The organism is Streptomyces sp. NPDC087270, assembly GCF_044744625.1.
Lineage (GTDB): Bacteria > Actinomycetota > Actinomycetes > Streptomycetales > Streptomycetaceae > Actinacidiphila.
In genome coordinates this window covers 122,689-177,302 of sequence record NZ_JBIUYR010000020.1, presented here as the reverse complement: position 1 = coordinate 177,302, position 54,614 = coordinate 122,689, and the positions used below count along the sequence as shown (strand labels likewise).

Below are 54,614 nucleotides of genomic sequence, written 5' to 3'. Positions count from 1 at the left end.
CTCGCCACAAACCGCTCCCCGGTCAAACCCGCCCGCCCCACATAACCCCGCGCCATCCCCGCACCCGCCAGATACAACTCCCCCACCACACCCACAGGAACCAACCGCAAACCATCGTCCAACACATACACCCGCGTATTGTCCATAGGCCGCCCGATCGGCAACACCCGACCCACCCCACCCGGACCATCAAAAGCCACCTGCACCGAACACAACGTCATCTCCGTCGGACCATAGGTGTTCCGTACGGTGATTCCCGGTGCGGCTTCCAGTACGCGGCGCGCGGCGGCGGCGGGGACGACGTCGCCACCCGTGCTGACCTCGACCACGCCGGCGAACGCCGCCGGGTCCTCCTCCGCCACCACCCGGAACAGCCCCGCCGTCACATGCACATGCGTCAACGCGTACCGCGCGATCAACGACCGCAACACCCCCGCGTCGAACCGCTCCTCCGGCGCCAACACCACCTGGCCACCACCCAGCAGCGGCGCCCACAACTCGTACGTCGAGGAGTCGAAGGAGTGGGGCGACCGGAACAGCACCCGCAGCGGCTCCTCATGGCGCCAGCACGCGTCACTCGCGAGATCCACCACATTCTGATGGGTGACGGCGATCCCCTTCGGCACACCGGTCGATCCGGACGTGTACATGATGTACGCCAACTGGTCCGGGACGCAGCGGACCGGCAGCGCCGAACCGTCACCTGTCGAAGCGGGTCCGGCCTCGACCACGCGGACACCCGAGGCGGCCGCGTCCCGCGCGAAGCCGCCCCCGCCGGCGGCGGCGTCGACCAGCAGCACACCGGCGCCGGTCTCCGCGAGCAGCCGCCGCAGCCGCTCCGCCGGGGCCCGCGCGTCCAGCGGCACGTACGCGCCCCCCGCCTTCAGCACCGCCAGCAACACGACCACCAGCTCGGCGGAACGCTCCATCAGCACCGCCACCGGTGACTCCGGCCCCACCTCGTGGTCGGCCAGCACGCGCGCGAGCCGGTCGGACCGCTCGTCCAGTTCCCGGTACGACAGCCGCTCCGCTCCGGACGCCACCGCCACCGCCTCGGGGGTGCGGGCCACCTGCGCGGCGAAGAGTCCCGGCACCGTGCCCACCGGCGACTCGCACGCGGTGTCGTTCCACTCCACCAGCACGCGACGCCGCTCGGCCTCCCCCAGCAACTCGACGTCGCCGAGCGGGCGGTCCGGGTCCAGCGTGGCGAGGTCGTCCAGGAACCGCGCGAACCGCTCGGCGTGCAGCGCGACCTCGTCGGCGCGGTACAGCGCGGGGTTCGCGTCCACGTGGAGGTGCATGCCGTCCGACCTGCGGTCGTGTACGACGAACGCCAGGTCCTCGACGGGAACGTTGGCGACGTTGTGCGCGGTGGTCCGGCAGCCGGCGAACGTGATGTCGGACGCGGCCGGCTGGATGTTCACATGGGGGCCGTACAAGGGCTCGTCCACGTGCGTGAGGCCGCGGTCCCGCCGCATCTGCTCCATCCGGTAGCGCTGGTGGCGCAGGGCGGCGCTGACGGCCGTCCGGGTCTCCAGGACGAACGCGCGCAGGCTCCGCTCCGGGTCCACCGTGAGGCGCAGCGGCAGGATGTTCGCCATCATGCCGGGAACCGACCGGGTCTCCTCCGCCACGCGGCCGGTGACCGGCACGCCCAGGACCACGTCCTTGGCACCTGTCGCCAGGTGCAGGTAGACCGCGGTGGCCGCGATCGCCAGCGCGGGCCAGTGCACCCCGAGACGCCGGGTCGCTCCCCGCAGGCGGGCGGACCGGTCGGCGGAGAGGTCCACGGTGTGCCGCAGGTTCGCGGGGGACGCGGGCGCGGACCGGCCGGCGAGGGTGACGGGGGCGGGCAGGTCGGCCAGTCGCTCGCGCCAGAACCCGCGGTCCTGGGCGTACTGCTCGGAGCTCCGGTACGCCTCGTCCGCCGCCACCAGTTGCCGGTACGGGGGCAGGGGCCGGCCCGTGCCGGAGGAGCCGCCCTCGGCCAGCGCGGTGTAGATCTCCGCCATCCGGCGCGCGGTCAGCGTGGTGCCGTGGCCGTCCTGGAGCGCGTGGTGGAACACCTGCGTCCAGTAGAAGTGGTCGGGGGCGGCGCGGAACAGGACCGTGGTGCTGTGCGGGTCGCGCTCCAGGTCGACCCGGCGGGCCAGTTCGGTGTGCGTCCAGGCCCGTACGGCGCCCCAGGGGTCGGCCTCGTCGCTGACGTCCCTCACCCGCGGCGGCTGTCCGGAACCGGGGAACTGCCGCAGGCCCTCCGGGGTCCGGGTGACCTGCAACCGGCCCGACTCGTTCTCCTCGTGGAGTTGTTCCGCGGCGCGCTGGAACAGGTCGACGTCGATCGGGGCGTGGATCTCCAGGATCTCCGCGCATCGGTAGGCCGGGTTTCCCGGCGCCAGGTGCTGCGCGAACCACATGCCCTCCTGGGCGGCGGTCAGCTTGAGGAGCCCCTCACCAGATCGGTCCACGCCATCCATCCCAACCGCTCGACGGTGTTCCCCCCACCTTCCGGTGCCGCGTCGGTCCCGCGGTATCAGCGTTCGCCGCCGTTACGGGCGTGATCACCCGACCGCCGGGGGTCGTTCGGGCCGCCGTGCGGCCGATCCGCGCGGTACGCCGGCCGGTGGCGGGGGGATCGCGGGGCGGCGGGCACGTAACTGTGGACACCACGGATGCTCCGACCGGCGGTTTTCTGGATTCTGGAGCCGGGAACCGCCGAACTCCGCGGACCAGGACGGTTCACAGAAGGGCACCAGCACATGACGGCCATCCAGGATGAACTGTCGAAGATGGCCGCGACGCAGTTCCCGTTGACGAGGGAACGCGCGTATCTGGACGCCGCGTGCATCGGGGTGGCCTCGCAGCGCGCGGTGGACGCCGTCACCCATTTCACCGAGCGGACCCAGTGGATTCCGGCGGATTCGGGCACGGCCCACCACGGCGAGCTGAACACGGCGCGGGACGCGGCCCGGCCACGTGCGGCCCGCCTCATCGGCGCGCAGCCGCAGGACATCGCGCTCGTCGAGAGCGCCACCCACGGTCTGTCGATCGCCGCCCAGGCGTTACCGCTCAAGCCCGGGGACGCCGTGGCGCTCGCGGACCTCGAATACATCCAGATGGGCGTCACCTGGTCGCAGTTGGCGCGCGGCGGCATCGGCGTGCGCCGGGTCCCGCACACCGCGGGCGAGGTCTCGGTCGACGTGCTGCGGGCCTGTCTCGACGACGACGTGGCGGTTCTCGCGCTGAGTTCGGTGCAGTGGACGAACGGGTTCCGGGCGGACCTGGCCGCCGTGTCCGAGATGTGCCGCAGCCGTGGGATCTGGCTGGTGGTCGACGCCGCCCAGCACGTCGGCGCGCTTCCGCTCGACGTGTCGGCGACACCGGTGGACGTGCTGGTGTGCAGCGGGCACAAGTGGCTCAACTCCCCCTTCGGAACCGGGTTCCTCTACCTGGCGCCCGAGATCCGTGAGCGGCTGAACCGCCCGATGTCCGGCTTCTTCGCGGCCGTGCCGCCCGCCGACACCTGGGGCAAGGCGTTCCTGCGTCCCGACATCAGCCCGTTCCAGGACTTCACGTACACCGGCGACGCCCGGGCCTGGGAGATCGGCGGCACCGCGAACTACCCCGGCGGCATCGCGCTGGCCTCCGCGCTGGACCTGGTGATCGAGGTCGGGCCCGCGGTGATGGCCGACCACATCGTGGCGCTCACCGACCGTCTGCTCGCCGGGCTGGACCGCCTGGGCATGGTCGTCGTCACGCCGCGCCGCCGGCGGTACCGCTCCGGGATCGTCACGTTCACCCTGGGCACGAGCACGGCGGACACCGCCCTGATGCACTACCTGGGCGGGGCCGGTGTCGCGGTGAGCGTGCGGTACACGGCCGGCGTCGGCGGCATCAGGGTCTCCTGCCACTGGTTCAACTCCGCGGCGGACGTCGGCCTGCTCCTCGACGCGGTGGGGCACTTCACGCGCCGCTGACGGAAGCGGGACACCGGTGCGGGCCGGGTCAGGAAGCCGTCAGGACGAGCGCCGCGTTGTGGCCGCCGAACCCCATCGAGGTGCTGACGGCGACGTCGATCGGAGCGCTGCGGGGCGCTCCGCCCACCACGTCGATCTCGACTTCCGGGTCGAGCCGCGTGAGGTTGGCGGTGGGCGGCACGCAGTGGTGGGCGACGGCGAGTGCGGTGTAGGCGGCCTCGATCGCGCCGCACGCGCCCAGCGTATGGCCGATGACGCCTTTGGTGGACGTGACCAGGGGCCGGTCGCCCAGCACCCGGCGCAGCATCCGGCCCTCGGCCGCGTCGTTGAGCACGGTGGCCGTGCCGTGCGCGTTGACGTGGTCGACGTCGGACGGCCCGAGTCCGGCGTCCGCCAGGGCGGCGCGCAGTGCCCGCTCGATGCCCTGGCCGCTCGGGTCGGGCGCGGTGGGGTGGTGGGCGTCCGAGGCGCTGCCGTATCCGCGGACCACGGCGTGCACCCTCGCGCCCCGGGCCCTGGCGTCCGCGGTCCGCTCCAGGACCAGGACGCCCGCGCCCTCGGCGGCCACGAACCCGTCCCGGCCCGCGTCGAACGGGCGGGAGGCGCGGCCGGGTTCGTCGGTACGCCCGGACAGGGCGCCCATCTTGCCGAGCGCGGCCAGCACCAGCGGGGTCAGCGCGGACTCGGTGCCGCCGGCCACCACCACGTCGCAGACGCCCGACCGCAGGAGTGCGCGTGCGGTACCCACCGCGGTGCCGCCCGCGGCGCACGCGGCGGCGCTGACCTCGCTGGGTCCCTTCGCGCCGATGTCGATCGCGACGTGGCCGGCGACCATGTTCACCATGAACATCGGGATCGTGAGCGGGGAGACCTTGCGTGGTCCCCGCTCCAGCAGTGCGGTGTGCTGGCGTTCCAGGGACTGCATCCCGCCGAGCGAGTTGCCGAGCACGACACCCACCCGGGTGCCGTCCCACCGCGCCGGGTCCCAGCCCGCGTCCGCCAGGGCCTGGCGGGAGGCGACGATCGCCAGCTGCGCGAACCGGTCGAACCCCCACGCGGAGAAGCCCCCGAGGAGGGCGTCGGCGTCGAAACCCGGTACCCGGCAGGTGACACCGGCCGGGAGGCCGCCCAGCGGCTTGTCCGCCGTCGCGCACGACCGGCCCGAGGTGACCCGGTCCCAGTTCTCCTTGACCCCGATGCCGGCCGGCGTCACCAGGCCGAGCCCGGTGATCGCCGCCCCGAACGACGCCTTCCCCCCGCCCGTCGGAGCGCCCATCAGAGCGCGGCCTCCCGTGTCTCGACGAGTTCGGCGGCGTCGCGCAGGGTCATCGATACGGTCAACTCGCCGTCCTCGATGGGGACCCCGAACTCGTCCTCCAGGGCGAGTCCCAGCTCGACGAGGGTCAGGGAGTCGAACCTGAGCGCCCCGAACGCCGATTCCGGGCTGATCGCTCCCCGCTCGACCTTGAACCTGGTGGACAGCACCGCGGCCATCCGCTCTTCCGTGGCATTCATACCGTCGCTCCTGACGTGTGAGGCGCGTTGCCCACGGGCCGGCTGCGGGCGTGCTCCCGTACCCGTCCCGTGCCGATGGCGGATCACTCCCACGGGTGGGACCTGAGCAGGTCCCTGTTCCGGAGGATCTTCCCGCTCCTGTTGCGGGGCAGGGCCGTCGCTCTGAAGACGGCCTTCGGGACCTTGAAGGGGCCGAGGTTCAGCCGGCACCAGCGGATCAGCTCCTCGGACGGCGGAAGCCCCTCGCCGCCGACGTACGCCTCGATCGCGCCGCAGTGGACGACGACCGCCTCCTGGATCGCCGGATGACCCCGCAACACCCCTTCGATCTCGGCCAGATCGACCTTCATCCCGCCCACCGTGGCGACGGAGTCCAGCCGCCCCAGGATCGCCAGCGCACCGGTCTCCTCGTCCAGCGCGCACCGGTCGTGGGTCCGCAGCCAGCCGTCCGCGTAGCGGTCGGCGTCACCGCGCAGGTACGGCGAGCGGTCGACCCGTACCTGGAGTTCCGCGTCGACGGACCTGAGTTCCACGGTGTCGCCGGCCGGGTAACCGACCCACGGCGCGCGGTTCCTGGACCCGGTCAGGTCACCGGTCAGCATGCCCGTCTCGGTCATGCCGTAGATCTGTCCGACGGGCACGCCGTACTTCGCCAGGAAGCGGTCGTAGACGGCCTCGGGGAGCGGTTCACCGGCCGACAGGGTGACCCGCAGCGACCGCGGGGGCGGGCCGGAGGCGCGCGAGAGCAGGTCGAAGTGGAAGGGGATGCCGAAGACGGCGTGCACGTCGGCGTCCCGGGCGGTCTCCAGGACCGCGCCGATGCGGGTGCCGGCCGGGAGCACGAGTTCCGCGCCCGAGCCGAGCGCGTGCAGGAACCCGCCGATGAGGCCCACGGTGTGCACGAGCGAGTTCAGCAGGAGGACGCGCTCGCCCTGGCCGGGCATGCCGTCCAGGGAGGCGTAGCGCTCGAGTTCGTCCCGCAGCGAGCGGCCGGTGCGCCCGATCACCTTGGGCACGCCGGTGGACCCGGAACTGAACTGCACCAGGCAGATGTCCTCGTCCGCGGGACGGCCGCCGGGCCGGGCGGAGACCACGAGCGGGCTCTCCTCCACGAGCCCGGTGCCACTGCCGCCCGGGCCCGCCGCGGCGACCAGGAACTGCGGCGCGCACAGCGCGGCCAGCCGCTCCCGCTCGGCGAGGGGGGTGCGCGCGTCGAGCAGGACGGTCTGCGCGCCGACGGACCACAGGCCGACCAGTGCCTGCATCAGGGTGAACCCGGGCGGCACGTACACCGCGACGGACGCCCCCGGGCCGATGCCCTGGCGGCGGAAGAGGTCCGCCAACTCCCGTGCCCCGGTGCGCAGTCCGCCGCGGGTGAGACGCCCGCGGAGCCGGGCCAGCGGGGCGCTGTCGGGCCCCCGGTCCAGAAGTTCCTCGCCCCACCATGCTCGGGTGGCCATGGTTCACTCCTCCTCGACGTCGGGTTGCCGATCGGTTGGTGCCGGACCGGGTCCGGCGGGCGCCTCCTCGGTCACACGGCCGTGGGTGCCTCGGTGTCGGCCGGGAAGTTCTCGGCCAGGTAGAGGTGGATCTCCCGGACCGAGGCGAATCCGTGCAGGATGGCCGGCTCCGGTTCGAGTTCGATGCCGTGGAGTTCCTCCAGGAGGTGCTGGAGCATGACGAGCGAGAAGGAGTCCATGGCGAGCGGGGTGTCGTAGCCGACCTCTCCTGACGCCTGCATGGACAGGGCTTCCGTCACGATCTTCTGAAGGTCGCTCTTCCTGATCACGGTGGGGGTTCCTCTCGCCGCGGCACGGACGCGTGCCCGTGGGCTTCATGGGAGGTCGGTCGTGGGGACCGCTCGCGGTCGGGTGCGCTCGCGGTCGGGTGCGCTCGGGCTCAGGCCCTCGGTCCGGCCCTGACGACTTCGGCGGTCTCGACGGTCTCGGCGACCTCGGCGGTCTCGGCGGTCTCGGGCCGGGTCTGCTCGGCGACCAGATCCGCCAGCCGGTCGAGGCCGGTCCCGATCTCCGCGGGGGTCAGCAGGCTGCACGACAACCGCAGTTGGTGGTCGCCCGCGCCGGGCTCCGGGTAGAAGTGCCCCATCGGGGTCCACAGCACCCGGTGGGCGCGCGCCGAGTGTTCGAGCATCTCGTCGTCGGCGCGGAACGGCACGGAGAGCACCACGAAGAACCCTCCGGTCGGCACGTTCCAGCGGACCTCTCCGGCCTGGCCGGCCGGGAAGCGCTGCCGCAGGCCGTCGCAGACGAGGTCCAGGTTGCGCCGGTAGGACGCTCTGGCTTCCGCGTTGGCCGCGTAGAGGCTGAAGTCGTGTTCCAGCAGCTGCCCCGCGACGAGGGCCTGGCTGATCGGCGAGGTGTTGACCGTCACCATGCTCTTGATCTTCGCCAGTTCGTCGGCCAGGTACCCGGTGGTCCGCCCCCGTACGGTCACCCGCTGGTCGGCCACGGCGAAGCCGACCCGCACGCCGGGCGACGCCGTCTTCGCGAACGATCCGAGGTAGATGACGCGGGCCTCCTCGTCGAGCGCCTTGAGCGTGGGCAGCCGGTCGCCGCGCCCGGTGAAGTGGCCGTAGGGGTTGTCCTCCAGGAGCAGCAGGTCCTCGCGCGCCGCCACGTCGAGGAGCCGGCGCCGGGTCGGGATGTCGAGGGAGAGGCCGGTCGGGTTGGAGAAGTCCGGTACCAGGTACAGGCAGCGCGGCCGCAGCCCTTCGCCGCGCGTCGCGCGCAGCCGCTCCCGCAGGTCGTCGAGGTCGATGCCGCGCTCTCCCGACGCCACCGGCACCACCGGCATGTCGACCAGCCGCGCGGCGCCGGTGAAACCCGCGTAGGTCGGTGACACCGCGAGCGCCACGTCCCGCCCGTCCCGGCGCAGCGCGCGCAGGACCAGCAGCATCGCCTCCTGGGCGCCGACGGTGACGACGACGGACTCCGGGTCGGCCGTGATGCCCTCGTCGACCGCCAGGTGGCGGGCGACCAGGTCGGCCGTGATGCCCTTGGTCCGTCCGTACTGGAACAGGGTGCGGACGATCCGGCGCTCGTCGAAGCCCCGTTCCGATGCCAGGAACGCGCAGTACCGCCGCAGGTAGCGGTCCAGGTCGCCGACGCGGAAGAAGTCCTCCGAGGGGCGGCCCGCCGCGAAGGACACGGCGTCCGGGTAGCGGTCGGCCACCTCGTTCAGGAAGGTGACCGAGTCCAGCGACGGGTCGCCCACCGCCGCGTGCAGATCTGACAGCTCCATGCCGCCCACTCTCCGGCCGAGCGGCGGGTCGCGGCTATCGGCGATCTCCACCGTTACGCCGTCCACGTCGTCGTGTCGTCCACGTCGTCGTGTCGTCCGGGTCGTCCGGATCGTCCGGGCGCGGGAGCCGGGCAGGGACGGGCAGGCGTCCCGGACCGCGGGAGCCGGTCCCGGCGCGTACTCCGCGGCCCTCCGCGTGCGGTCGACGTCGGAGTGGGGGTGCCGGCCGGACGCGGGCGCGGCGGGCTCCGCGCGTACGGCGGAGCCCGCGCTCGGTGCGCGCCCTGAGCGATGCGCTCAGCGGGTGCGCTCAGAGGGTGCGCAGCGCTGTCGCCGGCTGCTCGACCCGGTCGGCCACGTAGCGCAGGAAACCGCCGGCCACGCCGCCGTCGCAGACACGGTGGTCGAACGTCAAGGAGAGCTGGACGACCTGGCGGACCGCCAGTTCGCCCTGGTGCACCCACGGTTTCGGCACGATCCGGCCGACGCCGAGCATGGCGGCCTCGGGGTGGTTGATGATCGGGGTGGACCCGTCGACGCCGAAGACGCCGTAGTTGTTGAGGGTGAAGGTGCCACCGGTCACCTCGGCGGGCGCCAGTGCCCCCCGCCGGGCACGGTCGGTCAGGCGCGCGAACTCCCGCGTCAGCGACTCGGCGTTGCGGGTGTGCGCGTCGCGCACGACCGGCACGACCGCGCCCCGGTCGGTCTGTACGGCGAAGCCGAGGTGCACGGCGGGCAGCCGCACGATCTCCCGGGCCGCCGTGTCCACCCTGGCGTTCAGCTCGGGGAACCGGTCGAGCCCCGCCGTGCAGAGGCGGGCGAGCAGCGCGAGCACGGAGATCTTCGGCCCGCCCGCCTCGTTCATCACGGCGCGGGCCGCCATCAACTCCGTCGCGTCCGCGTCCACCCAGCAGGTCGCCTCGGGAATCTCCCGGCGGCTGCGGGTCATCTTCGCCGCGACCGCACCCCGTACGCCCTTGAGCGGCACCCGCACACCGTCCTCCGCCTCAGCCGAACGGACGGGCGCGCCCGGCGCTCCCGAGGCGGGCCGCGGGTCGGGGGCCCGCGCCGTCCCCTGTGCGATCGCCCGCTCCACGTCCGACCGCAGGATCAGCCCCTGGTACCCGCTCCCGGCCAACTGCCGCAGATCGAGGCCGCTTTGCCTCGCCAGCCGCCGCACCAGCGGCGACACCACCGGGGCCGGCCCGCTCGCCGCGGCCGGACCCCGCGCACCCGTACCCGCGCCCTGCACGGGTACAGCGTCCAGCGGGGCGCCGTGGGCCCGTGGGCCGCCGGCCACCACCCGGCGGCGGCGCGCGGAGGGCGCCGCCGTACCGTATCCGACCAGCACGCTGCCCGAGCCGCTCGCGCCCGCCCCGGGGTCCGGGGAGCCGGACGGGCCGGGCGCGGTCCCGGCCGGCGGCCCCTCGCCAGACACCGGCGCCGCGCTCTCCCCGTCCACGGCGACCGTCAGCAACGGCGCCCCGACCGGCAGTTCGCTGCCCTCCTCACCGAAGCACGCCGTCACCACCCCGCCGTACGGACAGGGCACCTCCACCCGCGACTTCGCCGTCTCCACCTCCACCACCGGCTGGTCCACCACGACGACGTCGCCGACCGCCACCAGCCAGCCCACGACCTCCGCCCCGGTCAGCCCCTCGCCGAGATCGGGCAGCCGGACCTCACGCACCCGGGGGGCCATCAGCGCTCCACCTCCCACTGGAGCCGGGCGACCGCGTCCAGCACCCGGTCCACGCCGGGCAGATGGTGCCGCTCCAGCATCGGCGGCGGATACGGGATGTCGAACCCCGTCACCCGCAGCACCGGCGCCTCCAGATGGTGGAAGCACCGCTCGCTCACCCGCGCGGCGATCTCCCCGCCGGGACCGGCGAAACCCGCCGCCTCGTGCACCACCACCGCGCGCCCGGTGCGCCGCACCGACCGCGCCACCGTCTCGTCGTCGAAGGGCACCAGCGACCTGAGGTCCACCACCTCCAGGTCCCAGCCCTCGGCGCGCGCCGCCTCCGCCGCCTCCAGGCACACCGGCACGCTCGGCCCGTACGTGATCAGCGTGGCGCTGGAACCCGAACACCGCACCGCGGCCCGGCCGATCGGTCCCACGGCCGCCGGCGCCTCCGGCGACCACGGCGCCTTCGACCAGTAGAGCCGCTTCGGCTCCAGGAACACCACCGGGTCGTCGGAGGCGATGGCGGCCCGCAGCAGCCCGTAGGCGTCCTCCACGGTCGCCGGGGTGACGACGTGCAGGCCCGGCGTGGCCATGTAGTAGACCTCCGACGAGTCGCTGTGGTGCTCGACGCCGCCGATCCCGCCGCCGTAGGGGATGCGTACGGTCAGCGGCATCCGCATCGCGCCGCCGGTACGGTTGCGCATCTTCGCGGCATGGCTCGCCAGTTGCTCGAACGACGGGTAGGCGAAGGCGTCGAACTGCATCTCCACCACCGGCCGCAGCCCGTACATGGCCATGCCGACCGCCGTGCCGAGGATGCCGGCCTCGGCGAGCGGCGTGTCCGTGCACCGGTCGTCGCCGAACTCCTGCGCCAGGCCGTCCGTGATCCGGAAGACGCCGCCGAGCGTGCCGACGTCCTCACCGAACACGTGGACCGAGGAGTCCTCGGCCATCGCGTCGCGCAGGGCGCGCCGCAACGCCTGGGCCATCGTGGCCGGTCGGGCCGCGAGCGCGGCCGGCTGCTCGGCGAGCGCGGTCATCGGGCGCCGCCCCGCCCCGGCACGCCGGCCGCTTCCGCCGCCGCGTCCGTCTCCGCCGCTTCCGCCGCTTCCGCCGCCGCGTCCAGTTCCGCCCGCAGCCCCCGCGCCTGCTCCTCCAACTGGCCGGTCCGCCGCGCGTACACCTGCCCGAACAGGTCCATCGGGTCGAGCACCGGGTCCGCGTTCATCCGCTCCCGCAGGCGCGCCGCCATCTCCTCCGCCTCTCCTGCGGCACGAGCCGCCGCCGCGTCGTCCAGCAGGCCCCGGCCCCGTAGCACGCCCGCGAGCAGGTCCACCGGGTCGTACGCGCGCCACGCGGCCACCTCGTCGTCCGCGCGGTACCGCGCCGGGTCGTCCGCGTTCGTGTGCGCCTCCACGCGGTACGTGACGGCCTCGACGAGCGTCGGGCCCCCGCCGCCGCGCGCCCGCTCCACCGCCTCGGCGAGGACCGCGTGCACGGCCGCCACGTCGTTGCCGTCGACCAGCCGACCCGGCATGCCGTACCCGACGGCCTTGTGCGCCAGCGTCGGAGCGGCGCTCTGCTTCGCCAGCGGTACGGAGATCGCGAAGCCGTTGTTCTGGACGAGGAAGACCACGGGCGCCCGCCACACGGCCGCGAAGTTCAGGGCCTCGTGGAAGTCGCCCTCGCTGGTGCCGCCGTCGCCGACGAGGGCGAGCGCCACCACGTCGTCGCCCTTGAGGCGGGCGGCGTGCGCGAGACCCACGGCGTGCGGCAACTGCGTCGCGAGCGGAGTGCACAGCGGCGCGACACGGTGCCGGTACGGGTCGTAACCCGTGTGCCGGTCACCGCGCAGCAGCGTCAGGGCCTCCACCGGGTCCACGCCGCGCGCGACCACGGCCAGCGAGTCGCGGTAGCTGGGGAACAGCCAGTCGCGCTCGGCCAGGACGGCCGCCGCCGCCACCTGGCACGCCTCCTGACCGGTGCTCGACGGATACACCGCCAGCCGGCCCTGCCGGGTCAGCGCGGTGGCCTGCGTGTTGAACCTGCGACCCCGGACCAGCCCGCCGTACAGCCGCAACAGCAGCGCGGGATCGGCCGCGGCCTCGGCCGGCGTGCCGAAGACGCGAAACGGCCGCTCGTCGGGGAGCAGTGCCGCCGCGGCGGGGCACTCCCGCCGGTAGGGCGGTACCGGCCGGCCGGTCAGCTCGGGACCGGTCAGCTCGGGACCGGCCGGGGCGGGACCGGCAGGGGCGGGACCTTCCGGCGACGGGGTCCTGCCCGACGGGGTCCCGCTGTTCTTCACAGGCGCGCCTCCACCCCGGCTCACGGGCGCGCCTCCACCCCGGCTCACGGGCGCGCCTCCACCCCGGCGCACCTCAGGCCCCGGCCGCGTGTCGGCGCGACCGGTTGACCCAGGTGCGTTCCAGGTTGGCGATGAGGTCGGGGCTGTACATGCGGACGGCCTGCTCGATCGCGTACGCGGCCATGTACCGGCGGAAGACGTCCTCCGGCTCCTCACCGATCGCCAGCATCCGCTTGTTCGCCGCGACCGCCGGGTTGTCCAGGTGCGCCGCCGCGCGCTCCACCGCCGCGTCCAGCTCCCCCGCCGGCACGACCTGGTCGCACAGCCAGGACGCCGCCGGATCGCCGGCCCGCAGCCGCCGGCCCCAGAAGATCATCTGCCGGCTCAGCCGGCTCCCCGTCGCGGGCACCAGCCGCAGGTTCGCGGCCCCGGGCACCAGCCCCTCGTCCATCGCGGGCAGGCTGAACCACGCGTCCTCGGCGGTCACCACCCGGTCCAGCGCCAGCAGGATCTGCGTGCCGCCGCCGATCGCGAACGAATCCACCGCGCCCACCCACGGTTTGACCACGCGCGCGGGCAGCCCGCCCGGACCGTCCTCCCCGTGGTGCAGCCCGTGCACGAACTTGGCGAGGTAGCCGACCTCGCGCCGCAGCATGAAGCCCACCAGGGAGATCCTGCCCTGGAACAGGTGGGTCAGGTTGATGCCCGCGCTGAACACCCGCCGGCCCCGGTGGGCGGGATGCGTCATCACCCCTCCGCGCAGGACACCCACCCGGCTGCCGTCGTCGAGCAGCACCAGGTCCGTCGCCGTCTCCAGGGCTTCGACGAGGGCGTCGTCCTCCGCGTTCAGGTAGGCGTCGTTGCAGACCTCCACCTGGGCGATGCCCTCCCTGCGGGTCACCGAGACGGCTCCCAGGTCCGCGCGACCGGTGGCGCGGAACCCGGGCAGCGCCGCCAGTGACCGCCGGGTCGGCCGCAGCATCGCGCGCAACAGGTGCGGCCCCGCGACAGCCGAGCCGAACAGGGCCTGGAAGAGGAGGCCCTGGTCGATCTCCCACCCCTCCTTCTCCCACTGCGGCAGCCGCGCCTCCGCCGCCAGGCGCTCGGGCCCCGGCACCAGGCCAGGACAGCGCTCGGCGGCGAGAACGGCGATCTCCTCCACCCGCAGCGACCGGGTGAGTCCGTCGGTCAGCTCCTCGTAGAGCCGCTCGGCATGACGACCCAGGAACCTCCGGCGCAGCAGGCGGGCCCGCTGGTGCAGGCCGTCGGCGCGCCGCCGCGGGTCCTGCGAGCGCTTCGCCTTCGGCGGCAGCGCGTCCACCGCCCGTACGAGCTCCACCAGGCAACGGGACACCCGCTGCCGGTCCGTGCCGAACGCCCCGCTCAGCGTGGGTAGTTCACGGCCGTCCGCGAACCCGCCGTCCGCGAACCCGCCGTCCGCGAACCCGCCGTCCGCGAACCCGCCGTCCGCGAACCCGCCGTCCGCGAACCCGCCGTCCGCGATCCCGCCGTCCGTCCGGGCGGGATGCCCCGCCTCGCGCGAGGCCGGGACATCGGCGTCCCCTCCGGCCGAGAGCCAGGATGTGGACGGCTTGACCCCCTGTGGCACCGTCACCGACGTGGCGTCCGAATCCGCAAGTTCCATACGGCCCACTCTCGGTCCGGTCGCACGCCCCGGACCATCCGCGATCGCCGCCGTTACGTGCGCGCGGGGCCGCCGGGGAACCGGTGGCGGCCCGGCTCGGGGACGCGGTGCCCCCGGGCGCGCCGGACCGGTCACCGGTGCAGTTTGGCGAGGACGTCGGGGCTGTAGGCGCGTAACGCCTGCTGGAGCGCGAACTCGGCGAGGTAGGCGCGCAGTTGCTCGGCGGGCTCATCCGCCAGGTTCAGCATGGCCCGGTTGGCCGCCACGGCCGGGTTGGCCAGCCGGGCCACCGACCCGGCGACCGCGGCGTCGAGCGCGTCCGGGGCCGCGACCTCGTCGAAGACCAGGCGCGCGGCCGGCTCGCCCGCCTCGATCCGGCGGCCCCACAGGACGACCTGGCGGGCCTGGCGGGCGCCGAGGAACCGGGTCAGCCGCAGGTTGGCCACGCCCGGCACGATGCCCTCCTGGGCGGCGGGGAGGCTGAAGTAGGCGTCGCTCGCGGCCAGTACCCGGTCGCAGGCGAGCAGGATCTGGGCGCCTCCGCCGATGGCGAACCCGTCCACCACGCCGAGCCAGGGCTTCTGCGCGTCCGTGCCCGGCCAGGGCGGGTCCGCCCGCACGAGTCCGCGCATCATCTTGCTGAGGTAGCCCAGCTCGCGGCCGAGCAGGAAGTCCACGAAGGAGATGGCGCCCGCGCGCAGCTCCTTGAGGTTGATGCCCGCGCTGAAGACCCGCCGGCCGGCGTACCGGGGATGGGTCATGACGCCGCCCCTGAGCACGCCGACGCGCACCTGGGGGTCGAGCAGGACGAGGTCGACCAGGGTCTCCAGGTCGGCGACGTGCTGGTTGTCCTCCGCGTTGAGGCAGTGCGTGTTGGTGAGGGTCACGAAGCCCGCGCCGCGCCGGCGTTCGAGCCGCGCCGCCTTGAGGACCACCTCGCCGGTGTCCCGGAAACCGGGCAGCAACTCCAGCGCGCGGGGGGTCGGGCGCAGCATCGACTCCATGAGGTGGGCGCCCGGGCCGGGAGCGCGCAGCAGGGCGCGGAAGAGGATTCCCTGGTCGATCTCCCACCCCTCCTTCTCGGACTGGGGGCGCACCGCCTCCTCGGTCATCTGCCGCGCGGAGGGCGCCAGGCCGGGGAAGTCCCGGCCGGCCGCGTGGGCCACTTCCGCCAGGCGCAGGTGTGCCGTCCGGCCGGCGGTCAGCGTGTCGTACACCCGCTCGGCGTGCAGCTCCAGGAAGGCGGTCCGCAGTTGGCGTGCCGCGTCGTGGAGGTGCTGCGCCCGGGTGGTGTCCGCCAGGCTCCTTCGCGCCCGCGGGGGCATCGCCGCCAGTTGCCCGGTCGCGTTCCGCAGGCGGGCGGTGGCGCGTTCACGGTCGGTGTCGAAGACGCCGGTGAGCGGCACGGGGGCGGCCGGGGGCTGCCGGTCCTCGGCGGTGGTGGCCGCGGTCACTTGCCGTCCTCCGTCACGTCGGTACGGCGCAGGGCCCGGTCGCAGGCGGCCAGATGGCTTCCCAGCGCCTCCTCGAAGGAGACCGTGCCGGCGTCGAGCAGGAGCCGGCGGCGCAGGGCCGGCTCGGTCCCGGCGGAGTCGGCGGCCCGCTTCAGGACGGCGGCCAGCGCGGCACCGGCGTCCTGGGTCACCTCGTCGAGCACTCCGGCGGCGTGCAGGGCCGGTACGCCGGTCTCGCCCGGGAACAGCACGAGCCGACGGGCCGTCGCCAGGCCCACCTGCTGCACCAGCCGGTACAGGGCGGTCCCCGGCCACATGCCGTCGGTCCTGGTGCCCGCGTCCAGCGTCGTACCGGGTCCCGCGACGCGGTGATCGGTGGCCAGCAGGACCTCCAGGCAGGCCTGGTTGCACCGGCCCGCGACGATCCCGACGGTCAGCGCGTCGAGCCGTTCCAGTCTGCGCAGCGCGTTCTCCCACTTGCCGACCAGGTGCACCTGCGCCGGTCCCGGCCATGCGGCGGGCGCGTCCTTCGACCCGGTCAGCCGCACCACCAGGACCCGGCCGCCCCCGGCGTCCTCCACCCGGTCGCAGGCGTCGGCGAGTTCCGCCACGAGGCCGGGTGTCAGGGGGCGGGCCACGTCGATGTCGGCTTCCACGACCGTCTGCGAAATGGTGGCGTGCATACTGCGGACTCCTCCTGCGGGGTCGGTACCGGGCGTCGGTGCGGGGCGCCGGCTCAGAAGCGGACGAGGGCGGTCTCGATGGTCGAACCCGGGCCCATCGTCATGAGCACGCCGTGATCGCCGGGCCGGGGCACGCCCTCACGCACCAGGCGGTCGTACGAGAAGAGGAACGACCCGCTGGACACGTTGCCGAAGTCCCGCAGGACACCGGTCGTGTGGCGCAGGTCGTGCCGGGACAGGCCGAGGTTGACCCGCACGGAGTCGATGACCTTCTTGCCGCCCGAGTGCACCACCCAGTGCGCGAGGTCGCTGCGCCGCAGACCGGTGCCGGCCAGCAGCCGGTCGACCGCGGTCTCGGCGTGCGCCCCGACGACGTAGGGCACGTCCCGGTCGAGGAAGAAGCTGAACTTCCCCGCGGTGTCGTCCCAGTCGTAACGCATCGCCGGGCACGCCTCGGGGATGAGGTGGCTGGCGAACTTGAGGAGTTCGGGTCCTGGCCGGAGTCCCGGCCGGGGTCGCGGTCCTGGCCGGGGTCCTGGTCGCGGTGCCGGTCCCGGTCGCGGTCCCGGTCCCGGTCGCGGTCCTGTGGCGTCCGCCGGGCCGGTGCTGAGCGCGACGGCCGCCGCGCCGTCGCCGAAGAGGCTGTTGACCACGGACGTGCGCATCGTGCCGTCGATGACATAGGCGGCCGAGCAGACCTCCACGCACACCATGACGGCCACCCGTCCGGGGTTCGCGCTGCTCCAACCGGCCACGGCGTTCAGCGCGTTGAGGCCGGCGTTGCAGCCCATGCCCACGACGTCGAGCCGGCCGGTGTCGACGGCGAGACCGAGTTCCTTCATCAGCAGGGCGCTGAGTCCCGGCGTCAGCAGGCCGGTGCTCGACACGCAGCACAGGTAGCCGACGTCGTCCTGCGACAGCCCCGCGGCCGTCAGGCAGCGGCGCAGCGCGTCGGCGCCCATGGCGATCCCCTGGGCGGCGTGCTTGCGCAGCAGTTCGCCCTGGGTCTCGACGTGCGGGCGCCCCAGCCGGTCACGGGGCGGCAGGGTGAGGCAGCGGCGGTCGATCGCGCTGTTGGCGAAGACCGAGCGGACGCGTGCGTCGGTGATCCCGAAGAAGTCGAGGACTTCCTCCTGCGTGTAGGAACGGGTCGGGACCGCGGTGCCCACGCCGAGAAAGGTCGGTCCGGCACGGCGGGGAAGGGGGGTGCCGCCCGGTCGGGGGACGCGAGCGGCCCCCGTCTCGGCGGTCGCGGCACTCAGCGTGTTCATGGGCTGATCAACCTCCAGTCGGGACCGGCGGAAGGGCCCCGTGGACGTGGCACCACGGGGCCGTCCGACCGGTCTCCGGGACTCGGCGCACGTCGCCGGAGTACGCCGAGTGGTCCGCGGACTCCTCGGCGCAGTCCGCACGGTTGCGTAACCCGCCTTCCCCGCCCGGCTCCTGCGGACCGGACGGCGGGGTGGGCCCGCGGGCGCGGACCGAACCGCTCGCGGAGATGCCGGGCGCTCCGGGTGCGCCGGACGTGCGGGGTGCGCCGGACATGCCGGGTGCGCCGGGTGCGCCGGGGCGGAAGGGCCCCCGCCCCGGCTTGGTGGCCGACGGCTTGGCGGACCGCCACCGACCGACCGGCCGGCTCGCGACGCGGAGAGCGCCCTGACACCGGGGCGCGCGTGCCGGCCGGGTGACCCGCCGCGCGGCACTTCCCGATCGGTGCACCGCCTGGGATCGGTGCCCGGTCGAGCGGGCGCGCGCGACGGGAGCCGCAACTCACCCGTCCATGGCCTCGACCAGGCTCTTGGGCCGCATGTCCGTCCAGTTCTCCTCGATGTGGGCAAGGGCACGGGTGCGGCCGGCCCGCTCGAGGCCCACCCGCCAGCCGTCGGGCACGTCGAAGGACGCGGGCCAGAGGGAGTGCTGTCCTTCGTCGTTGACCAGCACCAGGAACTCGCCGTCCGGTTCGTCAAAGGGGTTCATGCCCCGAAGGTTCCAGACATCGAACACTTCGGGTATCGGTGATGCCCGCAGTTACGCCGGTTCCCGCCGCCGGGGCCCGTACCACCGACCGCCGAAGCCCGCGTCGGCAACCTCACCCATGAAATCCGCGCAGACTCGTGATTCAAATGAAGAATGTGCGTCATTTCCCACCGGAGAAATCGCTCAGAGGCGGCAACAGGAAGTGCGCGGCGGCCGGCGCAGGTCCCCTGACGCCGGCCCCGGACCCGTACGGACGGCGGGAAGGCGATGCGCCCACCTCGTGACCTGCGCCGTGTGCCACCCGGACCGGCGGCGTACGGTCCTCACCGGCCGCGCGACCGACCGGAGTTTATCCGCCATCCTCTTTTCCGGATGACCGAAATCAGCCTCACTCGGCGGTGTGTTCAGCCCCGCACGCGGACGGAAACCCGCGAGCGTATACCCGCCTGACCTCCCGACAAGCCGGAACGCTGTCATAATATGACGAAAGATGAAGCCTTGAAACCCCGGTCAACGGGCCCTACGATCACAGCGTCTGACACCTCGTCACCATCCATGAGATCCGCCATGTCCACCGCGCGAGACTTCCCCCCATTAGTGTCGTGGAGTTTTTTTCATGGTTCATCCGAATTCCATGCCGCATTCCTGCAATTCCTGTGGCACCCCGCTGGAAAAAGGATTGAGAACGGAAGGCACGTCCGCTCGGTACTGCTCGAACGCGTGCCGGCAGCGCGCCTATCGACGGCGTATGAAGAGCGAGTCCCTGGCGACGGAGACGTCCGGTGACCTGCTGACCCCGCTGAGCAGCTTCGTCGGCCGGGTGGACGAGATGGTGGAGGCGAGCAGACTGCTGCGGGGCACCCGGCTGCTCACGCTGACCGGAACCGCGGGCACCGGGAAGACCCGGCTGGCCCTCGAAGTGGCCAGGAAGGAGCAGCGCGGCGGGCGCCAGGCGATCGTGGTGGTCGAACTCGGGGCGTGTGCCGGACCGGAGTCCGTGGCCAGTCGCGTCTTCGCCGCGCTGCACGGCCGTATCGACGCCGACACGCTCTTCGCGGAGGCGAAGGGGCCTGGCGTCAAGCTGTCCGGCTGGCTGGTGGTGATCGACAACTGCGAGCACGTGATCGGCGAGTGCGGGCTCCTGGTGGGCCGGCTGCTCGCCCGGTATCCGGGGCTCCAGATCCTCGCCACCAGCCGCGAGGCGCTGCGGATACCCGGTGAGACCGTCTACCCGGTGAACGGGCTGCCGCTGCCGGACCCTGACGGCAGGCCCTCGGCCGGCGAATACCTGCGATCGGACGCGGTCCGGCTGTTCGCCGACCGGGCCCGCGCCGTGGTGCCGGACTTCGCGCTCACCCAGGAGAACGCCGCGGACACCGGGGCGGTCTGCGAGCGGCTGGGCGGCCTGCCGCTCCCCATCGAACTCGCCGCACAGCTGATCCGGACCTTCTCGGTGGCCGAGTTGCGGAAGCGGCTGGACGACCCGCTCTCCCTCCTGGTCGGCGGGTGGCGGACGGCGTCCACCCGGCACCGGAGTTGGCGGGCGGCGCTCACCTGGAGCTACGACCTGCTCAAGCCGATGGAGCAGTTGCTGTTCCGGCGGCTCTCGGTCTTCCCGGGCGGCTTCGGCGTGGACGCCGCGGTCGCCGTGGTCACCGACGAGGTCCCGGCGTCGTCGGTGCCCGGGCTGTTGACGGCGCTCGAATCGAAGTCCGTCATCCGGTCCCCGGCCGGCCTGGGTCGCGAGGTGGCGGGGGCCGGCAGGTTCCACATGCTGGAACCGGTCCGATGTTACGCCCACCAGCAACTGCGCGATCTGCACGAGGAGGAGCAGGCGTACGAAGGACTCACCCGGTGGCTGGCGGCCCTGGTGAGTCCTTTGTGGCGAACGGGGATCGCCTCCCGGGAGACGGTGCGCACGGCGGGGGCCGAACTCGCCAACCTGCGGCACGCCCTCGAAGGGCCGACCGCCGACGATGACGAGCGCCGGCTGCTGCTGGTGGGCGGGCTGGTCACCCTGGAAACGGACCCGGACCCGGAGGCCGTTACGGATACGACCCGCCTCGTCCACGGCGCCTTGCGCGCCGCGAAGCCCGAGGCGCGCTACCGGTCGATCGCCCTGGAGGCAGCGGCGATGCTGGCCGCTCGGCGCGGCGCGCACCGCGAGGCGCTGCACACCATGCAGGAGGCGGTCGACCGGGAACGCGCGAGCGCGCCGAGTCCCCTGCTGTGCCGCCTGCTGCTCCGGCTCAGCCTGCTGAAGGAGCACGCCGGCGACCGCTCCGGCGCCCTCGAGGACCTCACGGCGAGCGTCCGCGCGGGCGAACAACTGGCGGACGAGCCGACCTTCGCGGTGTGCGTGGGCCACCTCGCCAGGCACGAGCTGGTCCGCGGCGAGCCCGCCTCGGCGGCCCGGTTGATCGACCGGGCGCTCCCCGCCGTACCCGCCGTCCCGCCGGAGTGGCAGTGCGACATCATGCACGTGGCGGGGGCACTCGCCGTCGAGTGTGACGACCTCTCGACGGCGGAGCGGTACTTCACCGCGCCGCTGCGGTCGCCGGCAAAGCGCCCCGGCGACGCGGCCGGGCTGATCGAGGGGCTGGCCGTGGTGGCCGTCCGGCGCTTCCAGTTCGAGCGCGGGCTCCACCTGATCTCGGCCGCCGAGGAGATGGCCGAGTCGGTCACCTGCGGGCTGCGGTCCCACCCTTGGTGGCGTCAGCGGGTCGAGGCCGCCAGGGCCGCCGGCATCAACGGCCTGACCTCCCGGGCGGACCGCGAGCTGGCCCTGGGCCGTTCACTCCGCCCGGACGAGGTGGTGGCGTACGCGCTGGGCGACGCACCGGCGGCGCCCCCGGCGCGGGACGAGGCCCGGCACGGCCCGCTCAGCCCGCGCCAGTGGGCGGTGGCCGCCTTGCTGATACAGGGATTGACAAACCGTCAGATCGCGTCGCGGATTCACGTGTCGGTGCGCACGGTGGAGACCCACGTCCGCAACATCCGCGGCACCCTCGGCCTGCGCTCGCGCTCCCACATCGCGGCATGGGCCGCCCAGGCCCAGCAGTGACGCGGCGTCCGCGGCCCCTCGGGGGTACCTACAGCCACGGCACAACGGCCGTCGTCACGGTTGGACGACGGCGCATAGGTGCTGGGCATGGTCCTTTCCGGTCGACCTTCCCGGTCCCATCGGACTGCCGCTTCACCTCGGCGGTGATCGACTGACGCCCACCAGGATCGGAGTCGGCCAACTTGCCGCTGTCCGCCCGGTATTTCGGCCAGTGCGACGAGTCACCGCAAGCGGAGATCAGCACCGTGGTGGGGGCGGCCGTCGAAGGAATGGCAGAGGTCACTTTCGGATCGTTCTTGGGCGCCCCCTTCATCACCAGCCCGGTGACGTGATCCGCGTACATTCCCCGCGAGACCGTGGAAAGCGCGTCCCCTGACGCGTGGTCGGCGAGCCGAAGGGACTTCCAATCCGAAGCCGTCGCTGCCTGCGCCATATCCCGCCACATACCCAAGTACGCGGCGGTGGCAGCCGATCGAGCTGCCCGCTCTGCACTTCCGGTGGACGTCGCCACAGCGCTCGGCCGGATCGATGGGTGCTCCGGCGCACTACCTGTCGGCCGCGGCCCGGACCCACCGGACCCGCCCGAAGGACTGCACGCAACCAGCATCACCATGCCCAGCGCCAGGCTTACACCTCCCACCAGGGCAGTCCGGCCACCCCGCGGGGCACGCCCACTCCTCGCCGTTGTCTCCACTGACGCAGCACCTTGCTACCGACACGGACAACCCGCTGTCGTGAACAAGCACCACGTCTATCGCCCGCCCCCGCACTCTCTGCAAGGAGTGCGCGGGCGCACCAGCGAACCAACTTCTCCGATAGAACGTCGAATTGGCCGAATCCCACCGGGCGCACGGCGCAAACGCAGCGCACACTGCGGCGGTTCGCCCGGGCCACCGCGCAGAGAGCGCGTGCGCGCAAAGAGATTGCAGACCTCTTGCTGAGCCGCAGGCCAGAAAGGGTCCGTCCCGCCAGCGCGGGGGTGTTCCGCGTAGCGCCTAATTAGGCACTTGCCCCGTAGGCCGTCCCGCCAGCGCGGGGCGTTCCAGCCTGCGGTGGCACGCTCGGCCAGGATGAACGTCCGCGCGGCACCGGGCGGGAAGGTCGGCGCGGCCGCGGCGAACATGTGGGGAAAAGCGGGTGCGACGGTCAGGGGGCTGCGCGCTGGTGCTCGATGGCGGCTCGCACGTCGGTTGGGCCGTAGGCGGCGAGTGCCCAGAGAGCGGAGATCTGCGCCGCGCCGGTCCACAGGCCGTCGGCGGCCGGCGGCCGGAACGCGCGGACGTTGAGGTGTTGTTCGGCGAACGGGCGAGGGTCGAGGTATCGCAGGCCGCCGGTGCCGCAGAGGTAGGTGTCGGCGCTGACTGCGGTGGTCAGGTCGGCCAAACGTGCCGATCGGTCCGAGGAAGCAGAGAGGTCACTGCTGCGGACGACGGAGCCGCGCCAGCCGAGGAGACTGAGCAGGGCGAGAGTGGTGGCCTCGGCGACGGCCGCTGTAGGGGTGGTTTCGGTGAGGGAGCGGAGGACAGGTTCGAGTGCGCTGCGGAGCAGCGGCCAGTGGGGGCTGGTGCGGTAGAACTGCGCGGGTAGCTGGCCGAGGCGGCGGGCCGTGCGGTGCGGGTCGGCGAGTCGCGTATCGCGGATCAACGTCGCTCGGCCGTCGGGGAGATGGGTTTCGATGGAGAGCCACTTGCGGTGCTGGGGGTCGGCGAGTGCGGCGAGGCGGGCCCGGTGCTGGTAGTCGCGGCGGGCGAACTGGACGTCGTCGAGGACCACCCAGACGTCGGCCGCGTGGATCTTCGCCAGGGTGGACAGGCGGGGCAGCAGGTTGGGCTGGTGGATCGCACACGAACGCGCCAGTGGCGTGTTCTGGCGGCTCACGTGGTCAGGAAGGGAGGAGCCAGCTGTCGTAGCCGCGGGCGCGGAGGCGGTCGAAGGCATCGCGGACCCCTTCCGGGACGTGCTGCTCGATCGCGAAGCCGCGCTTGGGGTACTCCATCACCCGCTCCATGTCACCCATGAGCATGTCGATGAACTGCTTCTCGTCGTCGTGCGTCGTGGCGTACTCGTCGTACGACAACGGCTGCGAGACGCAGACCGGGTCCACTTCGGGCCACAGCTTGCGGCACGTCGCGTAGGCGCGTCGCTGCATGTACGGCATGGAGATCAGGAGCAGGGTGGTGACGGCGATACCCGCGTTCTCCAGCACCTCGCGGGAGAAGGCGATGTTCTGGCCAGTGTTGGTGGCCTTGGGCTCCAGCAGGATCGCCTGGTCCGGCACCCCCAGGGAGAGCGCGTGCTCCCGGTAGTGGGTGGCCTCGCCTCGGGGAAACCTCTCCTGGGTGGCGACGCTGGTGTCGCCGGTGAAGACCACCGCCGGGAACATACCGCCGTGGTAGAGGCCGGCGGTGGTGGTGGCCACGCCGAGATCGAGGCTGCCGAGAGCGATCGCGGCAGAGCAGGGCCTCGGCTCGTGGCCCATCTGGTGGAAGTCCCAGATGATTCGGGCGTCGGCCCGGTCTGCGTCGCTGATCGTGGCCTGGCCGGTCACACGTACTCCCCGCTGTTGCGCACGCTCTTGATGCTTCGCAGTTGGTGATTCAGTCCGTACTGGCGGGCGATATCCGAGGCCCGGTCGAGCACGTCGTTCCCCGCGCTGCGGGTGGCCCGGTCGGTGAGCAGGATGTGGCCGTGCGCGGTATCGATCTGGACGCGCTGAAGCGGGGACTCGAAGCGGCCGTTGCTGCGGGCGGTGTCGATGTAGGCCAAGGCCCGGGTCAGGTCCCCGGCCCCGCGGTGGGCCAGTGCCAGCTTCTGCTGGGCGGTCGCCCAGTCCTCCGGTTCGTCCAGTTCCACGAACCGCTCGGCTGCCTGTCCCATGACCTGGATGGCGAACGTGTTGCGGCCGTCCTTGGCCAGCGCGGTGCCGATCCACAGGAGGGCGCGGGCACGGTCGGCGGAGCCGAGCCGTTCGTCGTCGGTGAGCTGCTGGTAGCGGGTGGCCGCGGGGGTGAGGCGTCCGCTCATTTCCGTGACCACGGCGAGGGAGAGTTCGAGCTGCGCGGCCCGGCGGGGGATGCCGAGTTCGGTGAACAGGTCGTGCGCGTCGGTGTAGAGCCGCCTGGCGGTCAAGAGGTCCTGAAGGGTCCCTTGCAGACGGCGCAGGTCGCCGGAGAGCGTCAACGAGCGCCCGTACAGGTACAGTCCGCGGTCGTCGAGGTCACGCACCTGGGCGCGGCCGAGCCGGCGTTCCAGGAGAGTGGCGGCGAAGTCGAAGTCCTGGCGGTCGAGGCACACCACGATCCGCTCCAGGTCCTCCGCCCACGTCTCATGGTCGTCGACCGCGGACACGGGGGTCCTGCTCAGCAGTGGTCGCCGGGGACCGGCGAGGAGTTGCTCGAAGCGGGTTTGGGCGGCGGCATCAGCCCGGGTGAGGGCCGTGTCGAGGATGGCCTGGGTGTCCGGCCACGGGCAGGTGCCCGTGCCCAGTTTCTCCCACTTGGAGACGGTGCGGATACCGACACCGAGATGGGCTGCGTAGCCCCGCACGCTCATCCGCAGCGCCTGCCGCAGCAGGCCGGCCTCGCGGCCGGTCCAACGTCTCACGCTCGTCACAAACCGCCTCCCTCGTGCCGTCATGGAATCACGGACGGTGTGCGAGGGGCCACGGAAGTGCCACAACGGTGCAACGGCCGTTCATTCCCGACAGGGTGGAAGAGGGCCAGGCTCGAAGGGTTCAGCCCATCCGTCACGCTCCGGAGGACATACGCGTGGCCCCCCTTCGGCGAGCACCGCCGTACCGCTTCCTACGGCTGAGGCCGCCTACCGCTGCCCTCAACGGCCCTGTCCGGCATGGCTACTGCGTCCAGCCGAGCGCGCCGACCCATACGAGCAAAGGAACCACCCGCATGACCGATACGACCGGCGGACCCGACGACGCCGTCGAGAGGGAGTTGCGCGATGCCATGGTGCAGCGCCTCATCGGACTCGGCACCGCTCGGGACTCCCGGGTCGTTGCCGCGTTCCGGTCCGTACCGCGGCACTTGGCGACTCCCGACGTCGATAGGGCGAAGTCGTACGACGCGGAGTTCGCGGCCGTGACCAAGACGGACGCGACGGGCGTGGACATCAGCTCGGTGTCGGCCCCGAGGGTCCAGGCGCTACAGATCGAGCAGGCCCGGATCGAGCCGGGGATGACGGTGCTGGAGATCGGGTCCAGCGGTCCCAACGCCGCCTACCTCGCGGAGATGGTCGAGGAAGACGGCCGGGTGCTCACCATGGACATCGACTCCGACGTGACGGCCCGCGCATCGGCGTTCCTCACGGCGGCCGGCTTCCCGAACGTCACCGTCCTCACCGCCGACGCGGAGGACGGCGCGCCCGGCCACGGGCCCTTCGACCGGATCGTCGTCACGGTGCAGGCCGCCGACATTCCCCCCGCGTGGATTCACCAGCTCAAGGAGGGCGGCAGGCTCGTCGTCCCGCTGCGGATGCGCGGCATGACCCGCACCGTCGCCTTCGTCCGCGCCGGCGACCACCTGGTCAGCGACGGGTTCGAACTGTGCGGCTTCGTCCCGATGCAGGGCGCCGGCGAGAACCGGGTCCGGCTCGCCGTCCTCCACGACACGGAGGGCGAACAGGTCGCCCTGCGCCTCGACGGTCACCCCGAGCCGGACACCGCAGCGCTCGCCAGATCGCTGTTCACACCGCGGGCGACGGTGTGGTCGGGGGTCACCCTGGGCGGCACGGAGTCCAACGAGCACCTGGACCTCTGGTTGACGACCGCCTTGGACAACCTTCCGCTGATGGCGGCGGAGCCGGGCGCCCGCGAGCGCGGGCTGGTCGTCTCCGCCTCGCCCCTCGGTATCCCGACCCTCGTGGACGGCAGCAGCTTCGCCTACCGGACCGTACGGGCCACGGACGTCGATGACCGCTACGAGCTGGGGGCGATCGGGCACGGCCCGCGCGGGCACGTCCTCGCCGAGCGGCTGGTCTCCGAGATCCGGATCTGGGACCGCGAGCACCGCGGTGACCAGGCCCGCATCGAGGTCCACCCGGCGGGCACCCCGGACCACCAACTGCCCGCGGGCCGCCGCATCGAACGGCGCCACACGCGGGTCACGATCACCTGGCCGTAAGCCCTTGTCAGGCTCGCGGTCAGGCGGCACACGGCACATCCCCACCCACTTCTTCGGGAGGCATGTCATGGCACAACAGAACCCGTCCTTCGTCCTCAAAGGGGCGACGGACTACCGCGCCGACGCCGACTTCGACCTCGACGTCCAGACCGTCAGCGCGGCTCCCGTTCTGGGCTCGCTGCTGAACGACACGAGCGACAACTGCACCTCCACCTGCCAGTCCGCCTGCTCCAACAGCACCTGCATCGGCGGCTGACCCCTCTTCCGGGGCCGGGCAGCACCCGCCCGCTCGGCCCCGGCATTCCAGACGGAAGGAGGCACGATGTACCACGCCCTCGACGTCGGCACCATCAGAGCCTCAGTCACTCCGACAGCGGCTTCGGTGCCCTCCTGGCCCGAGGACTTCACCGATCGCGCGCAGCTCCGAGAGTGGATGGGGGAGGTCTGGGCGGACGCGCTTCGCGCCGAGGCCATCACGCACGCTGCGCCCGTGCTCGCGCGGGCCGTCCGCAAAACGCTCAACGGCACCGCCCACCCACCGCGCGTCGAGAGCACCGCGCGCTCCTTGGCCCGCTACCTGCTGCGGATGCAGCATCGCGCCACCCCGTTCGGCCTGTTCGCCGGGGTCACCACGGTGCGGTGTGGGCAAAGCGCTCAAGCCCGTTGGGGAAGGGAGTACCGGGCGTTCGCCGGGGTCGACGCCAGGTGGCTGCACGAGATCATGACGGCGCTCGAGCGCGACCGAGCCGTGCTGCCGCACCTGACGGTCATGGCGGACCCGACTTGGACCGCGCAGGGCCCGCGCATCGTGGTCCCCTACCAGCCGGGCACCGACGGCCCGACCAGCACCAGCCTGCGCCGTACCCCGGCCGCCGAGAAGGCGCTGACGTTGGCCGCCACCCCGATCCGGGTCTGCGACCTCACAGCCAAGCTCCGAGCGGGCTACCCCAGCACGCCCGCTGCCACCATCGACGCGATGGTCACCAGCCTGGTCGGACACCGTGTTCTGCTGACCGATCTCCAGCCGCCGACGACCACGGGCGACGGGCTCGGCCACCTGATCCACCAGCTCGAACAGGCCGCAGAGGACCTGCCTGCGGTCACGCTGCTGCGCCAGATCCACCGCGCCCTCCAGAGTCACGACGAAGCCGACCCCGATAGCCAACCTGCCCTGCGCGCACAGGCCGCCGAGGCAATGACGGCTCTCGCTCCGGCCGCGGAACTCGCCCTGGCGGTGAACGTCCGCCTCGATGCCGAGATCGTGCTGCCGGAGCTGGTCGCTCGTGAGGCCGAGCAGGCGCTGACGGCCATGGCGCGCATCACGCCGTATCCGAACGGCTCACCGGCCTGGAAGGACTACCGGGCGCGGTTCCTGGAGCGGTACAGCGTGGGCACCGTCGTGCCGCTGCGGGAGCTCACGGACCCCGATACCGGGCTCGGTCTTCCCGTCGGCTACCGAGGCAGCCTGCTGCCTCGGCCCGTCCTCGCCACGACACCCCGCGACGAGCACCTCCTCGCGCTCGCCCAGGACGCCGCGCTCACTGACCGGCGCGAGATCACGCTCACCGAGGCGGACGTCCAGGCCCTGTCCGCCGGCGAGCCGACCCAGCTGCCCGCCCACGTCGAGCTGTGCTTCACCGTACGGGCCAGGTCCCTGGACGACGTCGACCAGGGCCGGTTCGCGCTGTCCACCGTCGGCCTGTCGTCGGCCGCCGGCACGACCACCGGACGGTTCCTGTCGATGCTGCCGCCCGACGAACTGACCCGACACACCGGGGTGTACGGGTCCCTGCCGACGCTGGCCGCCGGCGCGGTCCGGGCCCAGATCTCCGCTCCCCCGATGAAGCAGCAGACGTACAACGTCGCCCGGGCCCCCGTGGTCGCTCCCGAGGTGCTGGCCCTCGGGGAGCACAACCCCGCCGCCACCCTCGACTTGAACGACCTCGGTGTCGTCGCGGACGCTCGCCGCCTGTACCTGGTGTCCCTGTCCACGGGTCGCGTCATCGAACCGTCGGTGATGAACGCCGTCGAGTTGAGCCACGCCACGCATCCCCTGGTGCGGTTCCTGTGCGAGGTGCACCGTTCGCACGCCGCGATCCTCATCCCCTTCGCCTGGGGTGCCGCGGCTCGCCTGCCCTTCCTGCCCGAGGTCCGCTACGGCCGGACCATCCTGTCCGCCGCGTGCTGGCGGCTGCGCGCGGAAGACCTCGGCGACGGGAAGGAATGGATTCTCAGGTTCACCAACTGGCGCGTCCAGTACGGCGTCCCGCGCACCGTCTACGTCGGCTCCAGTGACCAACTCCTCCGGCTCGACCTCGACCTGGCCGCCCACCGCCATCTCCTGCGGCACGAACTGAACCGCCACCGCGCCGTCGTCCTGCACGAGGCACCGGACGAAAGCGCCTTCGGCTGGATCGGCCACACCCACGAAGTGGTCCTACCCTGCGCCTCCGACCAGCCACCCGCCCCGGCTCCCGCGCTTCGTGCCGACCGCATGGTGGAGCGCGGGGCCGTACGCCTACCCGGCGGATCTGGCCGCGCCTTCCTCAAGCTCTACGGCAACCCGGCCCGCGTCCCGGAACTACTCACCACGCACCTGCCCGGCCTGCTCGCGGACTGGGAGACCGACCCGGCCGCGTGGTTCGTCCGCTACGCAGACCCCGAACCGCACGTCCGTCTGCGGCTGCTCCTTCCCGGCCCCGAAGGGTTCGGCGCAGCAGCACACCGCGTGGCGGCATGGGCAGCCGAGCCCCTTGAGGAGGGCTTGATCCAGCGCATCGCCTGGGACACCGACCGACCGGAGACCGGCCGCTACGGCACCGGCGCCGCGCTGAACGCCGCCGAGGCGTACTTCGCAGCCGACTCCGCCGCCGCTCGCGCACAGATGCTGCTCGACCCCGCCGACCACCAACCGGCCGCCGCAGCAGCCTCGTTCGTGGACATCGCCACCGGCCTGCTCGGCTCCCGGCAAGCCGGCCTCGGCTGGATGATCAGGAACCTGCCGCGCACCGACGGCCAGGCCCCACCCCGGCACACCCAGGCCCTCGCCGTCCGACTCATCGGCCGAGACGCCCGTTCCGGGCTCATCGAGCTGGGCTTGACAGAGGCGTGGGAAGCGCGACAGCACGCGCTTGCGCAGTACCGCTTGGCACTTGAGGCTTCCGGAACCGATCCGGCCGACGTGCTGCCCTCCCTCCTCCACATGCACCACAACCGCGCCGCGGGTATCGACCCCACGGCCGAAGCCACCTGCCGCCGCACCGCCCGCGCGGCAGCCCTGTCCTGGACCGTCCGCCTCAAAGGAGCCCCGTGGTGACCACAGCCCCGCCCGCCGAAAGTGCTTTATCGGTCCGGCAGTCCCTCGCCCACGGCCCGCTCGGAACCACCCTGCTCAGCATCGAACGGGCCCGGCGCGGCACCGAGAACTGGGAGAACGTACACCGCGCCCTGTCCGGCCTCGGCCCCCTGATCGAAGGCCCGGACGCCGGCCTCTACCTCGGCGCCCCCGCCATGACCTTCGTCCTCCACCAGGCCGCAGGCGGGACCGAACGGTACGCCGGAGCGCTCCACACGCTCGACGGCATCGTGGCCGCCCACACCCGCCGGCGTCTCACCGACGCACACGCCCGCATCAATGCCGGCCGCGCCACCACCTTCGCCGAGTACGACCTCTTCCGCGGCCTCACCGGAATCGGCGCCCTGCTCCTGCAACGACAACCCAGCGGCCCGGAGACGAAAGCCGTCCTGGACTACCTCGTCCGCCTCACCGAACCGATCACCGCCCACGGCACACCGATACCGGGGTGGTGGGTCCGCCACGCCCCGACCACCAACCAGGCCACCATGCCCGGCGGCCACGCCAACGCCGGCCTCGCCCACGGCATCACCGGCCCGCTCGCGCTCCTGGCCCTCGCCCTGCGCGCCGGGACCACCGTCGACCATCACGAGACCGCCATCCTGCGCATCTGCCGCTGGCTCGACGAAATACGGACCCACGACCACCAGGGCACCCACTGGCCCCGCTGGATCAACCAGCACGGCCCCGCACCAACCCACCACGCCGCGCCCTCCTGGTGCTACGGCACACCCGGCCTGGCCCGCGCCCAGCAACTCGCCGCCATCGTCACCGAAGACCACGACCGCAAGCGAATGGCCGAACGCGCCCTGCTCCACTGCATCACCGACCCCACCACGCTCGACCGCATCGCCCACCGAGGCCTGTGCCACGGATACGGCGGCATCCTGCGCACGGTGCTGCGTGTCGCCGAGGACTCCGCCAACCCCGCGGCGTTCACCGCCCGAACCGGCCTGCTCGCCAACAGGTTCCTCACCGCAGGCCCACCCGAGGACAGCGGGTTCCTCGAAGGGAGAACGGGAGCCGCCCTGGCCTTCCAGGACGCCGAACCCGGCGGCTCGACCGCCCCGCTCCAAGGGCAGTGGGACGCCTGCCTCCTGCTGTCATGACAGAGTCAGCCGCCGCTCGTGACGTCGACCAGGCCGAAGAAGCTGTCCTGGCCGTCCTCGCCGGGACACCGATCGAGGACGCCGCCCGCCACGCCGACATCCCCACCACTCACCTCGCGGAAAACCTGGAGCGCTACCGAGCCGCCGGCCGCGCAGCACTGGAAACCCACCCCCGCGGCTGGCACCAGCTGAACATCCAGTTCACCCGCTACCCCACAGCTGCCGCCTCCTTCCACGCCCACCTCCTCCCCGCCCTGACCACAGCACCCGTCAGCAGCTGGTGGTTCCTGCGGAAGCACCCCCAGTGGCGCCTCCGTGTCCACCCCGCCGCGGACGCGGCAACGGAGGACGCCGCCACCCACCTCGCGAAAGCCCTCGACCGTGCCGTCACGCGAGGCGCGGTCAAGAACTGGCGCCACGGACCGTACGAGCCGGAGACCACCGCCTTCGGCGGCCCGGCCGGCATGGCGCTCGCCCACGACCTGTTCCACGTCGACAGCGTCGGCATCCTCGACTACGAACACCGCACCGCCCAAGGGCAACCGGGACTGCCTGACGCCAAGACCACCTCGCTCCTGGCCATGACGCTCTTGATGCGCGCCGCCCGCCTGGAGTTCGGCGAGCAAGGCGACGTCTGGGCACAGGTCGAACAACACCGGCCCTTGACGGCGAACGTGCCCCTGGACGGCATCGAGAACATGCGCACACCATTGCGCCGCCTTCTCCTCACCGACGCCGACCCTCTACTGACCCACGGCCCCCTCACATCGATACGGCCCTGGCTCGATGCTCTGCAACGAAGTGGCGCGGCCCTCGCGAACGCTGCGGGCGAGGGACACCTGGCTCTCGGCCTCCGCGGTGTCCTCGCCCGCCATGTCCTCTTCCACTGGAACCGCATGGGCTTCACCACCCGGCAGCAGTCCATCTGGTCCCGCGCCGCGCGCGAAGCAGTCCTGGGGCCGTGACCGATCCGCGTGAGTGAGTCTGCGCCTGCCTGCCCCGTTGCAATCCACCCCATCGACGGCGGGCAGCCAACCACGGCAAACCCGCGCGTTTTTGCAACAGCCGATCCTCGCCGGACCCGAGACAACGCCTACCCGCGACCGCTCAGCGTTGTAGCGTGCTGCCATGACCGCACCACAGCCCAGCAGCAGAGCAAAGCAATTGCAAAGCCCCGTCTGAGCCCCAGGTCAGCAAGTGTCCGCCCCGCCAGCGCGGGGGTGTTCCGCGGCTGCTTGCCGAGGCCGGTGCCGACCAGGTGTCCGCCCCGCCAGCGTGGGGGTGTTCCGCCGTGCACAAGGTTGGACGGTTTCGCGGAAGCGGGGGAACACAGGCGCTCTCCCCCCGTCAGCCGGTGTGCCTGCGCCCCGGCTCGGGGCCATTCGGGACGCGGCCGGTGCGGCGTCACTGGGCCAGGACCGCCCGGCTGTAGTTGTCGATGCCAGCGGCACGGTCGAGGTCCGCACCCGTCGGCGTACGACCCAACGCACAAGGACACTCGAACCGCGAGCCGTGCCCGCCGACCGCGCTGAGCAGAAGGTTTCAGTGGTCCGATAGTAGCCAGCGGCAGCAGGCCGTCGACCGACAACGGCGACGACGACGCGCCCATCCGATCCGCCCCGCCACGCAGGGCGAACGCCCGCTGGTGCTCGTACGACACGTACGCCGCAACCGCGGCCACCACGGCGGCACACCCTCGCCGGACCCATGCTTCCGGATCAGCCCTCGATGCCTGCCGAACCGCCCCTCCCGCAGCCCCTCAACTGTCGCCGACAGCGTCAACATCCGCGGCGTCGAAAGTCCCGTGGCTGTCGGAATTACCTCGGGGGTCAGTTCGACAGCGTGTACACGCCGGTGCCGGTCGCGGTGGTCACCCCGCCCGGGAGCGCGCAGGCCGAGGGGAGGTTGCTGAGGGTGTACGAGGCGGTGATGGTGTCCCCGGTGAACGGGCCCGAGGTGATGGTGCCGCTGTTCACGCTGACCAGGGAGCCGTTGGTCTGGAGCACGCGCAGCGCCGTGAAGGTGAAGTGCGAGGTGGTCTTGTCGTTCCAGCTGATGTCGCCCTCGACCTTCAGGCTCCCGGCGGTGCAGGAGAAGGAGTCGCTGGAGCCCTGGGCGGCGATGGTCCCGGAGGTCACTCCCGGCTTCCCGACGCAGTTGTCCAGGGTGCCGGGCCCGTTCAGGGTGACGGCCGCGGGGGTGAGGGTCAGCCCGGGGGTGTACTGCGGGGCGATGGTGCTCGTGCAGGCCAGGTCGACCGCGGTGGCGTGGGCCGCCGACGTGGCGGTGAGCGTGGTGCAGGCGGCGAGCACGAGCGCGGCAGCGCCCGTGGCGGGACGGAGAATACGCACGGGGGCGCCTTCCGGTCGGCGGACGAACGTCCGGGGGTTGCGTTCCCAGGAGAATTACGCTCCCCCGCCGATCCTCAAGCGATCCGGCCCCGCGATTCACGCGAACGAGGTCCACCCGCCAAGTGGCCGAGCCTCCGGTGCCGCACAGGGTCCACCGGCCGTCCGGCCGGGCCCGCGACGGGGGCGCGGGCACGGGCGGAACGGGGGCGGGCCCGGGCGCGGGCATAACGGGGGGCGCGGGCGGGGGCTCAGATGCAGACGCTGAGGCTGAACTCGCTGGGGAACGGTCCGCAGATCGCGAAGCTCAGCTCGGAGATCGCGATCTCCCCGTTCTCGGGGGCGGGGTCGTGCCGGGGTGCGTCGGGGAGGCTCTGCAGGGCGATCACTTGGTCCATGGTCCGCTCTTTCCGTGGGAGGGGTCGGGTCGGTGGTGTCCCGTGCCGTCGGCGGCGCGGGCGTCGGTGGCGGCCGGTGCCGTAGCGGCCGCGCGGTGGCGCGCGCTCAGCCGGTCGAGGCTGAACAGCCGGTCCTGGCCCGCGCCGAGCACCTGGTCGAGGAAGAGCAGGACGCCCGCGCCGCCGCTCCACAGGTCCGCGCTGAACCGCTTGAGCTTCTCGCCGTGGAACCGGACGCCGGTGGCGCCGGGGACGGCGTACTTGAACAGGGCCCGGGCGGTGCGCAGCGCCGAGCGGGCGGACGCCTCGTCGCCGCTGACGGCCGCGTGGTCGGCGAGCGCGAAGCCCAGCCCGGCCAGGCCCTGGTACAGGCCCGGCATGACCGTGTAGGTGGTGCGCAGCCGCGGCAGGAGGTCGCTCTCGACGGCGGCGAGGCGCTCGTCGTCGCAGACGGTGGTGTAGCGGCAGACCGCGCGCAGGATTCCGGCGGTGCCGCTGAACAGGTACGGCATCGACCGGCGGTCGGTGGCGGAGAGCGGGAAGTGCGGCGACGCCGAGCCGGCGGGCATCGCCCGGTCCAACTCGTGGTGCAGCAGCCGCACTCCGCGGTCAAGATGGCCGGTGTCCCCGGTGACCGCGGCGAGCGGGTGGAGCGCCCAGGCGATGCCGCACCTGCCGTGCAGCCATCCGGTCGGGTCGTCGGGCGCCAGCAGTCCGGCCAGTTCCCCGTCCGCCGGCAGTGCGGACAGCAGGCGCTCGGCGGTGTCGACGTGCCGGTGGTCGCCGGTGTGCTCGAAGAGCGACAGGTGGGTCATCGCCACCCCGGCCGCTCCTTCGGCGAAGCCGGCCCGCCGGCCGGTCAGCGGGTGCTCGGTCGCGGCGGCGAGCAGGTCGCGCGCCTCGTCGAGGTACCCGTGGTCGGCCAGCACCCAGGCGACGCCGGCCAGCCCGACGTGCAGCCCCGGCGGCAGGCTCCCGGCGGTGGCCAGCGCGTCGCGGCGGAAGCGTGCGACGAGGTCCTCGTGCACGGTGACGCCGCTGTGCCGCAGCGCGTGCAGGACGCCCGCGGAACCGTAGGCGACGCACACGGTGTTGCTGGCATACCCGTCGGGGATGGTCGGGAAGAGGGTGTCCGCGCGGTCCGGGTCGGCCATCGAGGTCAGGGCGTCCGCGACCTTGTCGCGCAGGTCGCGGAGGTGGCGTACCGGGTCGGCCGCCACCTCCCGCGGGCCCGGCAGCAGTTCCGGGCCGTCGGCCGGGTGGTAGCGGACCGCGCGCTCCCACAGCGCCGGGGGCACGGCCATCCGGTCCTGGAGGTCGGCCCGCAGGTGCTCCAGCGAGCGGGGGTAGCGGTCGGCCGTGGCGAAGGTCGGGCCGAGCATCAGCCGGACCAGCGCCGAGATGCCGTAGTCGTCCTGGACCGCCGGGTCGTCCCGCACCAGGTGGGCGGGGGGCGCGTATCCGTCGGTGGCCACCGAGACGCCCTTGTCCCGCAGCCCGCGCGCCGCCTCGAAGTCCACCAGGCGCGGCTGGTCGCCGTCGCCGACCAGGACGTTGCCGGGGCTGACGTCGCCGAAGAGGTACCCCAGCGCGTGCAGGACCCGCACCTGCTCCGTGAGCGACGCGACGACCGCCTGGCAGTCGGCGGTGTACCGGTCGAAGTCCGGCCGCCGCGCCTCCACCTGGGTCACCGGGCTGCGGGCGACCACCCAGGAGTTGAGCGTCATGCCCTCGATGAACTCGGTGACCAGGAACTCGTGTTCCCACTCGCGGAAGTACGCGATCGGCTCGGGGCAGATCCCGGGGTGCGCGTCGTGCAGCGCCCGCAGGGTGTCCCACTCGCGGCGGGTGCGCTCGACGGCGGTCAGGCCGTCCCAGGAGAGCCCGGTGTGGTCGCGGGCCTCCTTGATGAAGACCTTCCGGCCGGTGGCGAGTTCGCGGCCGGCGTAGGTCCCGCCGCCGTTGCTGTGCCGGACGGCGTGGTCGAAGGCGAAGCCGTGGAAGTCGGTCCCCGTGTCGTCGGGCGCGCTGTCCGGCGCGAACGGGTCGGTGATCCCCTCGGGCAGGTGGAACCTCGGCTCGCGGCGGTCGGTGACGATCCGGCCGCGACCGTCCCGCAGCACCGGCGTGCCGGTGCCGTCCGGCTGGAGCCGGCGCCGGGGCGTGAAGGAGCCGTAGCGGTAGTGGACCACCTGGGAGTCGCCGAAGCGGCGGTCGGTGAGGATGAACTGCCCCTGCTCGGACTCCAGTCGCGCGGCGAGCGCGCTCATCAGCGTCCGGGCGGCCCGTTCGTCGGCCGGGTAGGCGACCACGAGTTTGCCGCTCTGCGTGCGGGAGGCGTGCTTGTGCTGCAGCAGCAGCACGAAACGCGTCGCCGCGACGTGCTTGAAGGGGATGCCGCGCGCGAAGCACTCGTCGGCGACCACGTCGAGGACGTCGGCGATCCGGTCGGCGCGGGCCGAGACGTGCACCTTCCAGCCCTGGTCGGGCATCGGCCGGCCCTTGCGCCCCCAGGACCGCCACAGGTAGTGGTCGAAGGACTGCCAGCCGTCCGGGACCTTCGACGGGGCGTACTCCCGGCCGCGGTCCGCGAGCGTCTCGACGGGCCGGTAGTAGTCGGGGTCGGCCATCGCATAGGTCTGTTCGATCATCGCTGCCTCGCGTTTCCCGGACGTGGGTGAGCAGGGGGCCGCCCCGCGGGGGGGCCGGGGCGGCCGGCCGCCCCGCGGGGGGCCGGGGCGACGCGTGTCACGGACGCGCCGCCCCGGCAGTGCCTCACGCGCAGTGCCTCACGCGCAGAGGAACCAGCTGGCGTCGCTGCAGATGAAGTAGCTGCCCTCTACCTCCTGCTGCTGGTCGGGGGCCGGGATTTCCATCTCCTGGAGGTCCAGCACCTGGCTCATGGGTCTCTCCTGATCTGTCGGGTCTTCACGGTCTCCGCGCCGTCGGGTGACGGGCGGACATCTGGGGGGTGCGCGCCGGGGCCGGCGTGACGGCGCGGCGGGCGGCGGGGGCCGGGCGGCCGGCGCGGCGGGCGGGGGACGGTGAACCGGCGCCGCGCGCGAGGGAGTCGACGCTGAAGAGCGGGTCGGGGCGCTGGTCGAGGAGGTGGGAGAGGAAGAGCAGGACACCGGACGCGCCGCTCCACAACTCGCAGCTGTGGCGCAGCCGCAGGTCCCCGAGGAAGCGGACGCCGTCGCCGCTGGGCCGCGCGTGGGCGAACAGGGTGCGCGCCGACTTCCACGAGGCGGCCCGCGCCCGCTCGTCGTCGAGCAGTCGGCCGCACTCGGCCAGGGCGAACCCCAGTCCCGCCAGCCCCTGGAAGAGCCCGGCGTGCGCCACGTACGTGATCGACGACTTCGCCACGAGCTTCGGTACGGCCAGCGCCAGCCGCTCGTCCGGTGCGGCGGCCAGGTGGCGGGCGGCCACGGTGAGGAAGCCGGCGGTGCCGCAGTGCAGGTAGTACATGCCCCTGCGGTCCTTCGCGGAGACCGGGAAGACGAGTTCGCCGGTCCCCGACTCCCGGGCCCGGTCGAGTTCCGCGTGCAGCAGCCGTACGCCGTCACGCCGCAGGCGGTCCTCGCCGGTGACGGCCGCCACCTGCTGGAGCGCGTGGGCGATCCCGGTGCGTCCGTAGCACAGGCCGGTCATGTCGTGCGGGCCGAGCCGTGCGCTCAGCGCGGCCGGCCGCTCGGGCAGGCTGGTCAACTCCAGGGCGCGGTCGAGGTGGTGCTCGTCGCGGCTGTGCCCGTACAGGGCCAGGTGCGCCATGGCGACGCCCGCGGCGCCCCACGCGAGGGTGGCCGAGTCGCGGGTCAGCGGATGGCGGTCCGCCGCGCCGAGCAGGGCGCCCGCCTCGTCGAGGTGCCCGAGGTCGGCCAGCACCCAGGCGATGCCGGCCAGGCCCGAACAGAGCCCGGGCGGAAGGGAGTCGGCCTGCGCCAGCGCGTCCTCGCGCAGCCGCCGGGTGATCCGGTCGGGGACGTCCACCCCGGACTTACGCAGGGCGTGCACCACGCCGGCGGTGCCGTAGGCCACGCCGAGCGTGTTGGTCTCGTAGCCCTGCGGGACGGTGGGGAAGACGCCCCAGGGACGGTCGGCCGCCGCGTCCACGATGCCCGCCGCGACGCGGTCGCGCAGCTCGGTGAGGGCCTTGCGCTCGTCGGCGTCGACCTGTTCGGGGGTGGGGAGCGCGGCGGTGGCCGCCGCGGTCACGGACGATCCGGCCGAGCGGGTCGCCCGGCGCCACAGCTCCGGCGGCACCGGGCCGCGTTCGGTGAGGTCGCGCAGGAGGTGCGCCAAGGCGCCCGGGTTCCGCTCGGCCGAGGGCGCCAGCGGCGTCAGCAGGAGCAGCCCCAGGCGGGCGGCGGTCGCGGCCGGACCGTCCGTGCTCCCCCGTCGGGCGGAACCGGAACCGGAACCGGCACCGGCGTCGCTATCGCTATCGCTATCGGCGTCCGGGCCGCTGCCGATGCCCGCGCCGACGAAACCGCCGGTCAACCGGATGCCGTCGTCACCGTCGACGAGGACGTCGCGCGCCTCGACGCGGTCCACCGGCCGGCCGAGGAGCCACAGGCGGTGCAGGTCGCGCTCGATCCGGGCCATCAGGTCGGCGGCCCGCCGGTGGTAGCGCGCCCAGTCGGCCGCCGACGCGGCCGGGTCGGCCAGCGGGCTGTTCGCGACCACCCAGGAGGTCAGCGGCACCCCCTCCACCAACTCGGCCAGCAGGTAAGGGTATTGACGCCCCGCGACGAAGACCAGCGGGCGCGGGCACAGGCCGGGCGCCTCCTTGTGGATCAGGGTCAGGGCCCGCCACTCCGCACGCAGCCGATCGGTCGCCGTGCCCCCGTTCTCGGTCGGCCCGGCGTGCGGGAACGCCTGCTTGACGAAGATCTCGGAGCCGTCGAGCACGTTGCGCGCCGTGTAGGAGTATCCGGCGGTGGAGGCCGCCTTGAGCCGCCGTACCTCGAAGCCCTCGGGCGGCACGGGGGTGGGCGCGGGGCCGTCCATCAGGTAGTCCTCGGTGGCCCGCGTGCCGTCCGGGCGGATCGCGGACGCGGCCGGGGAGGGGACGCGGCCGGACCGTACGAACGACGGGCCCTGGTACTGCGCCTCGGCCGCCCCCGCCGGCCCGGCCTCGAAGACCGCCGCCGTGCGCAGCGCCCGCAGCAGGTCCTCCGAGGCGGCCGCGTCGGCGGGGGCGGCGACGCAGAACCTGCCCGCCTGCGCCCGCGAGCCGCGCGGGTGGTTCAGATGGCGGTGGACGCTACGGTTCGCGACGTGCCGGAAGGGGATGCCGCGCGCGAAGCAGGCCGCGGCGAAAGCGTCCAGCACGGGCTGGAGCTGTTCGGGGTGCGCGGAGGCGTGGACGCGCAGGTCGCTCGCCTCGAACCGCCGCCCGCCGTCGGGCGTCCACTGGGTCCACCACCCGGTCCTGGCGGCGGTCCAGTCCGGCGGTACGGTCCCCGGCCGCAGGTGGGGCGCGCGGTCCGCGACCGCGGACGGCGGCAGGTAGAAGTCGGGATCGGCGAAGGTGAACACGTCGATGCTCATGAGGTGACCTCCACGCGGCGGTCGGCGGCGGGGGCCGCCAGATCGGGGGCCGCACCAGCAGCGGGCGCGGCCAAGTCGAGGGCCGTACCAGCAGCGGGCACCGCCAGGTCAGGAGCCGCACCGCCCGCGGGCACCGCCAAGTCGGGGGCCGCACCGCCCGCGGGCACCGCCAAGTCGGGGGCCGCACCGCCCGCGGGCACCGCCAAGTCGGGGGCCGCACCGCCCGCGGGCACCGCCAGGTCAGGGTGCGGGCCTGGGTCCGCGCCGGCCGCCTCGTCGTGGCCGAACAGATCCCGGTAGACGCCCGGTTGCGCGATCAGCCGGCGGTGGTCGCCGCGCTGGACGATCCGGCCGCGCTCCAGCGCGATGATCTGGTCGGCGTTGCGGACCGCGTTGATCCGGTGCGAGATGACGACGCGGGTGATGGACAGTTCGCTGAGCGCCGCGTCGACCCGGCGCTCGGTCTCGGGGTCGAGGTGGCTGGTCGCCTCGTCGAGCAGCAGCAGCCGTGGCCGGTGGATCAGCGCGCGGGCGAGCGCGACCCGCTGGCGCTGGCCCGCCGACAGCCCGGTGCCGCCCTCGCCCACCGCCGTGTCGTAGCCCATCGGCAGGGCGGCTACGTCGTCGTGCAGCCCGGCCAGCCGCGCCGCCCTGACGATCTCGTCGAGTCCGGCGTCCGGTCTGCTGAGCACCAGGTTGTCCCGGATCGAACCGTCGAACAGGGTCAGGTCCTGCAGGACGGCGCCGCAGTGCGCGCGCAGGTCCGGCAGGTCCAGGTCGGCCAGCGTGACACCGTCGTGCCGGATCTCGCCGCGCTCGGGCAGGTGCAGGCCGAGCAGCAGCCCGCCGAGCGTGCTCTTGCCCGAGCCGGTCCGGCCGACGATCGCCGTCTTCCGCCCGGCGGCGACGGTGAAGGTGATGTCCTCCAGCGTCGGGCGGCGGCCTCCCGGGTAGCGGAACGCGACGTCGCTCAGGGAGATGGCCGAGGACGCCGCCGCGGGCAGCCGGACGGTGCCGGACCGCTCGCGCGGGGCGTCCAGGACGTCGAAGACCCGCTCGACCTGCGCCCTGATGCCCTGGTACATCTGGCCGGAGTTGGCGAACGTCTCGATGGGGCTGAGGACGGACAGCGCGATCGCGTTGTCGGCGAGCATGGTGCCGACGCTCATCCGGTGGGTGAGCACCAGCCACGCCCCCAGCCAGAGCAGCGCCAGCGGCCCGAACATGCTCAGGCCCTTCTGGGCGCCGGTCAGCCAGGCGGTCCATCGGCCGCGGTGCGCGCTGGCCGTCTGGTACGTCGTGAACAGCCGCTCCCAGCGGGCGGTGGCACGCCGCTCCACGCCGTTGGCCTTCAGCGCGCTGATCGCTTCGAGGGCCTCCACGAGGTAGCCCTGCTCCTCGGTCTTGGCCGCCAGCTCCCGCTGCGCGAGAATCCGCGTCTTGCGGTAGCTGCCCGTGACGACGGCGAGTTGGAGCACGAACAGCGGGACCACGGCCACGGCGAACAGCGGCGCGGTCACCAGCAGGCCGATGACGTACCCGGAGAGCAGGCAGCCGTCGAGGACGGTGGTGAGCAGTTGCTGGGTCAGCGCCTCCCGGGTCGACGACACGCTCGCCAGGCGCATCAGCAGGTCGCCCCGCCCGCGGTCGCCGAAGAAGCCGAGCGGCAGGGCGAACAGATGCGTCACGAACTCCCGGCTCAGCCGCTGGTCCCCGCGCACCCGCAGGGCGAGCATCGCCAGGCCGCGGGCCGCGGCGAGCACCCCGCACAGCACCGCGACGCCCACCGCGGCCACGAAGAAGAAGCCGAGCGAGCCCACGCGGTGGCCGGGGATGACCGAGTCCACGATGGCCCTGGTCGCCATCGGCGCGGCCAGCCCCAGCCCCTGCAGGCCGGCGGCGAGCAGCGCGGCGAGCGCGAGCCGGCGCCGCCCGCCCGGCATGGCGACGAACTGCCGCAGGTAGCGCACCATCGGCAGGTCGCGGACCGCCGACCGGCGGTGGGCGAAGTCCGGGCCCGGTACGAAGCGGAGCAGCACCCCGCCGTAGCCCTCGGCGAACTCGGCGCGGGGCAGCCGGCGCCGCCCGGCGCCGGGGTCGGCGATCCAGACGTGCGAGCGCGACACCTTCGCCACCACGACGAAGTGGTGGCGGGACAGGTACGCGATCGTCGGCCCGCTCTGCGGTCGCGCCCACGCGTCGTCGGAGGTGTCCACCGTCACCCGCAGCCCGAACGTCTCGGCGGCGCGCGCGATCTCGCCGGCGGAGACCCCGTCGCGCCCCATCTCCAGGCGGGCGCGGCTCTCGGGCACCGACGTCTGCCGGCCGTGGAAGCTGAGCACCATCGCCAGGCACGCGGCGCCGCACTCGGTCCTGGTCAGCTGGACGCGCAGCGGGACCCGCCGGGCCGGAAGGAGGCGACGCGCGAACGGGGGGAGGCTCATGGCTGTTCCTCCAGGGGAAGGGCGGACGTGACGCTTTCCGGCGCGGCGCGAAGGAGCGGCGCCCCGTACCGCGCGTCAGCTGGCCGCGGAGCGGTGCCGACCCGGGCCGGCACCGTCAACTGCCCGGTCGCCAGAGGCCGTTCGAGAACCGGCGGCCGTTCGAGAACCGGCGGCGGTTCGAGGACCAGTGGCCGTTCGAGGACCAGTGGCCGTCCAGCGACCGGCGGCCTTCGACGAACCGGCAGGGCACCGCTCGGCAGGGCACGACTCGGCAGACCACCGCTCGACCTGCCGGCGGTCGGTGCCGGGCGGGCGGGGGCGAGGAGCTTCCGCCCGTTCTCGTCGACTGTCGGCACCAGGCCCTCCTCCCTCGTCGCGTGAACCCGGCGACGTCCGTTCGTGCGGGTGGGTCGCGGCGCGGCACGTCGGTTCCGGCCGGGTACCGGACCGGCGCCGGACCGGCGCGACCGAGATCGACGATCGCAGCGGCCCGCGGCACGGACATGCGTGCTGAGCACCCAAGTTCCAGCTCACCCGGCGCACTTGACGGCCGCGACCGGCGGCGGCCGGACCGCGCCCCGGCGCGCACGCGCGAATGTGGGTGGTGAACGCGCATGCGGTGCGACGGCAGCCGCGGTCGACTCATGGCAGCTACCCGACCGCGACGAGGGAGGCCCCCATGGCGTCGAAGACCCGGCCGACCGCTGCCCGCCCGCTCGCCATGCCCTGGGAGCGTCGCGGCCGGCCGGCCCTGACCGGGGCCTGGTGGGTCCGGGCGCTCCGCCTCGACGAGCGCTCCGCCACCGGGTGGCCGGAGGCCGACGACGCGGGTCCGGCCGAGGACGGGGACGCCGAGAGCGACGACGCCGCGGCCGTGGCCGACATCCGGCTGCGGCGCTGGCGCGACGCCTTCGCCGACCTCGCCGCGGACGCGCTCGACCGCCAGACGGGCGAGTACGGCGGTACGCCCCGGCAGCTCAGGACACTGCTGGCCGAACCGCCCGAGCGCCTCGCGCAGCGCGTGGCCAAGCCCGCGTGGGCCCTGGACGTCGAACGGGTGGCGGCGTCGGTGACGGGAGACCACGGCGCGAAGGCACCGGCCGGCCCTCCGGCCCCCGACGGAAGCCGACACGGCGGAACCCGACACGGCGGAAGCCAACACGGAGCAGGCCAACAGGAAACAGGCCAACTCGGCGGCTGGCAGCGCGGCTTCGCCCTCGTCGTCGAGCCGTTCGTGCACGAGTCGCTGCGCCGGTTCGACGCCGCGACCGACAACATCGGCCCGTCAAGCGCCGCGGACCGCGCGGCGGTCAGGGACGCCGCGCGCGGCGAGGTCACCCGCCGTCTCGTACGCCTCGCCAGCCGGGTGCTCGTGCTCGAACTGAACGTCCTGCGCGTCACCGGCCGGCTCGACGGCGACGCGCCCGAGGAGCGCTTCTGGTCCTTCGTCCGGCACTTCCGCCGCCCCGCGCCGCTCGCCGAACTGCTCGACGAGTACGCCGTGCTGGCCCGTCTGATGATCGCCACGGCCGGGCAAGTGGCCGCCGTCCACGCGGAGTTCCTCCAGCGGCTCGTCCAGGACCGGCCGGAGCTGGTGCGCCGGCTGTTCGGCGGCGCCGACCCGGGCCCCCTCGCCCGCGTCGAACTGGCCAAGGGCGACACGCACAGTGGCGGCCGTTCGGTGGGCGTCGCCACCTTCGCCTCGGGCGCCCGGGCGGTCTACAAGCCCCGGCCGCTGAGCATGCACCGCCACTTCAACGACGTGATCGACTGGTACAACAGGCGGCTGCCGGGCCCGTCCCGGCTGCGGACCCTGACCGTCGTCGACCGCGGGGAGCACGGCTGGGTCGAGTTCGTCGCGCCGGCGCCCTGCGCGGACGGTGCCGCCGCGACCCGCTACTTCCACCGCCAGGGCGCGCTGCTCGCGCTCCTGCACAGCCTGGGCGGCGTCGACTTCCACTTCGAGAACCTGATCGCCGTCGGCGACCAGCCCGTCCCGATCGACCTCGAATCGCTGTTCTGCGCCGACCTGCCCCGCTCCTACGGCAGCGCGACCCTGGACGGCGACCCGGCGGTGACGGCGTACCGCGAGTCGGTGGGCCGGGTCGGCCTGCTGCCCTCCGTCGTGGTCGGCGCCGACGGGCAGGCGTTCGACGCGGGCGGCATGGGGGGCGACGAGGACGCGGCGCTGCCGTACCGGGTGGTGGACTGGACCGGGGCGGGCACCGACGCGATGCGCCTGGACCGGGTCCAGCCCGTCCTCGGCAGCGTCCACAACCGGCCCCGGCTGGACGGCGCGGACCTGGACGCGGTGCGGTACGCGGGCCCGCTGCTGGACGGTTACCGCGAGGGATACGCGGCGATCGCCGCGGGACGCGGCGAACTGCTGTACCCAGGAAGGCCGTTGCCGACGCGTGAGGCACGCGCGTCGCGCGAGGGGCCCGCCTCGTCCGGCGAACCGCTCGCGCCGGACGGGCCGTTGGCCCCCTTCGCGGGCGACCTCGCGCGTGTCATCCCGCGGCCCACCCACGAGTACGCCACGCTGCTCGCCGAGACCACGCACCCGGACGTGCTGCGCGACGCGCTCGACCGGGACCAGGTGTTCGGCGTGCTGTGGGCCAGGGCGGCGGCCGATCCGGCCCGCGCCCGGCTGGTCCGGCACGAGGTGGCCGATCTGTGGGCGGGCGACGTCCCGCTGTTCACCGCCCGCGCCGATTCCCGTGACGTGCGCACGGCCGGCGGCGCGGTCCTCGCGGACCTGCTGCCGGAATCCGGCGCGGCCCTGGTCGGGCGCACCCTGGCCGGGATGGGCGGGCGCGACCTGGACGACCAGCGGTGGATCGTCTCGGCGCACCTGGCCACGCGTACGAGCGGCGCCGAGCCCGGACAGTCGGGCGACGCCGCCGGGTCCGGCCGGGCCCTGCCCGATCAGGGCCTCCTGCCACCGGACCTGTCCGAGCGGGCGTTGGCCGCCGCGCGGGCCGTCGCGGACCGCCTCGAAGCGTCGGCGTACGCGAGCGGGGGGCGGCTCGGCTGGCTCGGGCTCGACCTGTGGCAGGAGTCGCGCTGGTCGGTGCGGCCGCTGGGCGTCGATCTGTACAACGGCTACGCGGGCATCGCCCTGTTCCTGGCGCAGCTCGCCCACGTCACGGGCGAGCCCCGCCACGCCGACCTCGCCCGGGGAGCACTCGGCCCGGTCGCGGGTTACGCGGCGGAGGTGCTCGACGCCGGCGGTGCGCACGAAGCCGAGGCGATCGTGGGGGCGTTCACCGGCATGAGCGGGGTGGCGTACGCGCTCGCCTGCTCTTCCGCGCTGCTCGGCGACGCGTCCGCGCGCGCTCTTGTCGCGCCGCTGCTCGAACTGGCCCGGGAGCGCGTGTCGCAGGACGTCGCCCACGACGTCATCAGTGGCACCGCGGGCTGCCTCGCGGTGGCCGAGGCCCTGTCGGCCGATCACGGATGGGCGGCGTACCGGCCGGCCGCGCACCGGCTGGCCGAACGCTGCGCCGAGGCGCTCGTCGCCGGCGCGGTGCCGGTCGGCGACGGTGTCGGGTGGCCGGGGACGGCGCACCGCCCGCTGCTCGGTTTCTCCCACGGTGCCGCGGGCGCCGGCTGGGCCCTGCTGTCGTACGCCGCGCGGACCGGTGACGGGGGTGCCCGCGCCACGGGCCTGCGCGCGTTCGGCTACGAACGCGGCGCGTACGACGCGCGGTCGGGCAACTGGCCGGATCACCGCAAGGCGGAGCCGAGCAGCCAGCACTCCTGGTGCCACGGGGCGCCCGGTGTCGGCCTGGCCAGGGCCGCGGTCCTGCACGCGTACCCGCGGGTCCCCGAGGCACCCGGCTTCGTGGCGAACCTCGCGGACCTGCGGCGCGCGCTGGACAGCACCGCCCGGTTCGGCCGGCACCGCAACCACAGCCTGTGCCATGGCGCGTTGGGGAACCTCGAACTGCTCTCCACGGCAAGGACGTTGGGGGCGTCGGTCAGCGCGGGCAGCGCGGGCAGCGCGGACGGCGCGGGCGGCGCGGGCGGCGCACACCACACCGCGGTTCAGCTCGCCTGGTCCCGGGAGGCGTCGGCCGCGGTGGCGCAGATCGAGCGGGACGGGCCGGTCTGCGGAACGCCGGGCGGCATCGCGACGCCAGGGCTGATGACCGGTCTGGCCGGGATCGGCCACGGGCTGCTGCGGATCGCCGCGCCCGAACAGGTGGCCCCCGTCCTGCTGTTGGCGCCTCCTCCACCGGTTTGAGATCCGCGGACGGTCCCCGTCCTGGGCCCGCGGCTCGGCAAGCGCGCATCCGCCGGGAGTTCCCGGCGATGTTGCGGCACCACATCCGGCACCACCAGAGAAACGAACGAAAGGGTCGACACATGGACTTGGCCAACGACGTCGTGCGCTCCTGGAAGGAATACACCCCCACCGGGACGCCCGACTCCAGCCCCGTCAGCTCCATCGACATCGCCGACGTCGCACACGGCGGCATGATCGCCCAGAGCTGGCAGTGGTCGTTCAGCTGCTGCGACACGACGCTCTGCTCCGACTGCTCCATCCACTGATCACCGCTGCCGGGATCACCACCGCCGGCCGGGGGCCGCACCGCAACGGTGCGGCTCCCGCGGCGTGGCCCGCCTCAGAAAGGGTCGACACATGGACATGGACAACGACGTCGTGCGCTCCTGGAAGGAGTACACCCCCACCGGGACGCCCGACTCCAGCCCCGTCAGCTCCATCGACATCGCCGACGTCGCACACGGCGGCATGATCGCCCAGAGCTGGGAGTGGTCGTTCAGCTGCTGCGACACGACGCTGTGCGCCGGCTGCACGGTCTGACCACCGCTGCTCGCGTGGGCCGCGTCCCCCGGGGTGCGGCTCCCGCGGCGTAGGCCCCGTCCCGCAGGTGTCACGGACGCGCCCCCGGCAGGCGGCGCGTCCGGGGCGCCTGCGGGCGCGCGCATGACGCGGCCGGCGACCCGGCGGTACGGTGCCGGCCCGCGCGCGTACCGGCCACCCGGACAGCGGTGCCGCCACCCGTACGGGCCCATTTCGGCGCGGTCGCGGCCAGCCTTCCGACGGGCGGTCGGCGGGAGGGAATGATCGGGCGGTCTGTCTGCTGCCGGGTGCGGGACTCGCCACCGGCTCGCCGCGATCGCCGCTGGAGGAACCGCGCATGTCCCGTCTGCTCCGCGCAGCGCCGCCCTCGACACGAGGACTGACGGACAGCGACGAGGACTCCCCCATCGGCACCCCGCCCACCCGCAATGTCGTACTGACGACGGTGGTGTCGACGGCGGTGGCGGTCGCCCTCGTCCTGCTGACCGGTACCGCGGTACTCGTTCTCGGCCTGCTGGTGTTCCTGCCGGCGTTCGCCGCCGCGCGGTGCAGCCCGCGCCAGACCGCAATGGTCTCCACCTGGGTCTGCGCCATCGTCATCGTCCCGGTGGCCCTGCAACCCACGGGGCGGATCGTCGACCGGGTGGTCCTCTCGCTGTTCGCCGTCGCGTTCGGCGCGCTGGCCGTCTACGCCTCCCGCGCGCGGATCAGCCGCGAGGCGGAACTGGTACGGCTGCGGTCGACCGCGGCCGCGATGCAGCGGCAGATCCTGCGGCCGCTGCCGATGCTCACCGACGACGTCCTCGTGGACGGCGTGTACGAGCCGCTGCAGCAGGACAAGCTCGTCGGGGGCGACATCTACGACGTGGCCGCCACCCCTTGGGGCACCCGGGTGCTGATCGGGGACGTCCAGGGGAAGGGACTGCCCGCCATCGGCATGGCCATCGACGTGGTGGGCGCCTTCCGCGAGGCCGCGCACCGCGAGCCGACGGTGACCTCGCTCGTCGACGCCCTCGAAGGGGCGGTGGTCCGCCACAACGACGACGCGCTCGGGCGCGGCGAGCCGGAACGGTTCGTCACCGCGCTCGTCCTGGGGGTGGACGGGGCCGTCGACACCCAGGTCGTCTCGTGCGGCCACATCCCGCCGTATCTGCTGCACGCCGGCGACGTCACCGCCGTCGGCGTGGGAACGGAGCATGTGCCGCTCGGTCTGGCGAAGCTGGTCGACGAGCCGCGCACGGTGGCCTGGTTCGCCTTCCCCGCCGGGGCGACGCTGCTGCTGTGCACCGACGGTCTGACCGAGGCCCGTTCGCCCGACGGCGCCTTCTACCCGCTGGAGGCGCGCCTCAGCGGGCGCACCGACATCACCGCCGATCGGCTCACCAGCTCGCTCGTCGACGACGCGCGTTCCTTCGCCGCGGGGGTACAGCAGGACGACCTCGCGGTCCTCGCCGTGCGCCGCTCCCCGCACCGGGCGCTGTAGCCGGGCAGGGCGCGGGCCCGCTTCGCCGACGCCGGGGAACTGCTCGCCGCCGCCCGGGTCGGCATCGCCCGGGTGCGGCTGCCCGGTCCTGGCAGCTACGCGCTCGCGGTCCGCTCGCTGCCGCGCGCGTCGGGCAGGGCCGGCAGGCCGGAGCCGGATGTGCGCAGGACGTCGGCCAGGCGGCGCAGCACGGGATTGGGGCTGTCCGGGCTCCAGCAGGCGTGCAAGGTGACGGAGTGGGCGTCGGCCGGGGCGAGGTCGCGGTAGCGGACGCCGTGTACCCCCATCGCCATGATCGAGCGCGGCACCAGCGCGCAGCCGAGGCCCGCCCTCACGAGTGCCAGCATGGTCGGCACCTGTGAGGTCAACTGGCTGACGGCATAGCGGTCGACGCCGATCAGCGCGGCGCAGACGTCATGGAGGTAGCGGGAGCCCTCGGGGCTGTAGCCGATGTACTCGTGCGTGACGTCGGCCAGGAGGACCGGTCCCGCCGCGGCGAGCGGGTGGCCGGCGGGGACCGCGAGCACCAGGTCCTCCGTGTGCACCAGGACCGACTCGTACTGCTCCGGGATCGGTGGGCGTACCAGTCCCATGTCGATGCGCAGTTCCGACAGGGCGGTGAACTGGTCGGGGCTGGCGAGTTCGGTGAGTTCGACCGCCGCGTCGGGAAGATGGGCGTCCGCCAGCTTCAGCATGTCGGCCAGTACGGCATAGGCGCCGATCGAGGTGAAGGCCAGGCGGAGGGTACCGCCGCTCCCGTCGGCGGCGCGCCGCGTCGCGGCCGGCGCCGCCTCCAGCAGGGCGAGCACCCGGCGGCAGTGGTCGAGGAAGACCGCCCCGGCGGCCGTCAGCCGCGTGCCCCGGCCGCCGCGCTCGAACAGGGTGACTCCCAGGGTGCGTTCGAGGGCCTGTATCTGCCGGGTCAGCGGTGGCTGGGTCATGTTGAGGCGAACCGCGGCGCGGCCGAAGTGCTGCTCCTCCGCCACCGCGACGAAGCCGCGGAGCTGCTGAAGTGAGTAGTTCATACCGTCACGGTATCGGGCGATGCGAAATCGGCCTTGGACGCGCATGAGTGGGCCTTCCTAGGCTCGTGCCCGGTAACACGAGGCATCCCACATCCAGGAGTTCAGGTTGCTGAAACTGGCCGTAGCCATGACACCGCAGCGCGTTGACGACGTGTGCGGGCAGGAGCTCCGCCGCGAGATCGAGGGGAGCTACGAAGTGGTCTGGGGCGGCGCGCGGATGAGCGGTGCCGAGGTCGCCCGGCTCGCCGTCGGCAGCGACGTGCTGCTGACGGGTTGGGGTACGCCCCACCTGGACCGGTCGATCTGGGCCGGCGCGGACGGCCCGCGCGTGGTGGCCCACGCGGCCGGCACCGTGAAGAAGCTCCTCGACCGGGAGGTCCTCGACCAGGGCGTCGCCGTCTTCTCGGCGGCGAGCCGGATCGCGTGGTCGGTGGGCGAATACTGCCTCGGGGCCATGCTCACCCTCGCCCGGCGGCTTCCGCAGCTGGACGCCGCGGTGCGGGCCGGCGGCTGGACACAGCCGCGGCTGCGGGGCCATGAACTCGCCCACCGCCGGGTGGGCATCCTGGGCGCCAGCTCGACGGCCCGGGCCTTGATCACCCTGCTGGCGCCCTTCCAGTGCGACATCGCGGTGTACGACCCCTACCTCGACGAGGAGCGGGCCCGGCGGCTCGGCGTGCGCACGACCTCGCTCGAAGAGGCGCTGAGTTGTCCCGTCGTCTCCGTCCACGTGCCGAACCTGCCCGCGACCGAGGGAATGGTGAGCCGCACGCTCATCGAAGCCATGCCCGACGGCGCGATCGTCGTCAACTCCTCCCGGGGCCCGGCCGTCGACCAGTCCGCGCTGATCGAGCAGGCCCGCGCGGGCCGGCTGCTCGCCGCCCTCGATGTCTACGACGCGGAGCCCCCGGTGCTCGACGCGGACACGCTGAGCTGCCCGAACCTCCTGCTCACCCCGCACGTCGCGGGCGACACGGTGGAGGGCCACCTCGCGCTGACCGGCTACGTCATGGCCGATGTCGCCGCGTGGTGGGAAAGCGGCGCCCGCGGTCCGTCCTGGGTCGACCCGGCGGCGTGGTCCACCGCGGCCTGAGTCGTCCCCGGCCGGCCGCCGGACCGTACCGCGTCCGCACATCCGCGTGCCCGGCACCCGATGCGAAAGGTTCGACCTCCATGTCCCGAATCACGGCGGTTGACGTCTTCACCGTCGCCGTCCCCTTCGCCCGCCCCTTCGTGCTCGGCAGCGGAGCCGTCGGCGGCCCCGGCCAGGCGGGTTCGGTCGTCTTCGTGAAACTGACGACCGAGGACGGCGTCAGCGGCTGGGGCGAGCAGCGAGCCCTGCCGAGCTGGAGCTACGAGACGGCGGAGACGATCCGCTCGGTGATCGAGCGCGAGCTGACCCCCATCCTGCTGGAACTCACGCCCTTCGACGTGGAGTTGTTCCACGCCCGGGCCGCACGCCGGCTCAGCCCGTCGGTGTCCAACGGCTTCCCCTTCGCGCGGGCCGCGGTGGACATCGCCCTGCACGACGCCGCGGGCAAACTGGCCGGCCAACCGGTCCACGCCCTGCTGGGGGGCAAGGTGCGGGACGAGATACCGCTCTGCTCGGCCATCGGAGTCGGTGAACCCGCCGCCGTCCGCTCCCACGCCCAGGAGTCCCGCGCCTACGGCGCGTACAAGGTGAAGATCGCCGGTGACCCCGTCGCCGACGCCGCGGCGGTCACGGCCGTGGCGGGCGTGGCCGGCGACAAGCCGATCTGGCTGGATGCCAACCAGTCCTACCGTCCCACCGGGCTGCTGCGTCTCCTGGACCGGCTCCGGGACGTCTCGACCCTGCACTGCGTGGAGCAGCCCGTGCCGAGCACGGACACGCTCGGCATGCGGCGGCTGCGGCAGATGACCGCTCTGCCGGTCGCCATCGACGAGGGGTGTTTCACCGCACGGGACCTGGCCAGGTGCCTGCGCCTGGATGCCGCGGATCTGGTGGTGGTCAAGATCTGCAAGTCCGGCGGCATCCGCAACGCCCTCAAGACCGCGCAACTCGCCGCGGCCAACGGGCTCGAAGTGCTCGGCAGCGGTCTGACCGACTGCGGCATCGGGTTCGCCGCGGCGCTGCACCTGTTCAGCCAGCTGGAGCTGGCCCTGCCGGCCGAGCTGAACGGCCCGGAACTGCTCGCCGACCTCTACGTCGAAGGGCTGTCCGTCACCGCGGCCACAGCGACCGTGCCCACCGCGCCCGGGCTCGGCGTGGAGGTCGACGAGGAGCGCATCCGCGCCGAAGCGAAAGCCCTGAGCCGCGGGTGACCCGGCCCGGACCGCCGTCCGGGCCGAACAGGGCCGCCGTCCCGGCCGAACGGGACCGCCGTCCGGGCCGAACAGGGCCGCCGTCCCGGCCGAACGGGACCGCTGTCCGGGCTGAACAAGGCCGCCGTCCCGGCCGAACAGGGCCGCCTTCCGGGCTGAACAGGGCCGCCTTCCGGGCCGGCGACGGCGCTGGTCCCTCCCACGACGAGCATCACCATGAGCGGACTCGGAGGCCGCTGAACCATGACATTCCTGTGGTCCGTCTTCACCAAACCCTGGTCCGAACTCCCCGGAGACCGGCTGGGACCCCTCGTCGCCGGCTTGGGCTTCGCCGGCGCCGAGGTGCCCGTGCGGGACACCTCGTATGTGACGCCTGCCGTGGCCGAGCGGGAACTGCCCAGGCTCACCCAGCGGTTGAAGGACGACGGCGTCGAAGTGATCAGCGTCGCCGGTGACCTCGACGAGTCCTTCTTCGCGGCGTGCGCCGCCGCGGGAGTCCCCATGATCCGGGTGATGGCAGCACTCGGCCCGGACGGCTACGCGGCGTCCGCACACCGCGCACGCGCCTGGCTCGAAGCGGCGGCGCCGCTCGCCGAGCGGTATTCCGTGCAGGTCGGTGTGCAGCCTCACCACGGGAGCTACGTCTCGTCCACGCTCGGGGTGCTGGCCCTCCTCGACGGCCTGCCCTCCGCGCACTTCAGGCTGGTCTGGGACGCCGCTCACGACGCGCTGGCCGGCGACGACCCGAGGGTCACCCTGCCGCTGGCGGCCGACCGGCTGGGCATCGTCAACCTCAAGAACGCCATTTACGCCCCGGTGGAAGCCGGCCGCTCCTCCACCGGCGACCGCTGGCGCACCTGGTTCGTTCCCGGCGAGGAGGGGCTCGCCAACTGGGCCACCGCGCTGGAGGTACTGGCCGAGCTCGGTTACCACGGGCCGGTCTGCCTGTCGGGCCAGTACTCGGACCCTTCGGTCCCCGTCGAGGAGCTCCTGGTCACCGACTTGGCCGCGGCCCGCCGGGCGGCACGGTAGGCGGCTGCGAAGGGACCCGCGCCGAGACCGGCAGCCCGTGGTGGCCCGTACCCGGAGCCCGGGGGCTGACATGCCGTCGCAGCACGGGGTTCACAGACGCGGAGCAGGATGAGACGTGTCGCGAGCCGGCCCCGCGCCCCCTGTTCCGCGGAGCCCGCGGTGCCCGCCGCGCTCCCGCCGCACCGCCGACTCCGGGCCGGCACGCGTTGCCCCGTCTTCTCTTCAGGAAGCGAGTCGCGCATGTCCCAGGAACCTCGGCACCGCACCGGCACGGGTGCGGCCGAACCGCCCTCCCGCACGGTCGTGGTGGCCGGCGCCGGCCCGAGCGGGCTGCTGCTCGCGGGCGACCTCGCGGCTGCCGGCGTGCACGTGGTGGTCCTCGAACGGCGCCCGGAAGGCGTCAGCAACCTCACCCGGGCCTTCGGCGTCCACGCCCGTACCCTCGAACTCCTCGACGCCCGGGGCCTGGCGGACGAGCTGGTCCCCACCGGACAGGTCATCCGGGAGCTGAGGCTGTTCGGCGCCATACCGTTCGACATCGGCCAACTGCCCTCGCGGTTCCCGTTCCTGCTGGTCACCCCGCAGTACGAGGTGGAAAAGCTGCTGCTGCGCCGGGCGTTGGAGCAGGGCGCCACGATCCGCTACGGCACCGAGGTCCACGGCCTGACGCAGGACGCCGACGGGGTGACCGTCTCGGTGCGCGACACCGACACCGACACCGATGCCGACACCGATGCCGATGCCGACCCCGGCCGCGACACCGGCACCGGCGGGGCCCGCGGGGAGACGACGGTGCGCGCCGCCTACCTCGTGGGCGCCGACGGCGTACGCAGCGCGGTGCGCGAGGCGTTGGGGCTGCCCTTCCCCGGCAAGGTCGTCATACGGTCGGTCGCGCTCGCCGACGTGAAGTTCACCGAGGAGCCCGAACTGGTGGTCCGCGTGCACGGCACCGGCGACGCGTTCGGCTTCATCGCCCCGTTCGGCGACGGCTGGTGGCGGGTCGGCGGCTGGGACCGCGCCCACCGGGGCCAACCGGACGACTCCCCGCTGGAGTTCGAGGAGCTGCGGTCGATCATCGAGCGGGCCTTCGGCAGCGACTACGGCATGCACGACCCGCGCTGGCTCTCCCGGTTCCACAGCGACGAACGCCAGGTGCCGCGGTACCGGGTGGGCCGGGTGTTCCTCGCGGGGGACGCCGCCCACCAGCACTCGCCGGCCGGCGGCCAGGGCATGAACACCGGCCTTCAAGACGCCGCCAACCTCGGCTGGAAACTCGCCGCGGTGCTCGGCGGCTGGGGCGACGACACCCTCCTGGACAGCTACCACAGCGAGCGCCACCCGATCGGCCGGGCCGTCCTGCGCACCAGCGGCCTGAACCTGCGGCTGGCGATGGCGCACAATCCGCTGGAGGTCGCGCTGCGCACGCTGCGGAAACTCGTGGTCACCCACGTCCGGCCGGTGACGCGGCAGGCCGTCGGCGAGATCACCGGCATCGGCTACTCGTATCCCGCCCCCCGCGGCGCCGGTCGCGACGTCGGCAGGCGCGCCCCGGATCTGGAGCTGGACGCGGGCCGGCTCTACGAGCTGCTGCGCGAGGGGCGGTTCGTCCTGGCCCTTCCCGCAGCCGCGGCAGCCGGCGCCGCCGCGGACACCCGCCCGGCGGACGACGACCCGGCCGACCTGCTGCCGGGCCTCGCCGACCGCAAGGACCGCCTGGTGGTGGCCCGTCGCACCCCTCCCACCGATGGCGGCGGCGACGGCAACGGCGGCGCGGCGACGGATGCCGTCCTGGTCCGCCCCGACGGCTACGTCGCCTGGGCCGGCCCGGCCACCGCGGACGCCGTCCAGGCCGGCCTCGCACCCTGGATCGGGTGACCTCCGGCTGCGTACGCGCCCCGGCACCGGCAACCGGCGGTGGGGCGGCCCCGCCCCCCCGGGGGGGGCCCGCCCCCCCCCCCCCCGGGGGGGGGGGGGGCGCCCCCCCGCCCCCCCCCGGGGGGGGGCCGCGGCCACCGGGGCGGGGGGGGTG

Annotated in this window: 41 protein-coding genes; 15 read left to right on the top strand and 26 right to left on the bottom strand. The window is 73.4% G+C overall.

The annotated features are described in order from the left end of the window. Positions 1–2,468: AMP-binding protein (locus ACIPAE_RS32575; protein ID WP_402450206.1), on the bottom strand; the 2,468-nt coding region annotated here is incomplete at its 3' end. A 291-nt stretch (positions 2,469–2,759) separates the two neighbouring features. On the opposite strand from ACIPAE_RS32575, the gene ACIPAE_RS32570 reads away from it, so the two are divergent. After that, complete coding sequence (locus tag ACIPAE_RS32570) at positions 2,760–3,977, top strand: aminotransferase class V-fold PLP-dependent enzyme (protein WP_329361902.1); 1,218 nt, start codon at positions 2,760–2,762, stop codon at positions 3,975–3,977. A gap of 28 nt (positions 3,978–4,005) precedes the next feature. On the opposite strand, the gene ACIPAE_RS32565 is transcribed toward ACIPAE_RS32570, so the two are convergent. The 13 genes from ACIPAE_RS32565 to ACIPAE_RS32505 all read right to left on the bottom strand — a co-directional run bounded on the left by ACIPAE_RS32565 (position 4,006) and on the right by ACIPAE_RS32505 (position 18,504). Then, entirely contained in the window at positions 4,006–5,253 is a 1,248-nt protein-coding gene (locus tag ACIPAE_RS32565; RefSeq protein WP_402450203.1) for a beta-ketoacyl-[acyl-carrier-protein] synthase family protein, read from the bottom strand. Beyond that, positions 5,253–5,492, bottom strand: a complete 240-nt coding sequence (locus tag ACIPAE_RS32560; protein ID WP_329361906.1) for an acyl carrier protein — start codon at positions 5,490–5,492, stop codon at positions 5,253–5,255. The genes ACIPAE_RS32565 and ACIPAE_RS32560 overlap by 1 nt, the downstream gene beginning before the upstream one ends. An 83-nt stretch (positions 5,493–5,575) precedes the next feature. Then, positions 5,576–6,952: a class I adenylate-forming enzyme family protein gene (locus ACIPAE_RS32555; RefSeq protein WP_402450201.1), complete on the bottom strand. Its 1,377-nt coding sequence runs from the start codon at positions 6,950–6,952 to the stop codon at positions 5,576–5,578. 71 nt (positions 6,953–7,023) lie between these two features. Beyond that, positions 7,024–7,281, bottom strand: coding sequence for a hypothetical protein (locus ACIPAE_RS32550; protein ID WP_329361911.1), 258 nt, complete (start codon positions 7,279–7,281; stop codon positions 7,024–7,026). Between the two features lie 110 nt (positions 7,282–7,391). Beyond that, entirely contained in the window at positions 7,392–8,753 is a 1,362-nt protein-coding gene (locus ACIPAE_RS32545) for a PLP-dependent aminotransferase family protein (RefSeq protein WP_402450199.1), read from the bottom strand. Between the two features lie 310 nt (positions 8,754–9,063). Next, positions 9,064–10,455, bottom strand: a complete 1,392-nt coding sequence (locus ACIPAE_RS32540; protein WP_402450197.1) for a dihydrolipoamide acetyltransferase family protein — start codon at positions 10,453–10,455, stop codon at positions 9,064–9,066. Next, entirely contained in the window at positions 10,455–11,480 is a 1,026-nt protein-coding gene (locus tag ACIPAE_RS32535; RefSeq protein WP_329361917.1) for an alpha-ketoacid dehydrogenase subunit beta, read from the bottom strand. The genes ACIPAE_RS32540 and ACIPAE_RS32535 overlap by 1 nt, the downstream gene beginning before the upstream one ends. Beyond that, positions 11,477–12,661, bottom strand: a complete 1,185-nt coding sequence (locus ACIPAE_RS32530; protein ID WP_402450220.1) for a thiamine pyrophosphate-dependent dehydrogenase E1 component subunit alpha — start codon at positions 12,659–12,661, stop codon at positions 11,477–11,479. Before ACIPAE_RS32530 ends, ACIPAE_RS32535 begins: the two co-directional genes overlap by 4 nt. Positions 12,662–12,818: 157 nt before the next feature. Beyond that, complete coding sequence (locus tag ACIPAE_RS32525) at positions 12,819–14,390, bottom strand: enoyl-CoA hydratase-related protein (RefSeq protein ID WP_402450195.1); 1,572 nt, start codon at positions 14,388–14,390, stop codon at positions 12,819–12,821. Between the two features lie 131 nt (positions 14,391–14,521). Beyond that, the gene (gene dpgC / locus ACIPAE_RS32520; protein WP_402450193.1) at positions 14,522–15,844 is read right to left on the bottom strand and encodes a (3,5-dihydroxyphenyl)acetyl-CoA 1,2-dioxygenase DpgC; all 1,323 of its coding nucleotides are present in this window, start codon (positions 15,842–15,844) and stop codon (positions 14,522–14,524) included. Then, a complete protein-coding gene (gene dpgB / locus ACIPAE_RS32515) occupies positions 15,841–16,527 on the bottom strand; it encodes an enoyl-CoA-hydratase DpgB (RefSeq protein WP_402450190.1) in 687 nt (228 codons plus the stop codon). The genes dpgC and dpgB overlap by 4 nt, the downstream gene beginning before the upstream one ends. A gap of 53 nt (positions 16,528–16,580) precedes the next feature. Beyond that, entirely contained in the window at positions 16,581–17,798 is a 1,218-nt protein-coding gene (gene dpgA / locus ACIPAE_RS32510) for a 3,5-dihydroxyphenylacetyl-CoA synthase DpgA (RefSeq protein ID WP_402450187.1), read from the bottom strand. A 499-nt stretch (positions 17,799–18,297) separates the two neighbouring features. Then, positions 18,298–18,504: an MbtH family protein gene (locus ACIPAE_RS32505; RefSeq protein ID WP_402450184.1), complete on the bottom strand. Its 207-nt coding sequence runs from the start codon at positions 18,502–18,504 to the stop codon at positions 18,298–18,300. A gap of 748 nt (positions 18,505–19,252) precedes the next feature. On the opposite strand from ACIPAE_RS32505, the gene ACIPAE_RS32500 reads away from it, so the two are divergent. Beyond that, positions 19,253–21,568 (top strand): ATP-binding protein, encoded by a 2,316-nt coding sequence (locus ACIPAE_RS32500; RefSeq protein WP_402450182.1) that lies wholly within the window; start codon positions 19,253–19,255, stop codon positions 21,566–21,568. A 28-nt stretch (positions 21,569–21,596) separates the two neighbouring features. Here the strand turns inward: ACIPAE_RS32500 and ACIPAE_RS32495 are convergent, their stop codons facing one another. The 4 genes from ACIPAE_RS32495 to ACIPAE_RS32480 all read right to left on the bottom strand — a co-directional run bounded on the left by ACIPAE_RS32495 (position 21,597) and on the right by ACIPAE_RS32480 (position 25,180). Beyond that, the gene (locus ACIPAE_RS32495; RefSeq protein ID WP_402450180.1) at positions 21,597–22,001 is read right to left on the bottom strand and encodes a hypothetical protein; all 405 of its coding nucleotides are present in this window, start codon (positions 21,999–22,001) and stop codon (positions 21,597–21,599) included. 713 nt (positions 22,002–22,714) lie between these two features. Next, on the bottom strand, positions 22,715–23,446 hold the full coding sequence (locus ACIPAE_RS32490) for a WbqC family protein (protein ID WP_402450178.1): 732 nt from the start codon (positions 23,444–23,446) through the stop codon (positions 22,715–22,717). A 4-nt stretch (positions 23,447–23,450) separates the two neighbouring features. Further along, complete coding sequence (locus tag ACIPAE_RS32485; protein WP_329373627.1) at positions 23,451–24,047, bottom strand: YdcF family protein; 597 nt, start codon at positions 24,045–24,047, stop codon at positions 23,451–23,453. Positions 24,048–24,112: 65 nt separating this feature from the next. After that, positions 24,113–25,180, bottom strand: coding sequence for a hypothetical protein (locus ACIPAE_RS32480; protein ID WP_402450176.1), 1,068 nt, complete (start codon positions 25,178–25,180; stop codon positions 24,113–24,115). 293 nt (positions 25,181–25,473) lie between these two features. Between ACIPAE_RS32480 and fxlM the strand changes: the two genes are divergently transcribed. The 5 genes from fxlM (at position 25,474) to ACIPAE_RS32455 (ending at position 32,132) form a co-directional block, all read left to right on the top strand. Further along, on the top strand, positions 25,474–26,703 hold the full coding sequence (fxlM, locus tag ACIPAE_RS32475; RefSeq protein ID WP_402450174.1) for a methyltransferase, FxLD system: 1,230 nt from the start codon (positions 25,474–25,476) through the stop codon (positions 26,701–26,703). Between the two features lie 67 nt (positions 26,704–26,770). Next, complete coding sequence (locus tag ACIPAE_RS32470; protein ID WP_402450172.1) at positions 26,771–26,959, top strand: FxLD family lanthipeptide; 189 nt, start codon at positions 26,771–26,773, stop codon at positions 26,957–26,959. A 66-nt stretch (positions 26,960–27,025) separates the two neighbouring features. Beyond that, positions 27,026–30,019, top strand: coding sequence for a lantibiotic dehydratase (locus ACIPAE_RS32465; protein WP_402450170.1), 2,994 nt, complete (start codon positions 27,026–27,028; stop codon positions 30,017–30,019). Continuing rightward, positions 30,016–31,167 (top strand): lanthionine synthetase C family protein, encoded by a 1,152-nt coding sequence (locus tag ACIPAE_RS32460; protein ID WP_402450168.1) that lies wholly within the window; start codon positions 30,016–30,018, stop codon positions 31,165–31,167. Before ACIPAE_RS32465 ends, ACIPAE_RS32460 begins: the two co-directional genes overlap by 4 nt. Next, positions 31,164–32,132 (top strand): thiopeptide-type bacteriocin biosynthesis protein, encoded by a 969-nt coding sequence (locus ACIPAE_RS32455; RefSeq protein WP_402450165.1) that lies wholly within the window; start codon positions 31,164–31,166, stop codon positions 32,130–32,132. Before ACIPAE_RS32460 ends, ACIPAE_RS32455 begins: the two co-directional genes overlap by 4 nt. Before the next feature lie 128 nt (positions 32,133–32,260). Here the strand turns inward: ACIPAE_RS32455 and ACIPAE_RS32450 are convergent, their stop codons facing one another. The 7 genes from ACIPAE_RS32450 to ACIPAE_RS32420 form a co-directional block, all read right to left on the bottom strand. Beyond that, positions 32,261–32,827, bottom strand: a complete 567-nt coding sequence (locus ACIPAE_RS32450) for a hypothetical protein (protein WP_402450217.1) — start codon at positions 32,825–32,827, stop codon at positions 32,261–32,263. A gap of 169 nt (positions 32,828–32,996) precedes the next feature. Further along, positions 32,997–33,518, bottom strand: a complete 522-nt coding sequence (locus ACIPAE_RS32445; RefSeq protein ID WP_329361947.1) for a hypothetical protein — start codon at positions 33,516–33,518, stop codon at positions 32,997–32,999. Between the two features lie 248 nt (positions 33,519–33,766). Next, positions 33,767–33,913: a hypothetical protein gene (locus ACIPAE_RS32440; protein WP_329361949.1), complete on the bottom strand. Its 147-nt coding sequence runs from the start codon at positions 33,911–33,913 to the stop codon at positions 33,767–33,769. Continuing rightward, positions 33,901–36,564 (bottom strand): class III lanthionine synthetase LanKC, encoded by a 2,664-nt coding sequence (gene lanKC / locus ACIPAE_RS32435; protein WP_402450161.1) that lies wholly within the window; start codon positions 36,562–36,564, stop codon positions 33,901–33,903. Before lanKC ends, ACIPAE_RS32440 begins: the two co-directional genes overlap by 13 nt. Positions 36,565–36,702: 138 nt before the next feature. Then, positions 36,703–36,816: a SapB/AmfS family lanthipeptide gene (locus ACIPAE_RS32430; protein WP_329361953.1), complete on the bottom strand. Its 114-nt coding sequence runs from the start codon at positions 36,814–36,816 to the stop codon at positions 36,703–36,705. Between the two features lie 25 nt (positions 36,817–36,841). Next, on the bottom strand, positions 36,842–39,466 hold the full coding sequence (locus tag ACIPAE_RS32425) for a hypothetical protein (protein WP_402450159.1): 2,625 nt from the start codon (positions 39,464–39,466) through the stop codon (positions 36,842–36,844). Then, positions 39,463–41,910 carry a peptidase domain-containing ABC transporter gene (locus tag ACIPAE_RS32420; RefSeq protein ID WP_402450157.1) on the bottom strand — a complete coding sequence of 816 codons (2,448 nt, stop codon included), beginning with the start codon at positions 41,908–41,910 and terminating at the stop codon, positions 39,463–39,465. Before ACIPAE_RS32420 ends, ACIPAE_RS32425 begins: the two co-directional genes overlap by 4 nt. 679 nt (positions 41,911–42,589) lie before the next feature. On the opposite strand from ACIPAE_RS32420, the gene ACIPAE_RS32415 reads away from it, so the two are divergent. The 4 genes from ACIPAE_RS32415 (at position 42,590) to ACIPAE_RS32400 (ending at position 48,224) form a co-directional block, all read left to right on the top strand. Continuing rightward, positions 42,590–46,159 (top strand): type 2 lanthipeptide synthetase LanM family protein, encoded by a 3,570-nt coding sequence (locus ACIPAE_RS32415; protein WP_402450154.1) that lies wholly within the window; start codon positions 42,590–42,592, stop codon positions 46,157–46,159. Between the two features lie 122 nt (positions 46,160–46,281). After that, the gene (locus ACIPAE_RS32410; protein WP_329361961.1) at positions 46,282–46,467 is read left to right on the top strand and encodes a hypothetical protein; all 186 of its coding nucleotides are present in this window, start codon (positions 46,282–46,284) and stop codon (positions 46,465–46,467) included. 91 nt (positions 46,468–46,558) lie between these two features. Beyond that, a complete protein-coding gene (locus tag ACIPAE_RS32405) occupies positions 46,559–46,741 on the top strand; it encodes a hypothetical protein (RefSeq protein WP_402450152.1) in 183 nt (60 codons plus the stop codon). 337 nt (positions 46,742–47,078) lie between these two features. Next, positions 47,079–48,224, top strand: coding sequence for a PP2C family protein-serine/threonine phosphatase (locus tag ACIPAE_RS32400; protein WP_402450149.1), 1,146 nt, complete (start codon positions 47,079–47,081; stop codon positions 48,222–48,224). A 95-nt stretch (positions 48,225–48,319) separates the two neighbouring features. Here ACIPAE_RS32400 and ACIPAE_RS32395 read toward each other — a convergent pair whose 3' ends face one another. Then, complete coding sequence (locus ACIPAE_RS32395; protein WP_402450146.1) at positions 48,320–49,249, bottom strand: LysR family transcriptional regulator; 930 nt, start codon at positions 49,247–49,249, stop codon at positions 48,320–48,322. Positions 49,250–49,376: 127 nt separating this feature from the next. On the opposite strand from ACIPAE_RS32395, the gene ACIPAE_RS32390 reads away from it, so the two are divergent. The 4 genes from ACIPAE_RS32390 to ACIPAE_RS32375 all read left to right on the top strand — a co-directional run bounded on the left by ACIPAE_RS32390 (position 49,377) and on the right by ACIPAE_RS32375 (position 54,460). Continuing rightward, on the top strand, positions 49,377–50,342 hold the full coding sequence (locus tag ACIPAE_RS32390) for a hydroxyacid dehydrogenase (protein WP_366413500.1): 966 nt from the start codon (positions 49,377–49,379) through the stop codon (positions 50,340–50,342). A gap of 80 nt (positions 50,343–50,422) precedes the next feature. After that, a complete protein-coding gene (locus ACIPAE_RS32385; RefSeq protein ID WP_402450143.1) occupies positions 50,423–51,553 on the top strand; it encodes a mandelate racemase/muconate lactonizing enzyme family protein in 1,131 nt (376 codons plus the stop codon). Between the two features lie 243 nt (positions 51,554–51,796). Continuing rightward, positions 51,797–52,585, top strand: a complete 789-nt coding sequence (locus ACIPAE_RS32380) for a sugar phosphate isomerase/epimerase family protein (RefSeq protein WP_402450140.1) — start codon at positions 51,797–51,799, stop codon at positions 52,583–52,585. A gap of 240 nt (positions 52,586–52,825) precedes the next feature. Then, on the top strand, positions 52,826–54,460 hold the full coding sequence (locus ACIPAE_RS32375; protein WP_402450136.1) for an FAD-dependent monooxygenase: 1,635 nt from the start codon (positions 52,826–52,828) through the stop codon (positions 54,458–54,460). Positions 54,461–54,614 lie beyond the last annotated feature (154 nt).

Coding starts and splice junctions, on each gene's coding strand:
- ACIPAE_RS32485 (WP_329373627.1), bottom strand. CDS start 24,047: ATGGGCCACGAGCCGAGGCCCTGCTCTGCCGCGATCGCTCTCGGCAGC.
- ACIPAE_RS32425 (WP_402450159.1), bottom strand. CDS start 39,466: ATGAGCATCGACGTGTTCACCTTCGCCGATCCCGACTTCTACCTGCCG.
- ACIPAE_RS32470 (WP_402450172.1), top strand. CDS start 26,771: ATGGCACAACAGAACCCGTCCTTCGTCCTCAAAGGGGCGACGGACTAC.
- ACIPAE_RS32560 (WP_329361906.1), bottom strand. CDS start 5,492: ATGAATGCCACGGAAGAGCGGATGGCCGCGGTGCTGTCCACCAGGTTC.
- dpgB (WP_402450190.1), bottom strand. CDS start 16,527: ATGCACGCCACCATTTCGCAGACGGTCGTGGAAGCCGACATCGACGTG.
- ACIPAE_RS32410 (WP_329361961.1), top strand. CDS start 46,282: ATGGACTTGGCCAACGACGTCGTGCGCTCCTGGAAGGAATACACCCCC.
- ACIPAE_RS32565 (WP_402450203.1), bottom strand. CDS start 5,253: ATGGGCGCTCCGACGGGCGGGGGGAAGGCGTCGTTCGGGGCGGCGATC.
- fxlM (WP_402450174.1), top strand. CDS start 25,474: ATGACCGATACGACCGGCGGACCCGACGACGCCGTCGAGAGGGAGTTG.
- ACIPAE_RS32505 (WP_402450184.1), bottom strand. CDS start 18,504: ATGAACCCCTTTGACGAACCGGACGGCGAGTTCCTGGTGCTGGTCAAC.
- ACIPAE_RS32400 (WP_402450149.1), top strand. CDS start 47,079: ATGTCCCGTCTGCTCCGCGCAGCGCCGCCCTCGACACGAGGACTGACG.
- ACIPAE_RS32440 (WP_329361949.1), bottom strand. CDS start 33,913: ATGGACCAAGTGATCGCCCTGCAGAGCCTCCCCGACGCACCCCGGCAC.
- ACIPAE_RS32545 (WP_402450199.1), bottom strand. CDS start 8,753: ATGGAGCTGTCAGATCTGCACGCGGCGGTGGGCGACCCGTCGCTGGAC.
- ACIPAE_RS32500 (WP_402450182.1), top strand. CDS start 19,253: ATGAAGAGCGAGTCCCTGGCGACGGAGACGTCCGGTGACCTGCTGACC.
- ACIPAE_RS32420 (WP_402450157.1), bottom strand. CDS start 41,910: ATGAGCCTCCCCCCGTTCGCGCGTCGCCTCCTTCCGGCCCGGCGGGTC.
- ACIPAE_RS32415 (WP_402450154.1), top strand. CDS start 42,590: ATGGCGTCGAAGACCCGGCCGACCGCTGCCCGCCCGCTCGCCATGCCC.
- ACIPAE_RS32380 (WP_402450140.1), top strand. CDS start 51,797: ATGACATTCCTGTGGTCCGTCTTCACCAAACCCTGGTCCGAACTCCCC.
- ACIPAE_RS32540 (WP_402450197.1), bottom strand. CDS start 10,455: ATGGCCCCCCGGGTGCGTGAGGTCCGGCTGCCCGATCTCGGCGAGGGG.
- dpgA (WP_402450187.1), bottom strand. CDS start 17,798: ATGAACACGCTGAGTGCCGCGACCGCCGAGACGGGGGCCGCTCGCGTC.
- ACIPAE_RS32375 (WP_402450136.1), top strand. CDS start 52,826: ATGTCCCAGGAACCTCGGCACCGCACCGGCACGGGTGCGGCCGAACCG.
- ACIPAE_RS32455 (WP_402450165.1), top strand. CDS start 31,164: ATGACAGAGTCAGCCGCCGCTCGTGACGTCGACCAGGCCGAAGAAGCT.
- ACIPAE_RS32385 (WP_402450143.1), top strand. CDS start 50,423: ATGTCCCGAATCACGGCGGTTGACGTCTTCACCGTCGCCGTCCCCTTC.
- ACIPAE_RS32395 (WP_402450146.1), bottom strand. CDS start 49,249: ATGAACTACTCACTTCAGCAGCTCCGCGGCTTCGTCGCGGTGGCGGAG.
- ACIPAE_RS32570 (WP_329361902.1), top strand. CDS start 2,760: ATGACGGCCATCCAGGATGAACTGTCGAAGATGGCCGCGACGCAGTTC.
- ACIPAE_RS32405 (WP_402450152.1), top strand. CDS start 46,559: ATGGACATGGACAACGACGTCGTGCGCTCCTGGAAGGAGTACACCCCC.
- ACIPAE_RS32535 (WP_329361917.1), bottom strand. CDS start 11,480: ATGACCGCGCTCGCCGAGCAGCCGGCCGCGCTCGCGGCCCGACCGGCC.
- ACIPAE_RS32430 (WP_329361953.1), bottom strand. CDS start 36,816: ATGAGCCAGGTGCTGGACCTCCAGGAGATGGAAATCCCGGCCCCCGAC.
- lanKC (WP_402450161.1), bottom strand. CDS start 36,564: ATGATCGAACAGACCTATGCGATGGCCGACCCCGACTACTACCGGCCC.
- ACIPAE_RS32495 (WP_402450180.1), bottom strand. CDS start 22,001: ATGGCGCAGGCAGCGACGGCTTCGGATTGGAAGTCCCTTCGGCTCGCC.
- ACIPAE_RS32555 (WP_402450201.1), bottom strand. CDS start 6,952: ATGGCCACCCGAGCATGGTGGGGCGAGGAACTTCTGGACCGGGGGCCC.
- ACIPAE_RS32525 (WP_402450195.1), bottom strand. CDS start 14,390: ATGGAACTTGCGGATTCGGACGCCACGTCGGTGACGGTGCCACAGGGG.
- ACIPAE_RS32390 (WP_366413500.1), top strand. CDS start 49,377: ATGACACCGCAGCGCGTTGACGACGTGTGCGGGCAGGAGCTCCGCCGC.
- ACIPAE_RS32465 (WP_402450170.1), top strand. CDS start 27,026: ATGTACCACGCCCTCGACGTCGGCACCATCAGAGCCTCAGTCACTCCG.